38 protein-coding genes and 1 tRNA gene (1 of these 39 running past the window's edge) are annotated in these 42721 nt (G+C 64.3%); 17 read left to right on the forward strand and 22 right to left on the reverse strand.

What is annotated here, in order from left to right:
- The 4 genes from araD1 to chvE all read right to left on the reverse strand — a co-directional run.
- Positions 1-438 carry the beginning of an AraD1 family protein gene (araD1, locus tag FJ956_RS08135; RefSeq protein WP_140673341.1) on the reverse strand. Its footprint begins 555 nt before the window's first position, so 438 of the gene's 993 nt are visible here — the first part of the coding sequence; it begins with the start codon at positions 436-438; its stop codon lies off the left edge, out of view.
- 200 nt (positions 439-638) lie between these two features.
- Positions 639-1931, reverse strand: coding sequence for a multiple monosaccharide ABC transporter permease (gene mmsB, locus FJ956_RS08140; RefSeq protein WP_140673343.1), 1293 nt, complete (start codon positions 1929-1931; stop codon positions 639-641).
- The gene (mmsA, locus tag FJ956_RS08145) at positions 1928-3460 is read right to left on the reverse strand and encodes a multiple monosaccharide ABC transporter ATP-binding protein (RefSeq protein WP_140673345.1); all 1533 of its coding nucleotides are present in this window, start codon (positions 3458-3460) and stop codon (positions 1928-1930) included. Before mmsA ends, mmsB begins: the two co-directional genes overlap by 4 nt.
- A 178-nt stretch (positions 3461-3638) precedes the next feature.
- Positions 3639-4709, reverse strand: coding sequence for a multiple monosaccharide ABC transporter substrate-binding protein (chvE, locus tag FJ956_RS08150; protein WP_140673347.1), 1071 nt, complete (start codon positions 4707-4709; stop codon positions 3639-3641).
- Positions 4710-5002: 293 nt separating this feature from the next.
- Here chvE and FJ956_RS08155 point away from each other — a divergent pair, with 293 nt between their 5' ends.
- Both FJ956_RS08155 and FJ956_RS08160 read left to right on the forward strand, forming a co-directional pair.
- Positions 5003-5992 (forward strand): LysR substrate-binding domain-containing protein, encoded by a 990-nt coding sequence (locus tag FJ956_RS08155; RefSeq protein WP_140673349.1) that lies wholly within the window; start codon positions 5003-5005, stop codon positions 5990-5992.
- Positions 5993-6096: 104 nt separating this feature from the next.
- Positions 6097-6447, forward strand: a complete 351-nt coding sequence (locus tag FJ956_RS08160) for a protamine-2 (modular protein) (protein WP_140673351.1) — start codon at positions 6097-6099, stop codon at positions 6445-6447.
- 164 nt (positions 6448-6611) lie between these two features.
- Here FJ956_RS08160 and FJ956_RS08165 read toward each other — a convergent pair whose 3' ends face one another.
- Entirely contained in the window at positions 6612-7442 is an 831-nt protein-coding gene (locus FJ956_RS08165) for a hypothetical protein (RefSeq protein ID WP_140673353.1), read from the reverse strand.
- A 180-nt stretch (positions 7443-7622) separates the two neighbouring features.
- On the opposite strand from FJ956_RS08165, the gene FJ956_RS08170 reads away from it, so the two are divergent.
- The 3 genes from FJ956_RS08170 to FJ956_RS08180 are packed head-to-tail and all read left to right on the forward strand — an operon-like array spanning position 7623 to position 10022.
- Positions 7623-8603, forward strand: coding sequence for a quinoprotein relay system zinc metallohydrolase 2 (locus FJ956_RS08170; RefSeq protein ID WP_140673355.1), 981 nt, complete (start codon positions 7623-7625; stop codon positions 8601-8603).
- Between the two features lie 18 nt (positions 8604-8621).
- On the forward strand, positions 8622-9437 hold the full coding sequence (locus FJ956_RS08175; RefSeq protein WP_140673357.1) for a quinoprotein dehydrogenase-associated SoxYZ-like carrier: 816 nt from the start codon (positions 8622-8624) through the stop codon (positions 9435-9437).
- Between the two features lie 12 nt (positions 9438-9449).
- Complete coding sequence (locus tag FJ956_RS08180) at positions 9450-10022, forward strand: rhodanese-like domain-containing protein (protein WP_140673359.1); 573 nt, start codon at positions 9450-9452, stop codon at positions 10020-10022.
- A 25-nt stretch (positions 10023-10047) separates the two neighbouring features.
- Here FJ956_RS08180 and FJ956_RS08185 read toward each other — a convergent pair.
- A tRNA-Gly gene (locus FJ956_RS08185) sits at positions 10048-10121 on the reverse strand.
- Positions 10122-10260: 139 nt separating this feature from the next.
- Between FJ956_RS08185 and FJ956_RS08190 the strand changes: the two genes are divergently transcribed.
- On the forward strand, positions 10261-10524 hold the full coding sequence (locus tag FJ956_RS08190) for a DUF6460 domain-containing protein (protein WP_140673361.1): 264 nt from the start codon (positions 10261-10263) through the stop codon (positions 10522-10524).
- Between the two features lie 12 nt (positions 10525-10536).
- Here the strand turns inward: FJ956_RS08190 and FJ956_RS08195 are convergent, their stop codons facing one another.
- Positions 10537-11439 carry a histone deacetylase gene (locus FJ956_RS08195; RefSeq protein WP_140673363.1) on the reverse strand — a complete coding sequence of 301 codons (903 nt, stop codon included), beginning with the start codon at positions 11437-11439 and terminating at the stop codon, positions 10537-10539.
- A gap of 179 nt (positions 11440-11618) precedes the next feature.
- Between FJ956_RS08195 and FJ956_RS08200 the strand changes: the two genes are divergently transcribed.
- Positions 11619-12950 carry an MATE family efflux transporter gene (locus tag FJ956_RS08200; protein ID WP_140673365.1) on the forward strand — a complete coding sequence of 444 codons (1332 nt, stop codon included), beginning with the start codon at positions 11619-11621 and terminating at the stop codon, positions 12948-12950.
- A gap of 26 nt (positions 12951-12976) precedes the next feature.
- Here the strand turns inward: FJ956_RS08200 and FJ956_RS08205 are convergent, their stop codons facing one another.
- From FJ956_RS08205 to FJ956_RS08215, 3 genes are read right to left on the reverse strand one after another with little or no spacing between them, the layout of a single operon-like run.
- On the reverse strand, positions 12977-13996 hold the full coding sequence (locus FJ956_RS08205; RefSeq protein WP_246671975.1) for a cysteine synthase family protein: 1020 nt from the start codon (positions 13994-13996) through the stop codon (positions 12977-12979).
- The gene (locus FJ956_RS08210) at positions 13969-15042 is read right to left on the reverse strand and encodes a quinone-dependent dihydroorotate dehydrogenase (RefSeq protein WP_140673367.1); all 1074 of its coding nucleotides are present in this window, start codon (positions 15040-15042) and stop codon (positions 13969-13971) included. The genes FJ956_RS08205 and FJ956_RS08210 overlap by 28 nt, the downstream gene beginning before the upstream one ends.
- Positions 15039-15386 (reverse strand): DUF952 domain-containing protein, encoded by a 348-nt coding sequence (locus FJ956_RS08215; RefSeq protein ID WP_181170089.1) that lies wholly within the window; start codon positions 15384-15386, stop codon positions 15039-15041. The genes FJ956_RS08210 and FJ956_RS08215 overlap by 4 nt, the downstream gene beginning before the upstream one ends.
- A 111-nt stretch (positions 15387-15497) precedes the next feature.
- Here FJ956_RS08215 and FJ956_RS08220 point away from each other — a divergent pair, with 111 nt between their 5' ends.
- Both FJ956_RS08220 and FJ956_RS08225 read left to right on the forward strand, forming a co-directional pair.
- Entirely contained in the window at positions 15498-15932 is a 435-nt protein-coding gene (locus tag FJ956_RS08220) for a hypothetical protein (RefSeq protein ID WP_140673371.1), read from the forward strand.
- A 137-nt stretch (positions 15933-16069) separates the two neighbouring features.
- Entirely contained in the window at positions 16070-16729 is a 660-nt protein-coding gene (locus tag FJ956_RS08225; protein ID WP_140673433.1) for a response regulator transcription factor, read from the forward strand.
- A 12-nt stretch (positions 16730-16741) separates the two neighbouring features.
- On the opposite strand, the gene FJ956_RS08230 is transcribed toward FJ956_RS08225, so the two are convergent.
- The gene (locus FJ956_RS08230; RefSeq protein WP_140673373.1) at positions 16742-18253 is read right to left on the reverse strand and encodes an MFS transporter; all 1512 of its coding nucleotides are present in this window, start codon (positions 18251-18253) and stop codon (positions 16742-16744) included.
- Positions 18254-18410: 157 nt separating this feature from the next.
- Here FJ956_RS08230 and FJ956_RS08235 point away from each other — a divergent pair, with 157 nt between their 5' ends.
- Complete coding sequence (locus tag FJ956_RS08235) at positions 18411-19313, forward strand: LysR family transcriptional regulator (protein WP_140673375.1); 903 nt, start codon at positions 18411-18413, stop codon at positions 19311-19313.
- 39 nt (positions 19314-19352) lie between these two features.
- On the opposite strand, the gene FJ956_RS08240 is transcribed toward FJ956_RS08235, so the two are convergent.
- The gene (locus FJ956_RS08240; RefSeq protein WP_140673377.1) at positions 19353-20606 is read right to left on the reverse strand and encodes an MFS transporter; all 1254 of its coding nucleotides are present in this window, start codon (positions 20604-20606) and stop codon (positions 19353-19355) included.
- A 119-nt stretch (positions 20607-20725) separates the two neighbouring features.
- The gene (locus tag FJ956_RS08245; RefSeq protein WP_140673379.1) at positions 20726-21382 is read right to left on the reverse strand and encodes an O-methyltransferase; all 657 of its coding nucleotides are present in this window, start codon (positions 21380-21382) and stop codon (positions 20726-20728) included.
- An 83-nt stretch (positions 21383-21465) separates the two neighbouring features.
- On the opposite strand from FJ956_RS08245, the gene FJ956_RS08250 reads away from it, so the two are divergent.
- Positions 21466-22101, forward strand: coding sequence for a TetR family transcriptional regulator (locus tag FJ956_RS08250; protein WP_140673380.1), 636 nt, complete (start codon positions 21466-21468; stop codon positions 22099-22101).
- Positions 22102-22110: 9 nt separating this feature from the next.
- Here FJ956_RS08250 and FJ956_RS08255 read toward each other — a convergent pair whose 3' ends face one another.
- Positions 22111-25596 carry a PAS-domain containing protein gene (locus tag FJ956_RS08255; protein ID WP_140673381.1) on the reverse strand — a complete coding sequence of 1162 codons (3486 nt, stop codon included), beginning with the start codon at positions 25594-25596 and terminating at the stop codon, positions 22111-22113.
- Between the two features lie 306 nt (positions 25597-25902).
- Here FJ956_RS08255 and mscL point away from each other — a divergent pair, with 306 nt between their 5' ends.
- Together mscL and FJ956_RS08265 are read left to right on the forward strand one after the other, a co-directional pair.
- The gene (gene mscL, locus FJ956_RS08260; protein WP_140673383.1) at positions 25903-26322 is read left to right on the forward strand and encodes a large conductance mechanosensitive channel protein MscL; all 420 of its coding nucleotides are present in this window, start codon (positions 25903-25905) and stop codon (positions 26320-26322) included.
- A gap of 111 nt (positions 26323-26433) precedes the next feature.
- Positions 26434-27600, forward strand: a complete 1167-nt coding sequence (locus FJ956_RS08265; protein ID WP_140673385.1) for a pyridoxal phosphate-dependent aminotransferase — start codon at positions 26434-26436, stop codon at positions 27598-27600.
- Positions 27601-27611: 11 nt separating this feature from the next.
- Here the strand turns inward: FJ956_RS08265 and hemA are convergent, their stop codons facing one another.
- A complete protein-coding gene (gene hemA, locus FJ956_RS08270; protein WP_140673387.1) occupies positions 27612-28889 on the reverse strand; it encodes a 5-aminolevulinate synthase in 1278 nt (425 codons plus the stop codon).
- Positions 28890-29220: 331 nt separating this feature from the next.
- Between hemA and galE the strand changes: the two genes are divergently transcribed.
- The gene (gene galE / locus FJ956_RS08275) at positions 29221-30216 is read left to right on the forward strand and encodes a UDP-glucose 4-epimerase GalE (protein WP_140673435.1); all 996 of its coding nucleotides are present in this window, start codon (positions 29221-29223) and stop codon (positions 30214-30216) included.
- A 184-nt stretch (positions 30217-30400) separates the two neighbouring features.
- The gene (locus tag FJ956_RS08280) at positions 30401-31657 is read left to right on the forward strand and encodes a D-amino acid dehydrogenase (RefSeq protein ID WP_140673389.1); all 1257 of its coding nucleotides are present in this window, start codon (positions 30401-30403) and stop codon (positions 31655-31657) included.
- 6 nt (positions 31658-31663) lie between these two features.
- Here the strand turns inward: FJ956_RS08280 and FJ956_RS08285 are convergent, their stop codons facing one another.
- From FJ956_RS08285 to FJ956_RS08315, 7 genes are all read right to left on the reverse strand, one after another.
- Positions 31664-33022: an FGGY-family carbohydrate kinase gene (locus FJ956_RS08285; RefSeq protein ID WP_140673391.1), complete on the reverse strand. Its 1359-nt coding sequence runs from the start codon at positions 33020-33022 to the stop codon at positions 31664-31666.
- Positions 33019-33333 (reverse strand): L-rhamnose mutarotase, encoded by a 315-nt coding sequence (gene rhaM, locus FJ956_RS08290; RefSeq protein WP_181170090.1) that lies wholly within the window; start codon positions 33331-33333, stop codon positions 33019-33021. The genes FJ956_RS08285 and rhaM overlap by 4 nt, the downstream gene beginning before the upstream one ends.
- Positions 33333-34334 (reverse strand): ABC transporter permease, encoded by a 1002-nt coding sequence (locus FJ956_RS08295; RefSeq protein WP_140673393.1) that lies wholly within the window; start codon positions 34332-34334, stop codon positions 33333-33335. Before FJ956_RS08295 ends, rhaM begins: the two co-directional genes overlap by 1 nt.
- Positions 34331-35308 carry an ABC transporter permease gene (locus tag FJ956_RS08300; protein WP_140673395.1) on the reverse strand — a complete coding sequence of 326 codons (978 nt, stop codon included), beginning with the start codon at positions 35306-35308 and terminating at the stop codon, positions 34331-34333. Before FJ956_RS08300 ends, FJ956_RS08295 begins: the two co-directional genes overlap by 4 nt.
- Complete coding sequence (locus FJ956_RS08305) at positions 35305-36846, reverse strand: sugar ABC transporter ATP-binding protein (RefSeq protein ID WP_140673397.1); 1542 nt, start codon at positions 36844-36846, stop codon at positions 35305-35307. Before FJ956_RS08305 ends, FJ956_RS08300 begins: the two co-directional genes overlap by 4 nt.
- Positions 36847-37028: 182 nt before the next feature.
- Positions 37029-38024 carry a rhamnose ABC transporter substrate-binding protein gene (gene rhaS, locus FJ956_RS08310; protein WP_140647400.1) on the reverse strand — a complete coding sequence of 332 codons (996 nt, stop codon included), beginning with the start codon at positions 38022-38024 and terminating at the stop codon, positions 37029-37031.
- 55 nt (positions 38025-38079) lie between these two features.
- Positions 38080-38889, reverse strand: coding sequence for a DeoR/GlpR family DNA-binding transcription regulator (locus FJ956_RS08315; RefSeq protein WP_140673399.1), 810 nt, complete (start codon positions 38887-38889; stop codon positions 38080-38082).
- 188 nt (positions 38890-39077) lie between these two features.
- Between FJ956_RS08315 and FJ956_RS08320 the strand changes: the two genes are divergently transcribed.
- Positions 39078-41180 carry a bifunctional rhamnulose-1-phosphate aldolase/short-chain dehydrogenase gene (locus FJ956_RS08320; protein ID WP_140673401.1) on the forward strand — a complete coding sequence of 701 codons (2103 nt, stop codon included), beginning with the start codon at positions 39078-39080 and terminating at the stop codon, positions 41178-41180.
- A 148-nt stretch (positions 41181-41328) separates the two neighbouring features.
- Complete coding sequence (rhaI, locus tag FJ956_RS08325) at positions 41329-42621, forward strand: L-rhamnose catabolism isomerase (RefSeq protein ID WP_140673403.1); 1293 nt, start codon at positions 41329-41331, stop codon at positions 42619-42621.
- Positions 42622-42721 lie beyond the last annotated feature (100 nt).

Below are 42721 nucleotides of genomic sequence, written 5' to 3' on the forward strand. Positions count from 1 at the left end.
GCCGTTGCCCTTGTAGAACCATTCCGGTTGCACGCCGACCTGGCCCTTGGCGGGCTTGCCGCCTTCCAGCCCCATGCGGAACATCTTCATGGAATCGGTGAGCTGTTCCTCGCCGTCATTGAGCTTCTTGTGCATGGAATCGCGCGTCGCCGCCGAGCCGAGATGCGTGAGGCCGGTGCCGGTGAGATGCAGATGCGCCGGATCCGGATGGTTGATCGGCGAGACCAGCCTGCCCCTCTTGTAGGCGGCATCGAGATCGACCGTCTCGCCATAGCCCTTGCGCTCGATCAGCGCTTCGAGCCCGGTGCCGGTGCGCGCGGCCTCCATCGCCAGCGAATAGACGCTGCGCGCGCCGTTGATGACCCTGGTCTTGCCGCCGCCGTTGCGGGCGACAACGCGGATCGTCTCGGCGTCGTCGAGGATCTGGGAGATCAGCATGTTTTGAATCCTCTCTCATTTTATCGGCTGCCTGCGGGCAAGCCTTACCCGGCGCGGCGTGGAGCAATCCCCGCCACGGTTGAAACGCTTCGTCCGGATTGCGTTCGCGAGCCTGGTCCTTGCTGGACTCTTGGCGCCGACGGGTGCCGGCAGCTTCGCGATCTGAAACCCGTATGCCTCCTTAAATCCGCTTCCGGCCCTTAAGCCTTGTTCTTGTTGTAGACGTCGAAGATCACGGCGCCGAGCAGCACCAGGCCCTTGACCACCTGCTGCCAGTCGACATTGACGCCCATGATCGACATGCCGTTGTTCATCACGCCCATGATGAAGCCGCCGACCACGGCGCCGATCACCTGTCCGACGCCGCCCATTGCCGATGCGCCGCCGATGAAGACGGCCGCAATGACGTCGAGCTCGCTGCCGAGACCCGCCGCCGGCACCGCCTGGCCGAGGCGCGCCGCGATGATCAGGCCGCCCAGCGCCGACAGGACGCCCATGTTGATGAACACCATCAGCGTCAGCCTCTCGGTGTTGATGCCCGACAGCTGCGCTGCCTTGGCGTTGCCGCCCATCGCGTAGATGCGGCGGCCGATGGTCATGCGCTTGGTGACGAAGACGAACAGCGATATCAGCACGCCCATGACCAGGAGCACGACCGGCAGGCCACGGTAGCTGGCGAACTGGAAGACCAGGAACAGCGCCAGCGCGCTGCCGACCAGCGTCTTGATGACGAACAGCGGGAAGGGCTCCGCCTCATAGCCATGCCGCTCGCGCTTGCGCCGCGTCCGGAAGCCGAAATAGGCGTAGGCGAGCACCGCGATAAGGCCGAGCACGACCGTCGTCATGTGCAGCGTCAAGCCGCTGCCGAGAATCGTCTTGCCGGCGGCATTGACGGTTGGCGGGATCAGCGTCAGCGGGCCGATCACGTCCGGGATGAAGCCCGAGCTCAGAGCCTTGAAGCTGGGCGGCAGCGGGCCGACCGAGGAGCCGCCGCCGAGCAGCGCCTGGCAGATGCCGCGGAAGATCAGCATACCGGCCAGCGTCACGATGAAGCTCGGTATCTTGTGATAGGCGATCCAGTAGCCTTGCGCCGCGCCGATCAGGGCCCCGACGAACAGGCAGACGATCGAGACCACCAGCGGATTCGAGAATATCCCGAGCGGCCAGATCACCATCATCATCGCTGCTAGCGCGCCGATGAAGCCGGCGACCGACCCCACGCTGAGATCGATATAGCCGGAGACGATGACCAGCAGCATGCCGAGCGCCATCACGATGATGAACGAGTTCTGCTGCACCAAATTGCTGAGGTTGACCGGTTTGAACAGCGTTCCCGACGTCGTGTACTGGAAGAACAGCATGATGACGATCAGAGCGATGATCAGGCCGTATTCGCGCAGGTTCGTCGTCAGCGCCGAGACGGCGATGCGCTGTCCCTGCTTGACATCCTCGGCGACGCCGCTTTGCGGTGCGGGAGCGCTGTCTGTGCTCATGATGCTTTTCCTTCTCCGCGAACGATGGCGCGCATGATCTTCTCCTGGCTGGCGTCGCTCGCCGCCATCTCGCCGACGATACGCCCCTCGTTCATCACATAGATGCGGTCGGAGATACCGAGCAATTCAGGCATTTCCGACGAGATGACGATGATCGCTTTGCCCTCGGCGGCAAGGCGCGCGATGATCGTATAGATTTCGTACTTCGCGCCGACGTCAATGCCGCGGGTCGGCTCGTCCAGGATCAAAACCTCCGGATCGGCGAACAGCCATTTGGACAGCACGACCTTCTGCTGGTTGCCGCCCGAGAGGTTGCCGGTGAGCTGGTAGACGCTGGAGGCGCGGATGTTGGTCTTCTTGCGATAGTCGTTGGCGACGCTCATCTCGCGCATGTCGTCGATGACGCCGCGGCTGGAGACGCCGCCCAGGTTGGCCAAAGTCACATTGTGCTTGATGTGGTCGATGAGGTTGAGGCCGTAGGTCTTGCGGTCCTCGGTGACATAGGCGATGCGGTTTTCCACCGCCTTGCTCACCGTCGAAAGATCGAGCGGCTTGCCCCTGAGCAGCACCTCGCCGGTGATGTGCCGGCCGTAGGTGCGGCCGAACAGGCTCATAGCGAATTCGGTGCGGCCGGCGCCCATCAGCCCGGCGATGCCGACAACCTCGCCCTTGCGCACATTGATGTTGATGTTCTTGATCACCTGCCGCTCGGCATGGATCGGGTGGTAGACCGACCAGTCCTTGACCTCGAAGATGACCTCGCCGATCTTCGGCTCGCGCGGCGGGTAGCGGTCGTCGAGCGAACGGCCGACCATCGAGGTGATGATGCGGTCTTCCGAGATGTCCTTCCTCGGCAGGGTCTCGATGGTGCGCCCGTCGCGGATCACCGTCACCTTGTCGGCGACGCGGTTCACCTCGTTGAGCTTGTGCGAGATCAGGATCGAGGTCATGCCCTGGCGCTTGAACTCGAGCAGGAGGTCGAGCAGCGCCTGGCTGTCCTTTTCGCTGAGCGACGCCGTCGGCTCGTCCAGGATCAGGAGCTTCACTTCCTTGCTCAGCGCCTTGGCGATCTCGACCAGCTGCTGCTTGCCGACGCCGATATTGGTGATCAGCGTCTTCGGGTCTTCCTTGAGCCCGACCTTCTTGAGCAGGGCGCCGGTGCGCGTCTCGTTGGCGTCCCAGTCGATGACGCCGTAGCTGGCGTGCTCGTTGCCGAGGAAGATGTTTTCCGCGATCGACAGCATCGGCACCAGGGCAAGCTCCTGGTGGATGATGACGATGCCGATATGCTCGCTGTCGTGAATGCCTCTGAAATTGCACTCCTGGCCGCGGAAGATGATCTGGCCGTCATAGGTGCCGGTCGGATAGACGCCCGACAGCACCTTCATCAGCGTCGACTTGCCGGCGCCGTTCTCGCCGACGATGGCGTGGATCTCACCGTCCTCGACGCTGAGATTGACGTTCGACAACGCCTTCACGCCGGGAAACGTCTTGGTGATGTCGCGCATCTCCAAAATCGTCGAGGCCATCAGGATCTGCTCCCTGGGCGCATGGCTCCAGAACCGGCTCCGATCCCGGAAGGGCTCATGCGCGAAATCAACATACTGCGGCGCGTGACGCCACAGAAGCCGGCAAAAACAATACCGGGGTCGGCTCTGAACGAAAAGGGGCCCTGCGTCGCGCAGGACCCCTCCTTTCGAGGCTGGACTACTTCAGCTCGTCGGCCTTGATGTAGCCGGAGTCGACGACCTGCGCCTGGTAGTTCGACTTGTCGACCTCATGCGGCGTCAACAGGATCGAGGGAACGACCTTGACGTCGTTGTTGTAGGTCTTTTCGTCGAGGCCGTCCGGCTTGCCGCCGGAGAGCACCTTGTCGACCAGCTGCACGGTGGCCTTGGCAAGTTCGCGGGTGTCCTTGAACACGGTTGAATACTGCTCGCCCGAGATGATCAGCTTGACCGAGGCGGTCTCGGCGTCCTGGCCGGTCACGATCGGCCATGGCTGCGCATCCGTGCCGTAGCCGACGGCGCGCAGCGAGGCAGTGATGCCGCGCGACAGGCCGTCATAGGGCGACAGAACGCCGTCGACGCGGCTGCCGTCCGAATAGTTGGCCGAAAGCAGGTTGTCCATGCGCGCCTGGGCGGTGGCGGCGAGCCAGCGCAGCGTGCCGACCTTGTCCATGCCCGTCTGGCCGGACTTGATCTTGATCGAGCCGTCATCGATCAGCGGCTGCAGGACCGACATGGCGCCGTTGTAGAAGAAGAAGGCGTTGTTGTCGTCCGGCGAGCCGCCGAACAGCTCGACGTTCCACGGCTTGGTGTTCGGGAAACGCTCCTTGAGGCCCTTGACCAGCGAGTTCGCCTGGATGACGCCGACGCCGAAATTGTCGAACGTGGTGTAGTAGTCGACATTGCCCGTCTTCTTGATCAGGCGGTCGTAGGCGACGACGACGACGCCCGCGTCATTGGCCTTCTGCAGCGCGTCGGCCATGGTGGTGCCGTCGATCGAAGCGATGATCAGCGCCTTCGGGCCCTTGGTGATTTCGTTTTCCAGCTGGCTGAGCTGGTTCGGGATGTCGTCCTGCGCATACTGCAGGTCGACGGTGTAGCCGAGCGCTTCGAGCTGGGACTTGACGGCGTCGCCGTCGTTGATCCAGCGCTGCGAGGTCTTGGTCGGCATCAGCACGCCGACGAGACCCTTGTCGGCGGCATGCGCCGAATAGGTCATGGCGGCGATGCCAAGGGCCGCGACGGCGGCCAGCGTCTTGATGATCTTCACGATTACTCTCCCTGGTTGATGGACGCGACACCTCGGGGCTTCGCGGGCCGCGCAACCGAACAGCTGCGCTGGCGCGCCACTGTCGGCTTTATCGATCTCCGGTATCCTCCCAATCGGCCCCGCGGCGCAGTTTAAATCGATACGAATTTGCTCGTTGCCGACCGTTGCGCCTCGGAACGCGCGAAGGGTGGGTCCCTTTGACATAACTGTCAAATGCGATCTTTGCTTGTTGCTATATCGAAACCGGTATGGCTTAAGGAGCTGATAGAAACCCGGATAAGAGCCCGAAAATCATGGCGGCGTTGCGAGATCCCGATGCGATTTCAGGGAGTTACGAGAGGTTGCCGGGAGATGGCGAGACGCTGCTGCGCAGCGGCCTCAGTCTTCGCCATATGCGCATGATCGCCGCCCTGGACGATCACGGACGGGTGAGCGCTGCCGCCCAGGTCATGAATATCTCCCAGCCGGCCGCCTCGCGCATGATCGCCGAGATGGAGGCGGTGCTCGACGTGAAGTTGTGCGAACGGCTGCCGCGCGGCGTGACGCTGACCCCTTACGGCCAGGCGCTCGCCCGCCGTGCCCGCTCCATTTTGCTCGAGATGCGGGAGGCCGACCGAGAGATTTCCGAGCTCAAGGCCGGCAAGGGCGGCTCGGTCTTCCTCGGCGCGGTGACGGCGCCGGCGATCGAATTGGCCGTGCCGGCGATCCGTGAGATCCGCCGTATCTATCCGCGCATCGAGATCACTATGCAGGTCGAGACCTCGAACGTGCTTGCCCGCGAGCTGATCGCGTCGCGTCACGACTTCATCATCGCCCGCATCCCCGACGACCTCAATCCGCGGCTCTTCGAATCGCGCGTCATCGGCGTCGAGAAGGCCTGCCTCATCGTGCGCCGCGGCCATCCCTTGGCGAGCGGCCGGATGGTGCGGCTGGAGGAGACGGCGGGCTATGACTGGGTGTTCCAGTCCGGCGGCTCGCCGCTGCGCCAGGCGATGGAAAGCAACTTTTTGAATCGCGACATTCCGCTGCCCGACCGCATCCTCAACACCTCTTCGCTGCTGCTCACCTTGGTGATGGTGGCGCAGTCCGACGCCATCGCGCCGGTCTCGATCCAGGTCGCCAAGTTTATTCAAGGCGGCGATGGGCTGGCCGGTGCCATCGACGTCGTGCAGACCGAATTCGATATCGAGGTCCGGCCCTACAGCCTGATCACGGTCAAGAACCGCGTGCTCTCGCCCGCCGCGAAAATGTTGCACGACTTCATCTTACGCGAAGTGGGGTAATGGAACGAGAATGCTACTTGCACGTTCAAACCGATCGGTCGCTCGCTGGAGCCCGTTGCGGGTGAGGGAAGAGCTGCCGATGCTCAACAGCTCGGGAGGTTTTTATGGAACGTCGATTGTTTCTGACTGGAATGCTTGGCGTTGCTGGGGCGGCGGCACTGGCAAGCTTGGCCGGACCCAGCAAGGCCGTTGCCGGTATTCCTGCCGGCAACGGAATTCTGGACGAGCTTGACAAGCCGGATATGGCTGTGTTCGAGGGGGATGACGACCAGGCCGAGGTGGAGCTGGTTTCCCATCGCCGCCACCATCATGGAGGTTACGGAGATTGGCGCTGGCGCCACCGCCGGCGTCGCCGTCGGCGCGGCTGGAGGCACATCTGCCGCCGCTACTGGCGTCATGGCCGTTGGCGTCGCCGCTGCCGGCGCGAGCGCTTCTGGATCAATATCTGGCTGTAAGGCTTGCAGTCGCAATGTCCTTCACAGGATAGGCTTTCGGTTGGGTCTTGCGCGTTGCGCAAGACCCAACCTCTGCGGTCAAGGTCGGTCTTCCGACAATGTCAGCAGGCGCTGCGGCGTGACCGCCCGATGGCGGAACCCCGACTATGCCTTGAGCAGGTAGGTTATACCGTCAAATTTCTTAGCGTTTCGAGCGTGCCGCTTCGCTTCAGCCCAAGCAGATATTGCCGGCGGGCCGATTCCATGTGGATGGTGGTCGAATAGCGGCTTTCGTGAAGCCAATTGTCGATGCGTTCGAAAAGGGCATCGTCGATGGTCACATCGTTCGCAATGGGCAATTGCTCGTGACTGGCTGCGCACACGTCAACGTCATTGAGATATTGATAGAGCCGTCCCCAATTCAAGCCGCCCGTGTCGAAACCATCGAGCCAGTCCTTGCCAAAATTGAGCCGGTCAGTCGGCAGCTTGCCGAGATGGAAAAAGGCGAAGCCAGGCCATAGATACCAGCGTCCGCCCGGAGCCGTTCTAACTGCTCCAGCCACGGTGGCTAGTTCCAGCAGGCGGAAAGGGTCAGCCTTTTCGGTTGGAAATATATCATGATCGAGGAACCCGACCATCGAAGGGCTGTTTGCCAGAACGACGTTTGCCCAGACCCAATTGAGGGCGAAGCCATGCGATTTGCTTCCGTCGGCCCTGCGGCCGACCCACGGATTGGCCGGAAGCGGGATGTAGGCGAGGCCGGCTGACGCGCAGATATCGCGGATGGCCGTTCTCGCGGACAGATTGCTTGAATTGTCGGCGATAACGTGGATAGCGCCGGGAACATTTTTAGCGACAAGCTTAGTCTGCCAGTCGATAACCTCGGCGTCGTTAAAACTGATCGTGATGAGAACGTTCCGGCCGCGCATGGCGGGGAGAGATATCGGATTGGCATTGCTGGCCAGCGCGATACACTCTCGAGCTTGGTAGCGGGCATGGTTCTTGCGGTCGACCAAGGGTCGTAGTCTGAACCATTCGCGGACAGTATATTTCGACAGGGCGCGCGGCATGCTTCGCTTTTTATACTTCCGCGCAACAATCGCAAGCTGCTCCAAATCGGCTCAGAATTTCGCTGCAAACGGCACTTGGCATTTTGGCCAATATGTCGGCTGCACGCCGGCATGGTATACGTCCATATGCATATTTCGTCCTTGTCGAACGATGTGCCAGACCGGCCCAGCCTCGGGGCTGGGTCAGCTCTTCCAATCTCACGACGGGCTGCGCTGATCGGCGGATTCTGCCTGTGCTGCCTGCCGAGCAGCATTGCTGCCGCGACCATGACGGAGGTGGGGCCGGGCATTTTCATTCGCGCGGCTCCGCACGAGGAAGCTGCAGTCGCCAACCACGGAGGCATCGCCAATATCGGCTTCATCGTCGGGCGCGATAGCGTGCTGGTCACCGATTCCGGCGGCAGCCTCACGGATGGCGAGTGGCTGAGGGCCGAGATCAGGAAGCGGACGGACAAGCCCATCCGCCATGTTCTGATCACCCATGTTCACCCGGATCATTCTTTCGGCGCGGCGGCCTTCGCCGAGGATCGGCCGGCCTTTGTCGGACACCACGCACTGCGGTCGGCGTTGGAGGCGCGCGGCGAATTCTACCAGGAGCGGCTCGCGGAGATCCTCGGCGCCGAGGGCGCTGGCAGTGTCGTCTATCCCACCCAAGAGGTGAAGGACGGCGCGGAAATCGACTTGGGAGGCCGCATTGTCCGGCTGAGCGCGCACGCGACGGCCCATACGGATTGCGATCTGTCGATGCTGGATGTCGAGACCGGGTTGCTCTTCCCGGCCGACCTGCTTTTCGTAAACCGGGTTCCTTCGCTTGACGGCAGCTTGCCGGGCTGGCTCGCCGAACTCGACAAGCTCAAAGCGCTCGGCGCGTCTCGGGCCGTGCCTGGCCACGGCCCGCCGATCGTGGATGTGGCTCCCGCCATGGCTGACCTGACGCGTTACTTGTCGACCTTGCGCGACGGCACGCGCAGGGCGATAGCCTCGGGCGTTTCGATCGAGGATGCCGCCCGCTCTGTTGCTCAATCGGAGCGGAATCGCTGGGTGTTGTTCGACGACTATAACGAACGCAATGTCATCCAGGCTTACAAGGAGCTTGAGTGGGAGTAGTCCGACGAGGAGGAGACCATGAAGATTCTGCCGCTTGCCCTATGCCTCGCCGTCCTTGCCGCGGCGCCGGTCGCCGGAGCTTTGGCCTCGGAGCCGGCCAACACGGAGCCTGAGCGGCAGGAACGCTGGAACCAGATCGCCCAGTATCTGTTCGGCGACCGCAAGGTCGAGCCCACCGAAACGCTGATCAAGCTCGACGCGCCCAAGCGCGCGCAGGATGCCGCGCTCGTACCGATCACGCTGACGATGCCCGAAAAGGACGAGATCAAGTCGGTCTATCTGGTCATCGACGACAACCCGGCGCCTTTCGCAGCCAAATTCACCTTCGGTCCTGCGGCCGATGCCGGATCGGTGCAGCTGCGCGTGAGGGTCGACACCTACACGAATGTTCATGCTGTGGCGGAGACCAAGGACGGCAAGCTCTTCGAGACGGCCGCCTTCGTCAAGGCCTCCGGCGGCTGCTCGGCGCCGGTTGCGGCGAGCGACGCCAAGGCCATGGAGGGCATGGGCCAGATGCGGATGAAATTCGTCGAGGGGGCTGCGGCCGGCAAGCCGGTGGAGGCGACGCTGATGATCCGTCATCCCAATTTCAACGGCATGCAGAAGAACCCGATAACGCAATACTTCACGCCGCCGCGCTACATCAACAAGATGTCCGTGTCCTCCGGGGATGCCAAGGTGTTCGACCTCGAAGCCGATATCTCGCTCTCCACCAATCCAGTCATCACTTTCTCCTTCGTCCCGAACGGGAGAGAGCCGCTGAAGGTCGTTGCTTCCGACACCAAGGATGGCCATTGGGAGCAGGGCTTCGACATTCCGGCTGCGATGAACTGATCGGGCCCGGCGATGCGTTCCATTGTTGAAATTGCCAGGATTGCGGCCATCGTTGCCGCGGTGGCGCTCCTCCCGAACATGGCCTTTGCCGACCCTGTCCCCGAGCCCAGCGGCTTGTGGAGCGGGCCGATGCATGGCGAGACGCCGGCGGCGCTCTCAGGCGCAAGGGTGCTCGACCTCGCCGCCCTCGAGGCGCTGATGGCCGAGAAGCCGCTCCTGCTCGACGTCGGTCCGGCCGACAAGAAGCCGGACGATTTCCCCAAGGACGGGCTCTGGCTTCCAACCCATCGTTCAATGCCTGGGGCGGTGTGGATGCCGGGCGCCGGAGCAGCCTCTCTCGAGGATGCGCAGGAGGAGGTGTTCTATCGCCGCATCGAGGCTCTGACGCAGAAGGACAAGGCGAGGCCGATCGTGACCTTCTGCCGCCCGCAATGCTGGGGCAGTTGGAACGCAGGCAAGCGGCTGGTGATGAAAGGCTACACCAATGTCGGCTGGTTCCCCGCCGGCATAGACGGCTGGCAGGAGAAGCACGAGACCGCCGTGGTCAAGCCGGAGGCAGGCTGGAGCGCAGCCGGGCCCAAATAAGAGGCGCAAATCCTGTCCTGCAAGCTGGAGCGGGTAGCGGGAATCGAACCCGCGCGTTCAGCTTGGGAAGCTGACAGGCTACCATTACATCATACCCGCGCGAGCCCTCGTTACCATGACGGCGGGGCCTCAAGCAATTGGCAAAGCGGAGCCGCGGCGGTACTGCTTGATGGTGGCCTGTCGAGTGCGTATTTCTGGTATCGCTGCCGAATCGGGCGGCTCGAACCGGAGAATGGCCTTGTCCGCACTGACGCGCTTTCTTGGCGACACGCCGCTCAGGGTGTTCCTGAAGCTGCTCGTGGTCTCCTTCCTCGTCGGCCTTGTCATGCATGCCTTCGGCTGGTCGCCGATGGATGTCTTCTATGGCATCCGTCAGTTCTTCGTCGATTTGTGGAATCTCGGCTTCCACGCCATCGACCGCTTCCTGGGCTATATCCTGCTCGGCGCCGCGATCGTGGTGCCGGTGTTCATCCTGCTCAGGATCGCCAACTACCGGAAATAGCTCGGCGTGGCATCACGCATATCGGGAGGCGACCTCGAACAGGATGGCGTGCCGCGCGGCCAGCGCCGGCACGTCGGTCGAATAACCGCCGCCGATGACGCCGCACAGCGGCACGCCCTGCTCACGGAAATGGCCGATGACCGTGTCTTCGCGGGCGCTGAGGCCGTCGTCGCTCAGTGCCAGTCGGCCCAGCCTGTCCTCGGCATGGACATCCACGCCGGCATTGTAGAAGACGAGGTCCCAGCGCCTTTGCCTGGATAGGTCCGGCAGGATGGCGGCGAGCCGCTCGAGATAGGCATCGTCGCCGGTGCCGTCCGGCAAGGCGACGTCGAGGTCTGAGGCGATCTTGAGCACCGGGTAGTTGCGCTCGCCATGCATGGAAAAGGTGAAGGCGCGAGGCTCATCCTTCAGGATGTCGGCGGTGCCATCGCCTTGATGCACGTCGAGATCGACGATCAGGACGTTCTCGACGGCGCCTTCGGCCAGCAGCGCCAGCGAGGCGACGGCGACATCGTTGAAGGTGCAAAAGCCGGCGCCTTGCGCGCGCCTGGCATGATGGCTGCCGCCCGCCGCGTTGCAGGCAATGCCGTGTTTTAGCGCCAGCCTGGCAGCCAGCACCGTGCCCGCGGTGGCGAGCTGCGCTCTCAGCGAAACGCGCGGACCGATCGGAAAGCCGATCTCGCGCTCTATCGTCTCCGGCACCTGGCAGGCGATCACCTGGTCGACATAGTCGGCCGCGTGCGCGAGCTTCAGCCGTGCGGCCGGCGCCGGTTCCGGCATCGATAGCGCGCCCGGTACGGCCAGCCCGCGCATATGCAAGGCCTCCATCAAAAGCGGATATTTGCTCATCGGAAAGCGGTGATTGACGGCGAAGCCGGCGTCATAGTCGGGGTGATGGACGATCTGCAGCGGCATGGGTCGGGAGGCCTGCGCCAGCTCTCAGCATTCCAGGAAAAGCGTGAGACGGTTTTCCGTCTGGAATTGCGCAAGGCCAGCAGAAAATTCGGTTGGCAGTTCGGCGGATGGTGGTTGCGTGACGCCGGCAAACTGGGGCACATCGGGTTCTCGATCAAGCCGCAATCAGCCAGGCAGCAATGGACGCGACCCAAGCCAGCGCCAGATCCTTCGCCGTCACCAACCGCTCGGTGCTGGCGATCGCCGTGCCGATGACGCTTGCCTATCTGACGACGCCGCTGCTCGGCATCGTCGACACGGCGGTGGTCGGCCAGTTCGGCGACGCGGCCTTGCTCGGCGGCCTGGCGGCGGGATCGCTGGTCTTCGACGTCGTCTTCACCACCTTCAACTTCCTGCGCTCCGGCACCACCGGCCTCGTCGCCCAGGCATTCGGGCGCGGCGATCCGCTGGAGGAACAGGCGGTGCTGTGGCGCGCCGTGCTGATCGCGGTCGTCGCGGGCGTCATACTCGCAGCCCTTTCGCCGCTCTTTGCAGTCGCTGGCCAATGGTTCATGGGCGCCGAGCCGCGCGTCAGCGCGGCGATGTCGGTCTATATCCGCATCAGGCTGCTGGCAGCGCCCTTCTCGCTCATCAACTACGCCATACTGGGCTACGTGCTGGGACGCGGCGAGGGCGGGCTCGGGCTGATGCTGCAGGCGGTGCTCAACGGCATCAACATCGCGCTCTGCTTCCTGCTCGGCCTCGAGCTTGGCTGGGGCGTTGCCGGCGTCGCCTGGGCGACCGTGACCGGCGAGTTCCTGGCCATGCTGCTCGGCCTTGCCATCGTGCTCGCCCGTTTCCGCAAGCTGGAGCGGCCGTCACGCCGCCGCATCCTCGACCTCCCGGCCTACCGGCGCATGCTGTCGCTCAACCGCGACATCATGATCCGCTCCTTCTCGCTGCTTGCCGCCTTCGCGCTGTTCACCAGGCAGGGCGCGCAGTTCGGCACGGTGACGCTCGCCGCCAATGCGGTCTTGATGAATTTCTTCCTCATCGCCGGCTATTTCCTCGACGGTTTCGCCACCGCCGCCGAGCAGCTGGCGGGTCGCGCCATCGGCGCGCATGCGCCGGCCCCGTTCCGGCAGGCCGTCCGGCTGACGCTGATCTGGGGTTTTTGTCTCGCCGGCATCGCCACGCTCATCCTGTTGACCGCCGGTACCAGTCTGGTGGCACTGGTGACGACGTCTCCAGAAGTCCGCGCGGTCGCCGACGCCTATCTTCCGTGGGCGGCCTTCACGGCGCTGAGCGGCGTGCTTGCCTTCCAGATGGACGGCGTCTTCATCGGCGCCACTTGGTCGCGCGACATGCGCAACATGATGCTCTTGTCGTTCCTCGTCTTCAGCGCCGCGCTCATCACCCTGGCGCCGGCCTTCGGCAACAACGGGCTCTGGGCGTCGCTGCACGTCTTCCTGCTGGTGCGGGGAGTGAGTTTGCTTGGGGTGCTCAGGCTCCGGATACGCACGGCATTTTAGCGCTGGATGCGGGCGTCGGAGCGTTCTCAGCTCCAGAGATCGGTCGAAAGGTACTTCAGGCCGGAGTCGCAAATCACGACAGCGATCGTCTTGCCGGATTGGTCGCCGCGCAGGAGGCGCAGCGCGGCGGCCACATTCGCTCCCGAGGAGAAGCCGCCGAAGATACCTTCGCTGCGCGCGAGCAGGCGCGTAGCCTCGCGTGCTTCATCGCCGGAAACCTGAAGATAACCATCGACGGGCGCGTTGTTCAGGAATGCCAGGTCCGGCATGGCGTAACCGCCGCCTTGAATGGGATGCTCGGGCTGGGTGACCGTCTCTCCCGCGGCTGCCGCGGCGCCCTCGGGCTCGACGATGAAGCACTTGATCAGAGGGTTGCGTTCCTTCAGCGCCCTTGCCACCCCGGCATATGTGCCGCCCGAGCCGATGAAGTCGACGAAAGCATCGACGGCGCCATGGCTGGCGTCCCAGATTTCCGGCCCGGTTCCGTGATAATGCGCAAGCCAGTTCCCGTCGCGATGGAACTGGTCGGCGCGGTACGCGCCACGTTCCGCCGCAACCGCTTTGGCGGCCTGCTCGACGAGCGCCAGATCGCCACCCGAGACCTGCCCCGGCACCGACCCCGGCAGCTGGTCCACGAGGATGACTTCCGCGCCGAGCGCCGTCATCATGCGTGCACGCTCTTCGGAGTTGCCCTTCGACATCACCGCGACGAAGGGGTAACCCCTGACGGCGCAGATGATGGCGAGCCCCGTGCCCATGTTTCCGGAGGTAAGCTCGACCACAGTTTGGCCCGGCTTGATGGCGCTGGATCTCTCGGCCTCCTCGATTATTCCAAGCGCCGCACGGTCTTTCTTCGAAAAGCCCGGATTGAGATATTCCAGCTTGGCGAGGATTGCGCCGTCGACGCCCGCCTGCGCCGTCAGCCTGTCGAGCCGGACCAATGGCGTTCCACCGATCGAGTCCACGACGGAGTCCAGAATTTCGGCCATCGTTTGTCCTCCTGATTTGGTGGGAACTCTCAGAGTCGTTCGGACCAGCTTGCGCAACCGGTGTCGCGCAGCTCTCCGATGGATTTGAGGTTTTCCCTCTCCGCAAAGCGCGCCATGCCGGCAACGATGCGCCCCGGCAGCGCCGGGCCGGCATAGACCATGCCGGTGTAGAGCTGGACGAGGTCGGCGCCGGCGCGGATCTTTTCCAATGCGGCCTCGGTGGAATCGACGCCGCCGACACCGATAATGGCCATGTCGGGTCCGAGCAGCTTGCGCATGCGGGCCAACACAGCGGTGGAACGCCCGAACAGCGGCTTGCCCGAAAGGCCGCCGGCTTCGCCGGCCGCGGTCGCGCTCCGCAACCCGGTTCGCGCCAGCGTCGTGTTGGAGACGATGACGCCGTCGATTTTCTTCTCGGCGACCTCGGCGGCGATGTCTTCGAGTTCCGCCTCGACGAGATCCGGCGCGATCTTGAGGAAAACCGGCGGCTGCGCCGACGCGTCCGCACGCGCGGCCATCACCCGCGACAGCAATTCGCCGAGCTGCTCGCGCGCCTGCATGTTGCGAAGGCCTGGCGTGTTGGGCGAGGAGATGTTGACCGTCAGATAGGAGGCATGTTGCGCGAAGCGGGCGACGCCGCGCTCATAGTCGGCGATGCGGTCGGCGCTGTCCTTGTTGGCGCCGATGTTGACGCCGACGATACCTGGACGGCCCTTGCGCGCGGCAAGCCGTTTTTCGGCGGCCGCGTGGCCTTCATTGTTGAAGCCCAGCCGGTTGATCACCGCTTCGTCCGCCGTCAGCCGGAAAATACGCGGCTTCGGGTTGCCGGGTTGCGGCAGCGGCGTGATGGTGCCGACCTCGGCGAAGCCGAAGCCAAGCCCAAGCAGCGCGTCCGGCACTTCGGCGTTCTTGTCGTAGCCGGCCGCCATGCCGAGCGGGTTCGGGAAGTCGAGCCCGCAGAGGCTCAGCTTGAGCCGCGCGTCGCGCGGCGCGGTCCCGCCAACCGGAAGCCCGCAGCGCAGCGCCGAGATCGACAGGCCGTGCGCGGTTTCCGGATCGAACGAGAAAAGCAGTTTCTGGCCGATCCGGTCGAGCACGCTCATTCGCCCTCCAGCGCCGGGAATTCGTGGCCGCCGGCGCCGTGCGGCAGCGGTTTCACCCAGAGAACGGCATCGAGAGCGAGCGCGGCGTAGAGATGCGGGAACAAGGCACCGCCGCGCGACACCTCGTATTTCAGCGCCTCGCCCAGCTTTGCCCCGTCGATGGCGATCAGCAGCAGGTCCGCCTGGCCAGCGAAATGCTTGGCCGCCGTCTCGCGCACCTGACCGGCGGTGGAGAAATGGATGAAGCCGTCGGCGATGTCGATCGGCGCGCCGGTGAAGCGTCCGTTCCTCTCGGCTTCGCGCCAAAGCGCCTTGGGCGCGATCTTGTAGATAATCTGAGACATTGTCGCGCTATAGTCCGAACCGAAGGTAGGGGGAAGGCTCGAAGCTCGACTCTTCCCCATTTCCGGCGCAAACCTGTGATAGCCCGCCTTCACTGGCTCATGGAGGACAATATGCGTCTGCAGCACATCCTGATCCCCGCGGCGCTTTGCTCGCTGGTTGCCGCTTCCGCCTATTCCGAGGAGACCGACCACTACCGCTTGGAGAAGTCCGCCGACGGTTATGTCCGCATGGACACCCGAACCGGCGCCATGTCGATCTGCGAGGAGCGCTCCGGCCAGCTCGTCTGCAAGATGGCCGCCGACGAGCGCGCTGCCTACCAGGACGAGATCGACCGGCTGGACAATTCGGTCAAGGCGCTCGACACGCGCGTCGCCAAGCTCGAGAACTCGCTCTCGGCCCGGCTGGAATCCAACCTGCCCAGTCAGGAGGATTTCAACAAGTCGCTCGGCTACATGCAGCAGTTCTTCCGTACCTTCAAGGACATCGTCAAGGACATGGACAAGGACGATGGCGACGGCGGCACCAAGCTGAATCAGAAGACCTGAACCGGGGGCGCGGCCGAGCCATCCTGGGGAAAATCCCGCGCGCGCCCTTTGCCGCTTGAAAACGCGCGGCGTCCCCGCATAATCGTTCCGGTCCCCGCAAGAAGCACACAATGATGATGGGATCGGGGGAGGAATATTTGCCGTCGGGCCACACTTTCGTCATTGCCGACGACCATCCGCTTTTTCGCGGCGCGCTGAAGGAGGCGCTGGCCGGCATCGGTGACGTCGCCGCCATCCATGAGGCCGGGGATTTCGAAAGCGCCAAGGCGCTGGTGCTCGCCAACGAGGATGTCGACATGGTGCTGCTCGACCTGTCGATGCCGGGCGCCAGCGGCCTGTCCGGCCTGATCTCGCTGCGCGGCATCCATCCGGCGGTGCCGCTGGTGGTGGTATCGGCGCATGACGATCCCGTCACCATCCGCCGCGCGCTCGATCTCGGCGCTTCCGGCTTCATCTCCAAATCGGCGAGCATGGAAGAGATACGCGGCGCCGTGCAGGCGGTGCTTGCCGGCGATATCGCCGCGCCCACCGGCGTCGAGCTGGGCGTCGAGCGCGATCCGGAAATCTCCGACCTGATCAAGCGGCTGCAGGCGCTGACGCCGCAGCAGACGCGGGTGCTCGGCATGCTGGCGGAGGGCCTGCTCAACAAGCAGATCGCCTATGAGCTCGGCGTTTCCGAAGCCACCATCAAGGCGCATGTCTCGGCCATCCTGCAGAAGCTCGGCGTCGACAGTCGCACCCAGGCCGTCATCCAGCTTTCGAAGATCGGCGGCGACCCGCTGCAGCCGGTCGGCTGACCGGCATCCGGTTCAGTCCGGGCGCTGAACCGCCTCCTGCCGCGCCGGTCGTGCCCTGAAGACGGCAAAGCCGACCGCCGCCATGATCCAGACGCCGATGCCGCCATAGAGCATCACCCAGCCAAAGCCGTTCGCGAGCGCATCATGCACGACCTTGTCCTGCAACCCCGGCACAGGATTGCCGGCCGCGATCGCCTCGGCGAATTGATAGAGCCTTGCGCTGTCGAGATCGGGCAGCGCCGCCATGAGATGCGAGAGCACACCGCTCGCCAGGATGAAGCCCATCACCGCGATGTTCACGGCGAGCGAGATCATGCGCGCGCTCATGTCGATGCCCGATGCCATGCCGGCGCGGTTCCGCGAAACCGAGCCGGTGGTGGTGTTGGTGACCGGCGTGTTGGTGATGCCAAGGCCGGCGCCCGCGATCAGGCAACCCGGCAGCATGGTCAGCCAGCTGGCATGGGCAGCAGTGCTGCCCCACTTCATCAGGAAGAAGCCGATGCCGATGATCGCGAGCCCTGCCGGGATGATGACGCCGGGCCGGTAGCGCAGCGACAGCCGCTCGGCCAAAGGCGGCATGACCAGCGTCGGCAGCGTATAGGCGAGCAGGGCAAGGCCGGTGGCGAAGCTGTCCAGGCCCAATCCGGCATGGAACCAGATCGGCAGATAGATCATGAACGGCCAATAGCTGAGGTTCATTGCCGCCGAGCCGACGATCGCGCCGGAAAACGGGCGGATGCGGAACACCGAAAAGTCGAACATCGGCCGCTTGCTGACCCTTTCGGCGATCAGGAACGCGACGAAGCTCGCGATCGACAGGCCAAGGATCGCCAGGGCGGCTGGGCTGGCGAAGCCAAGCTCCGGTCCCTGCGTGATGTAGAAGACGAGGCAGAAAACGGCAGGCGACAGTGTCAGGATGCCGGCGAGGTCCAGCCTGCCCGCCTGCGGATCCTTCGATTCATGGACGCCGCCCAAGGCAAGCGCGAAGGCGACGATCGCAAGCGCCACGTGGATGAGGAACACCCACTGCCAGCTCGAGACGGCGACGATGCCGCCGCCGATGATCGGGCCGAAGCCGAGGCCGATGCCGAAGACGACGCCCCACCAGCCCCAGGCCACGGCGCGCTCTCGGCCTTCCTGGAATTCATGCGACAGCACGGCGAGCTGGCAGATCAGCATCGCGCCGCCGCTCAACCCTTGCAGAAACCGCGCGACGATCAACGTCGAGATGTTGCCCGCCAGGCCGCAGATCAGCGAGGTGAGCCCGAAGGCGGCGATCGAGGCCAGGAAGACGCGCTTGCGCCCATAACGATCCGCAATGGTGCCGACCGCCATCAGCACGGTGGTGACGGCGATCGTGTAGGCGTTCATCACCCATTGCAGTTGCCTGAAGTCCGCGTTGAGCACCTGTTCCAGCGTCGGCAGGATAGTCGGGACGCTCGATATCTCCAGCCCGAACATCAGGCAGGCGAGACATGCGGCAAACAGAACGACGATGCCCCGGCGGGTGAGGACAGGTGTCATGGTCAAGCCTCTCGAAGTTCGGTCTCGAGTTTCTTGGGGCAGGGCGAAACCGGATGGTCGTTCGCCGCTACCGCGCTCAACCCAAGTTAGGGCAGGCTTGATCATTTTAAAATTGCATGGTTGGCTATTTCAATGACAACAAAACAGGATAGCTGACATGACGCTGGACGTAGATGCGATAAGAACCTTCGTCGCCGTCGCCGACCTGCGCAGCTTCACGCGTGCCGCCGAAACCCTCGGCAGCACTCAGGGCGCGATCAGCGTCAAGCTGAAGCGGCTGGAGGATCGGATCGGCGAGAGACTGATCGAGCGGACGCCGCGGCTGGTGCGCCTGTCGGCGCGCGGCGCGGTGTTCCTGGAGCCGGCGCGCGAGTTGCTTGCCGCCCATGACCGCGCCGTCGCCAGCCTGACCGCCGTCCGCCGCCATTTCCGGCTCGGCATCGCCACCCATGTCGGCGGCGCCGAGGTGCCGACCTTGCTGGCGCGGCTCAGCGCGCATGATCCGGCCTTGACCATCGAGGTGCGGCTAGACGATTCGCGCGACCTGCTCGCCGCCTTCGATCGTGGCGAGCTCGACGCCGCGATCGTGCGGCGTGAAGACGACCGCCGCGACGGCGAGGTGCTGGCGCCCGAGCATTTCGGCTGGTACGCCACGCCCGATTTCGTCTACCGCGCCGGCGAGCCGCTGCGGCTGGCGGCCTCCGCGCCCTCCTGTAGCATCCGCGACATCGTCACCGGCGCGCTCGACGCGGTCGGCATACCCTGGACGCAGGTCTTCCTGGGCTGCGGTTCCTTCGCCGTTGCGGAAGCCGTTTCGGCAGGCCTTGCCGCGGCGGTCTTCTCCTGCCGGCTCGCCCCGCCTGGCACCATCGAGGTCAGCCGCAAATTCGGCCTGCCGCCGCTGCCGGCGTCGGAGATCCTGCTGCTGTCCACGCTCTCCGATCCGCAATCGCGCGAGGCGCTGCGCACCCTTGCCATGGCGTTTCGCGAGCATCGTCCGGCGGCCAGTGGCGCGCGGCCCCGCTTCCGCAATTCGCAAATGGCCGACAGCTCCATCTGAGGCCGCCGTCCGCAAGGTCCTGGCCGCGATGCTGCAGGCTCAGCGATAGTTCTCGACGGCCGAGCCCGGCATCGCATCGTCGTCGGCGGTATCCGCCGAGCTTCGCGCCCGCCCGATCGCGGCGCCAAGGCCGAGCGAGGCGATCGCCACCAGCGGAATGCCGGCGATCCAGGGCAGCCTTGGCGCAAGCGCATAGAGCGCCGTGCCGATCGACGGCCCGAGCGAGTCCTTGAGGTCGACCGCCACGGACGAGGCGGCCATGTAGGAGGCACGCCGCGCCGGTGGCGCGAGCGCGTTGACGGCGGTCGGCACCAGCGGCCCGACCAGCATCTGCGCCACCGCGCACAGGCTGACGGCGGCAATGAGCGAGATCATCGCCGGCGAGGTCGCCAGCAGCGCAAAGGCGGCGATGGTCGAGGTGCCGGCGCCGGCTGCCAGCCAAAGCGCCGATCGCGCCTCGGCAAGCCGGCTCACCAGCATCTGCAAACCGACCGTCAGCGCGGCCGCATAGGCAAACAGCGCGCCGACACCGGACGGGCTGAGCGTGCCGGCGTCCTGCGCATAGAGCGGGATCACCGCCTCGATCCAGTTGCCGGAAATCTCGAACAGCACGACCCAGGCGAGCAGCTTCGCCAGGCGGCCGTCGCGGAAGGCCGGCAGCAGTGCCGACAGGCCTTCCTCTTCCTCCGCGCCATCAGTGTCGACTGCGGCATGTCCGTCCGTATCGGCAAATGCGATGAGCATGACGATCCCGCCAAGGATGAGCATAGCGCCGCCGGCCAGGAACACGCTGCCGAGCGAAACAAGCGCCAGCAGCGCGCCGCAGGCCGGTCCGAGGATCTGTCCGGCGCTCGAGCTCACCCTTGCCATGCCGAACCAGCGCGGATGCGCGGAAGGCTCCGTCACATCGGCGATGGCGGTGAGGATGGTCGGGTGGAGCACCGACTCGCACATGCCGGTCAAAAGCAGCACGGCCGCGCTGGCGGCGACGCCGTGCACGAAGAACAGCGCGATGAAGCCGCAACCGACGCCGAGCGAGGACAGGATCAGCACCGGCCGCCGGCCGATCCGGTCGGCGATGCCGCCGATCAGCGGCGCGGCAATCAATTCGCCGCCGGCATAGCAGGCAAACAAAAGGCCGATCGCGCCGACCGGGATGTTCGCCTCGCCGCTCGCCCAGAGCGGAAAGAAAGGCACCAGCGCGCCATCGGCGAAACCGGCGCAGAAGAACAGGAAGAGGCCGAGCAGGGCCGGGCGCGGCAGCCCGCGCCAGGACGATGGGAGGATGGTCATGATGTCACCTACGCGTCAAAGGCTCGAAGGCCAGGGGCCCGAAGGCCGGGATTGCGCGTTGGTTGACGTAAACGCCTACGGCTGCCCGACGGACAGCATGGGGTAATTTCGAACAGGCCTCAGTTGAGCCGCATCGACAGCTCCACGTCGTCGCCGAACGGCGTCGACATATAGCCGCCGGCCGGCGCGCGCACTCGCTCCAGATATTCGGGCGAGAAGTCGGCATTGTCGGCGATGACCAGCGCGCCGGGCCTGAGCCGGCTCTCGACCAGGCCCAATATCTCCGGATAGAGCGCCTTGGCGCCGTCGAGCAGCAGAAGGTCTATCCGGTCGGGCAGGTCCGTGCTGAGCGTTTCCAGCGCGTCGCCCTCGCGGATCTCCACCAGGTCGATGAGGCCGCCTTCGGTCAGATTGGCCTTGGCCCGCGTTACCTTCGACGGCTCGAATTCCGTCGTGATCAGCCGGCCGCCGCCATTGTCGCGCAGCGCCGCGGCAAGATAGAGCGTCGAGATGCCGAACGAAGTGCCGAACTCGACGATGATGCGCGCGCCGGTGCTGCGCGCCAGCATGTAGAGCAGCGTGCCGGTCTCCGGCGAGACCGCAAGCCAAAGATCCTTCAGGCTGCCGTAGAACTGGCGATATTCGGTCTTGCTGTGCAGCAGGCGCGTCCGTTCCTCGCGCGAGTACCGGGCGATCGCCGGGCTGGTCGCCGAATTGGCCTCCTCGAACAGGCGGCTGAGCAAGGGCGCGAGCGTGGTTCCGGTCAAGGTTGTCATGGCTGTCTCCGGCGGGTTCTTGTGTTGCTTCGAAAAATACGAATAATCCTTCAGGTTTCCAATTCGCATTTCGGCGAGCGACCATGATCCAACGCTCAAGCCCTTCAATTTCCACCCGAAAACAGCCAAAACAGGCGCGCGCCACCGAGCTTGTCGCGGCGATTCTGCAGGCGGCTGCTCAGGTTTTGGCGAGCGAGGGGGCGCAGCGTTTCACCACCACGCGCGTCGCCGAAAAAGCCGGCGTCAGCGTCGGCTCGCTCTACCAATATTTCCCGAACAAGGCCGCGCTTCTGTTCCGCCTGCAAAGCGACGAATGGCACCAGACGACCGAGCTCTTGTGCGGCATTCTCGAAAACGCCGAGCTATCGCCTCTCGAACGGATAAGAACGCTGGTTCACGCCTTCATCCGCTCCGAATGCGCGGAGGCGGCGGTGCGCGGCGCGCTGAACGACGCGGCGCCGCTCTATCGGGATGCGCCTGAGGCGCAGGAGGCAAAGGCCATGGCCGACCGCACGGTCGAGGCCTTCCTGCGGGAAGTGCTGCCCGATGCTTCTGCTGCTGTCCGCGCCATGACTGGCACGTTGATCATGAAGACGCTGAGCGCCGTGGGGGCGGATTTTTCGGAAAAGGAGCGAATGGCCGATGAGATCGAAGCCTATTCCGATGCGCTCGCCGGCATGTTCTGCGCCTATCTCCTAAGTCTCGGCCATCGCGGCTGAGTTTTGAGGTCATTCCGCCGCCGGCGCCAGCGGCCTGACGCGCGCCATCATCGAGCGCAGCACCGCCGGCTTCAGCGGCTTGTTGACGACCGGAATGTCGAGCCGGCCGGCAGCCGCGCGCACCTCGCTCGAGCGGTCGGCGGTGACCAGCACGCAGGCAAGGTCCTGTCCGTAGGCGGCGCGCAGCGTGGCGATCGCATCGAGCCCGGTGCCGCCGTCGAGATGATAGTCGGCAAGCACCAGGTCCGGTTTCGGCGCGCCGAGCTTCAAGAGATCGCCTGATCCCGAAGCCGTCTCGACATGGCATCCCCAGCCTTCGAGCAGCAGCCGCATGCCGTCGAGGATGCGCGCGTCATTGTCGATGCACAGCACATTGAGCCCGGCAAGCGTCGAGGCGGAGCGGGCCGGCGCCTTGCCGGTTTCGCGCGGCGGCGCGGCGACCGCCGCGACCGGCAGGATGACGGAAAAACGCGTGCCCCTGCCGGGGTTGGAGTAGATGCGGATCTCGAGCCTCAGTACCCTGGCGATACGGTCGACGATGGAGAGCCCGAGGCCAAGGCCTTCGGCCTCGCGCACGCCCTCGTCGAGGCGCGTGAACTCGTGGAAGACCGTGTTGAGCTTGTCGCCGGCAATGCCGATGCCGGTGTCGATCACCTGGATCTCGGCCAGTTCGCCGCGTCGCCGCACTCCAACCAGGATGCGGCCCTGGCGCGTGTATTTGATGGCGTTGGAAACGAGGTTCTGGATCAGCCGGCGCAAAAGGTTCCGGTCGGTCATGACGCCTAGCGAGGATGGGATGATCGTGAGCTCGAGCTTCTTTTCAGCGGCAAGCGGGCGGAAATCGTTGCCGATCTGGCCGAGCAGCCCGCCGAGGTTGAAGGCGGCGTTCTCGGGCTTCATGGCGCCGGCGTCGAGCCGCGAGATGTCGAGCACGGCGCCGAGGATGGTCTCGACCGATTCCAGCGAGGATTCGATATTGATCGCGGCCTTGCCGGCCGGTCCCTTGCCCGCCTTCTCGATCAGCGACGAGCAATAGAGCCGGGCGGCGTTGAGCGGCTGCAGGATGTCGTGACCGGCGGCGGCCAGGAAGCGCGTCTTGCCGAGATTGGCTTCCTCGGCCAGCATCTGCGCCTGCGCCAGTTCCTCGTTGACGCGCGTGAGCTCGATCGTGCGGGTCTTGACCCGTTGCTCCAGCGATTCATTGGCCCGCTTCAGCGCCAGGTCCTGCTCGACGCGGCCGGAAATGTCGGCATAGGTGGCGACGATGCCGCCGTCGGGCATCGGGTTGGAGCGCAGCTCCAGGATGCGGCCGCTGGTCTTCAGCTCCATTTGCCACGGGCCGGCGAAACTGGTCAGCCGGTTGAGCGTCGTCACGCGCTGGTCGGCGGGGATGTCGCCACGCTCGGCGAGATGGCGCAGGATCCGGTCGAGCGAGACGCCGACTTGGCCCATCTCGTCCGGCAGGTCGAACAGCAGCCGGTATTGCCGGTTCCAGCAGATCAGTCGGAAATCGCGATCGAAGACGGTGATGCCTTGCTCCATCTGGTCGAGCGCGATCTGAAGCAGGTCGCGATTGTGCTGCAGCGCCTCGGTGGCGTCGTCGAGCAGCTTGAAGGCATCCTTGGAGTCGCGGTCGTTGCGGCGGAACAGCAGCGACAGGATCAGCCGCGCCGAGGACGAGCCGACGGCGCTCGCCAGCAACTGCTCCGAGAAGCGGATGACATCCATGCTGGCCTGTTCGGTACCGTGCAGGGAGACCTTCGCGTCCCTCTCGAAGGATTGGAACGAGCGCTCCGTGCGCTCGACGCCGAGATAGCGCGAGATCGTGTCCTTCAGGTCGTTGACGGTGACGGCGGTGCGGAAGCGTCTGAGGCTGGGCATCGGGCCTGCCTCGCGCGGCACGAAGATCGCCGCCTGGATGCGCTCCAGCGGCACGGATGCGCGGGAGAGGGAGCCGAGGACAAAAAACAGCGCGTTGACCGAGAGGCTCCACAGCACGCCATGGTTCAGCGGCTCGCCGACGGTGCCGAACAGCGCCTGCGGCCTCAACGCCTCGAAGCCGAACAGGCCGTGGGCGACGATGTCGGAAGCGGGACCGACGAGCGAGGGGAGCAGCAGCGTGTAGCCCCAGACGGCGATGCCGGCGACCATGCCGAGCGCGGCGCCCCGGCCATTGGCGCGGCGCCAGATCAGGCCGCCGATCAGCGCGGGCGAGAATTGCGCAATCGCGGCAAACGACATCAGGCCGATCGACGACAGCCGCGCGCTATTAGTGCTCTCGCGATAATAGAGGAAGGCGATGAACAGCATGATGAAGATCGAGGCGCGGCGCACATTGAGGATGAGCGTCGACCAGTCCTCGTTCTCCGAGGAACTGGTCTTGAGCACGCGCCGCACGAACAGCGGGATGACGAGATCGTTCGAGATCATGATCGACAGCGCGACGCTCTCGACGATCACCATAGCGGTCGCCGCCGACAGGCCGCCGACAAAGGCGGCCATCGCCAGCAGGTCATGCCCGCTGAGCAGCGGCAGCGACAGCACGTAGAGGTCGCTGCTGGTCCTGGCGCCGACCAGCGACAGGCCGGCAAAGGCGATCGGCAGCACGAAGAGGTTGATCGCCACGAGGTAGAGCGGGAACACCCAGGTCGCGGTGCGCAACTCCGCCTCGCTGCGGTTCTCGACGATGGTCACGTAGAACTGCCGCGGCAGCATCAGCACGGCAAAGCCGCTCAGGCCGGTCAGCACCAGCCAGGTGGCCAGAGAGGTGCTGTAGCTCATGGCCTGGCGCACCTGGCCGTTTCCGGCGAGCTTGGCGAACATGTCGCCGGGCCCGCCGAAGATCAGGAACGTCACCATCAGGCCGATCGCGAGAAAGGCGGCGAGCTTGACCACGGTCTCGACCGCCACCGCGAGCACCAGGCCGTCCTGATGTTCCGTGGCGTCGGCATGGCGGGTGCCGAACAGCACCGCGAACAGCGCCAAAAGCATCGCCACCACGAGCGAGATATCGCTGACGAACGGATCGAAGGAGGGCGGCGAGCCGGTATAGTGCTCGACCATCAGGCTGACGGAGCCCGAGATCGCCTTCAGCTGCAGCGCGATATAGGGCACCGCGCCGATGGTCGCGATCAGCGTCGCGATCGCCGAGACGGTGAAGCTCTTGCCGTAGCGCGCGCCGAGGAAGTCGGCGATCGAGGTGATCTTCTCGCTTTTTGCCAGCCGGATCATGCGGCTGAGCAGCGGGAAGCCGAACACGAAGACCAGCACCGGGCCGGTGTAGATGCCGAGGAATTCGAGGCCGCGCTCGGAGGACAGGCCGACCGAGCCGAAGAAGGTCCAGGACGTGCAATAGATGGCAAGGCTGAGCGCGTAGATGAAGGGACGCGCGCGACCGAAGCCGGCGGTTGCCGCACGCCGGTCGCCGACGCTGGCGATGGCAAAAAGCAGCGTCACATAGGCGATCGCGATGATGACGACGAACCAGCCTAACACGGTCCGCACTTCCTCCCTGGAGCATGATGCCGAAAAGTGGGGAGCGGTTTTCGGGCGACATCATGCTCTGTTTCTTGACTTGAAGCCGGTTCCTTATCCGGTTCTTACAACGCAATCACAGCTCCAAGCGTGAGTCCATCGCGGCTTTCGGCGCATATGTGCTTGATGACGCCGCGTAAACACAAACCGGTGCCTTAGCCCTTTTTCCGGTTTTGCAACCGGGGGTTTTTGTTATTGTGAGCCTGGGCTGGTGCCGAAGGACATGGGTGAGGCGGCAGCGCGGCCCGTCATGGCAAGGAGGGTCGAATGCTCAAAGAATTCCAGGAATTCATTTCCAAGGGCAATGTGATGGACTTGGCCGTCGGCGTCATCATCGGCGCCGCCTTCTCCAAGATCGTCGATTCGCTCGTCAACGACATCATCATGCCGATCGTTGGCGCGATCTTCGGCGGACTGGACTTCAACAATTACTTCTTCGGGCTGTCCTCGAACGTCCATTCGACCGCGTTGGCCGATGCCAAGAAAGAAGGCGCGGTCTTTGCCTATGGCAGCTTCATCACGGTCGTGCTGAACTTCCTGATCCTTGCCTTCATCATCTTCCTGATGGTCAAGGCGGTGAACAATCTGCGCAAGCGGCTGGAGCGCGAGAAGCCGGCCGCCGCCGCGGCCCCGCCCGCCGATGTCGCGCTGCTGACCGAAATCCGCGACCTGCTCGCGAAACGGTAACTCCGCAACGAGCGCCCTGGACCAAAACCCCGGCCGCTTGCGGCCGGGGTTTTCTGTTTGCGGCTGTCGTAAAAGAGGCTAGCAGTCACGAAAAACCGGACGGATTCTTGCATGACCCTGATCCAGACCTTGCGCACCGAAGCCCGTGCGGCGCCCGAAAGCGGCATCGTCGCCGTCGTCAATCACGGCCGCCTGCGCGAAGGCCTGATCCCGCTCTGGGCCGGTGAGGGCGATTTACCGACGCCTTCCTTCATCAGCGATGCCGCTGCCAAGGGGCTGGCCGACGGCGAGACGTTCTATACCTGGCAGAAGGGCATTCCCGCGCTCAGGCAGGCGCTCGCCCGCTACTACGCCAGGCACTTCGGCAGGACCTTCGCCGAAGAAGAGTTCATCGTCACCGGATCCGGCATGCACGCCATCCAGCTGGCCATCGACGCGATCGCCGGCAGCGGCGACGAGGTGATCTATCTCTCGCCGGCCTGGCCGAATTTCGCCGCGGCCGCCGGCGTGGCGGGCGCCGTGCCGGTGCCGGTCACCCTCGACCAGTCCGGCAATGGCTGGTCCTGCGACGTCGACAAGATCGCCTCCGCGATCACGCCGCGCACGAAGCTGTTGTTCATCAACACGCCGTCCAACCCGACCGGCTGGACGGCCGACAAGGAGACGCTCCAGGCGATCCTCGATCTCGCCCGCCAAAAGGGCCTGTGGATCATTGCCGACGAGATCTATTCGTTGTTCCACTACGGCCATGGCCGCGCGCCGTCCTTCCTCGACATCGCCACGGCCGACGACCGTATCCTGTTCGTCAACAGTTTCTCCAAGAACTGGGCGATGACCGGCTGGCGCGTCGGTTGGATCAAGACCCATCCCGCTCTGCAGCAGGTGTTCGAGAACCTGATCCAGTACTCGACCTCGGGCGTCGCCCAGTTCATGCAGCGCGGCGCGGTCGCCGCCCTTGACGAGGGCGACGGCTTCATCGCCGAACAGGTGGAGCGCGCGCGTGCCGCCCGCGATCTCGTCTGCGGCATTCTGGGCGAAACCGGCAAGGCGCGTTTCACTGTACCGCAGGGCGCCTTCTACCTGTTCTTCAGGGTCGACGGCATCACCGATTCCCGAACCGCCGCCTTCGACATCGTCGACAACGCCAATGTCGGCTTGGCGCCTGGCACCGCCTTCGGCCCCGGCGGCGAAGCTTTCCTCAGACTATGCTTCCATCGCCGCCTCGATCAGCTCGAGGAAGCGGCGCATCGCCTGGCGAAATGGATGAAGACGGTGTAAGCGAGGCGGCTTCAGCCGCCTGACTTCGGCACCAGCAGCGGAATGATCCGATCGGTCTTGGCGACAGCGGGACGGCCGGAGCTGGCATAGGGAATGCCCAGCGCATCCCAGGTCTCGACCAGCGCATCCTGCAATTCGGCGATCAGCGCGTCCGAATGGAACGGCGTCGGCGTTATGCGCAGCCGCTCGGTGCCGCGCGGCACGGTCGGATAGTTGATCGGCTGGATGTAGATGCCGTGCACGCCGAGCAGGCGGTCGCTGGCCATCTTGCAAAGCTCGGGGTCGCCGACCAGCACCGGCACGATATGGGTGGCCGATTCCATCACCGGCAAGCCGGCGGCGGCAAGCACCTGCTTGGTGCGCGTCGCCTGGCGCTGCTGCGCGTCGCGCTCGGCCTGCGAGCGTTTGAGGTGGCGGATAGAGGCGGTGGTCGCGGCGGCGATGGCCGGCGGCAGCGCGGTGGTGAAGATGAAGCCCGGCGCATAGGAACGCACGGCGTCGATGACAGCACTGGTGCCGGTGATGTAGCCGCCCAGCGTGCCGAACGCCTTGGCCAGCGTGCCCTGGATGACGTCGAGGCGGTCGGCCAGGCCTTCGCGCTCGGTGATGCCGCCGCCACGCGGTCCGTACATGCCCACGGCATGGACCTCGTCGATATAGGTCATGGCATTGTAGCGCTCGGCGAGCTCGACGATCTCTCTGATCGGCGCGATGTCGCCGTCCATCGAATAGACGCTTTCGAAGACGATCAGCTTGGCGCGTTCGCGGCCCGCCGCCTGCAGCAGGCTTTCCAGATGCGCGACGTCGTTGTGGCGGAAGATCTTCTTTTCCGCGCCCGAACGGCGCACGCCTTCGATCATCGAGGCATGGTTGAGCTCGTCCGAGATGATCAGGCAGTTGGGGAGCAGCCGCGCGATCGTCGAGATCGAGGCCTCGTTGGAGACGAAGCCAGAGGTGAAGACAAGGGCTGCTTCCTTGTCGTGCAGGTCGGCGAGCTCATGCTCGAGCTCGACCAGCGGGTTGGAGGTGCCGGAGATGTTGCGGGTGCCGCCGGCGCCCGAACCCATCTTGCCGGCCGCGTTCTGGAAGGCGGCGATCACATCCGCGTTCTGGCCCATGCCGAGATAGTCGTTGGAGCACCATACAGTGATTTCCTGGGCGCGGCCGTTGGAACGCCAGATGGCACGCGGGAACTTGCCCACCATGCGCTCCAGGTCGGCGAAAACGCGGTAGCGACGCTCGGCGTGGAGCTGGTCGATCGCATCTTCGAAGAACCGCTGGTAATTCATGTCCACTTCCCAATTTTGCGGCGAATAATAGTCACTGCCCCATGCCGCGTCCACCGCACCCAACCGGTCAAAATGCCACGCCTTTACCCTGTTCCTAACGATGCCGGATCGTGGCCTATTCCCGGCTGTTTGAAGCAGCTTTGTTTCAGTACGATGCCTCGGACGGGAGGAACTGTTACGGAGTTAACATTATAAGGAGGCCAATGCATATCGCCCAAAAGTGCACAGCGGTTTGGGCGAACGACATCGGCTTTAACGGGCTTGCGGCGGGGTTTCCAGCACGGTGGCTGTTGAGACAGTTTCCGATAAATCTTGATCAGCGAGGTAGATGATGACGGTTTTGGTGACGGGCGGTGCCGGCTATATCGGCAGCCACATGGTCTGGGAGCTGCTGGACGCCGGCGAGAGCGTCGTGGTGCTCGACCGGCTTTCCACCGGCTTCGAATGGGCGGTGGCGCCCGAGGCGAAGCTCGTCGTCGGCGATGTCGCCGATCGCGACCTGGTCGGCCGGATCATCCGCGACAACAAGGTCGACGCCATCATCCACTTCGCCGGCTCGATCGTGGTGCCGGAATCGGTCGCCGACCCTCTCGGCTACTACGAAAACAACACCTGCAAGACCCGCACGCTGATCGAAACCGCGGTGCGCGAAGGCGTGCCGCATTTCATCTTCTCCTCCACCGCCGCCGTCTATGGCGGCGCCGGGCTGGAGCCAGTGCGTGAGGATGCCCGCCTTGCGCCGGAATCGCCCTATGGCCTCTCCAAGCTGATGAGCGAGTGGATGCTGCGCGATGCCGCCCTAGCGCACGACATCCGCTACACGGCGCTGCGCTATTTCAACGTCGCCGGCGCCGATCCAAAGGGCCGCACCGGTCAGTCGACGCCCGGCGCCACGCATCTGATCAAGGTCGCCTGCGAGACCGCGCTCGGCAAGCGCCCCTTCATGCAGGTCTTCGGCAAGGACTATCCAACGCCGGACGGCACCTGCATGCGCGACTACATCCATGTCAGCGATCTCGCCGCCGCGCACCGGCTGGCGCTGCAGCGGCTGCGCGCCGGTGGTGAGAGCCTCGTCGCCAATTGCGGCTACAGCCACGGCTATTCGGTGCTGGAGGTGATCGACAGCGTGCGCCGCGCCTTCGGCCATGACTTCGATGTGCGCATGGGGGACCGCCGGCCGGGCGACGCCGCCGCCGTGGTCGCCAATTCCGAGCTTGCCCGCAAGGAACTCGGCTGGACGCCGCAGCGTGACGATCTCGACTTGATCGTCAACGATGCGCTGGCCTGGGAACGCATCCTGACGACCAAGAACTCCGTTCGAACCTGAGTAATTCCCGGGAAAAGTGTGTAGCGGTTGGGTTCGGCGACTTCGCCGTAGCCTTCCCTCCGGAATTGCGTGATGAAACTGAGCTGTTGGGCCAAGGGCTCGTCCGTCGTCTTTAGACGCGGTATTGAGCCTCATGCAGCGGTGCGCGGAGGCGCGCTGCCCTGTTCGATCCTGAGGGGACGGCATGAAGGTCTTGGTTCTCGGCGCCGGCGTGGTTGGCACGGCGGCCGCCTATTATCTGGCAAAGGACGGTCATGAGGTGACGGTGATCGAGCGCCACGAGGCGGCGGCGCGCGGCACCAGCCAGTCGAATGCCGGCCTGGTCTCGCCGGGCGACGCCACCGCCTGGGCCTCGCCTGCCGCGCTGAAGACCTTCTTGCGCGCGCTCTGGAACCACGACCTCGGCATCAAGGTCAGGCTGCGCCTCGATCCCTATTTCTACGCCTGGAGCCTGCGCTTCCTGCGCGAATGCACGGTGACCCGGCTGCGCGCCAACACCAACGTCAAGTTGAGGCTCGCGCTCCACTCCCGCGAGTGCATCAATCAACTGTCGGAGGCGACCGGCATCCATTACGACGAGCGCAAGAAGGGCATCCTCTACTTCTTCCGATCGCAAAAGAGCCTCGACACCGGCACCGACAATTACCGCTATCTCGGCGAGCACGGCCTGCCGATCGAGATCGTCGGCCGCGAGCGTCTGGTCGAGCTGGAGCCAGGGCTTGCCGGCGTGAAGGAAAAGATCGCCGGCGGCATCTATTCCCCGATCGACCAGACCGGCGATTCCAAGCAGTTCACCGACAATCTCGCCGCCTATGCCGCCGAAAAGCTCGGCGTCAAATTCCTGTTCGGCACGACCATCCAGGGCCTCGACATCGAGGGCGATCGGGTGCGCGCCGTCATGACCTCGGCCGGGCCGGTTACCGGCGACGCGGTCGTCATCTCCATGGGGCCGGAAAGCGGCCTGCTCGGCCGCCGCTACGGCATCGACCTGCCGGTCTATCCGGTGAAGGGCTATACAGCGACGATTCCCCTGGAAGACGAAAGCAAGGGGCCGACCATGGGCGGCGCCGACGAGGACCGGCTGATCGGCTATTCGAGGCTCGGCAATCGCCTGCGCATGTCCTCGACGGCCGAATTCACCGGCTTCGACCGCAGCTTCAAGCCCGGTGATTTCAGGACCATCCTGGAAACCGGCAAGGATCTTTTCCCGGGCGCATTCGACGAGAAGAAGGCCGTGCTGTGGGCTGGCCTGAGGCCGATGATGCCGAACTCGGTGCCGGTGATCGGCCAGGCGAAATACCGCAACCTCTACCTCGACACCGGCCACGGCCATGTCGGCTGGACTATGGCCTGCGGCTCGGGACAGTTCCTCGCCGACGTCGTTGCCGGCCGCAAGCCGCAGATCGATCCGCAGGGATTGCTCTACGGGACGACGCGCTGAGCCGGCTTAGAGCTTCACGGCCTGCTGCCAGGCCAACGCGTATTCGCGCCAGGCGCGCTCGATTGGCGGTGCGGTGCGTTCGCCTTTGCTCGTGACCGTAGCGTCATCCGACGCCAGCAGCGCGGCGCCGATGCTCGTTCCGGTCGAGGTCCCCGATGCAATGACGCGCCTTCCCGTCGCTGCCGCCAGCATGCGGATGAAAAGCGGGTTTTGCGCGAACGGTCCCTCGACGGTTGTCGGCCCCTCGCCGCCAATCAGTTCCAGGCAGGTCACGGTCATCAGCGCCAGGTAGAATGAGATGGCTGCGAAGCGCTGGCCGGAGCTCAGGTCGTCGGCGCTACGCCATTGCGCGGCGCGATGCGGAAACGGTCCGGAGCCCTGTTGAGTGGAAGGCAGCAGCAAGACTTGGCGCGCCAGAACGGCGGCAACGTCGGCTTCGCTCCATTCCTGCGGCTGCCCCTCGGTCAGCAGCGAAAACTCGCGTCCGCCCATGAAGCGCGCCGACGGCACAGGATCACCGAGCGCGTTGACGTTGACCAGCGTGTCGCGCGCCGGGTCGAGCTCGACCTTCCGACCGCCGACCGCCATCGATATCACCCACGTGCCGGTCGAGACGACCGAGAAGGGCGGTGCGTCGGACAGCAGATGCGGCAGCAGCGAGGCGTTGGAATCGTGCAGTCCGCAGAATACGGGCGTCCGCGGGTCCAGCCCTGTGCGTTGCGCCAGCTCCGGCAGGATCGGGCCAAGCCGGTCCTTTGCCCGCCGCACCGGCGCCATCAGCCGGCGCCAGCCCATCCTGTCGACCAGCGAGGAGTAATCGGACGTCCAGGGGTTCCACAGATCGGTGTGGCAGCCGAGCGACGTGCCTTCATTGACGGCGACGCCGGTCAGCCGCAGCGCCCAATATTGCGGATACATCAGCATCGCGGCGGTTCTGGCGAAGTCCGCCGGGAAACGCTTCTGCTGCCAGAAGAACTGCGCGCCGAGATTGAGGCCGATCGGCAGCCGCGGCGTGCCGGTCTCGGCAAAGGGCGGACGGACGGCGTCGTAGTCGGCCGCTAGCTGGTCGGGGCCGTCGAATTCATAGTCGAGCACCGGCAGCACCAGTTCGCCCGAGCGGTCGACCAGCGCACCGGTCGCGCCATGCGTGGTGATCGATATCGCATCGATCCGCCGTTCGCGGTTGAGATCGGCCAGGCTGTCGAGGATGAACGTCCACAGCGCCTCGACATCGTGATGCGGGTAGGGCGCCTGCCGCACAGGAGCATTGGCGATACGGCGCAGCGTGATCTCGCTCAGTGTCGTGAGATCGACCAGCGCCACCTTGGCGTTGGTCTTGCCGATATCGATGACGGCGACGATCATGCCATATGGAACACGGTTTCCAGCGGCACCGCCACCGGCTCGTTGTCGGGTTTGGTTTCCATGAGGTCGGCCATATGCGCCCACCAGCGCTGCATCACCGGATGTCTAGGCAGATCGGCCATGCCGTGGTCGTCACGACGCCACAGCACTCCGAACAGGATGTTGGTCTCCTCGTCGAGATGGATCGAATAGTCGGAGACGCCGGCCTGCTTCAAAAGCCTGACCAACTCAGGCCAGATCTTGTCATGCCGACGTTTGTACTCGGCGTTCATGCCGGGATTGAGCTTCGTCTTGAAGGCGTATTTCTCCATCAGGCGAAGCGTCCCACGCTCAGGCGGCGCCAGATAATGGGCAGTGCGATGACGATGATCAGCAACAGGCCGATGAAGATCGACATGACGATGCCGGGGACATTGAGCAGTCCGAGGCCGAACGTCACCAGCCCCATGATGAAGGCGGCAAGCACGACGCCCAGAATGCTGCCGGCGCCGCCGAGGATCGAGACGCCGCCCAGCACCACCATGGTGATCGCCTCGAGCTCGTAGCCTTGCGCGATAGACGGCCGCGTCGAACCGAGCCGCGAGGTGATCAGCACGGAGGCGATGCCCGACATCAGCCCGGTCAAGCAGAACAGGATGAACTTGATGCGGTCGACGCGCACGCCGGAGAATTGGCAGGCCACCGGGTTGTTGCCGATGGCGAAGACCCGGCGGCCGAAGCTCGTGCGGTGCAGCACGAACCAGTAGATGACGGCAGCGACGAGGAACAGCGCCAGCTCGAACGAGAAGACCCACCAGACATAGCCCTGGCCGAAGAAGGCGAAGCTTTCCGGATAGCCTTTGTAGGCCTGGTCGCCGAGGATGATGAAGGCTATGCCGCGAAACAGGCTCATCGTGCCGATGGTGACGACGATGGAAGGCAGGCCGAGCCGCGTGACCAGCAGCCCATTGAAGGCGCCGCAGCCAAGGCCGACGACGATGCCGATCGCCACCAGCACCGGGGTGCCGGCGCCGGCCTGCACGGCCATGCCCATCATGGTCGAGGCTAAAGCCACGATCGCGGCAACTGAGAGATCGATCTCGCCGGAGATGATCAGCAGCGCCATGGCTAGAGCGATCAGCCCCTTTTCGGTGAAGTTGAAGGTCAGGTCCGACAGCGACCACGGGTCGAGGAAATAGGGCGAGGCAAAGCTGTTCACCGCGAAGATAAGGATCGCGATGACGACGAGCAGCGCCTCCCAGGAAAAGATCGCTGTAGCCAGCGGCTTGTCGAGCCGGTCGGGGATATGGCGCGGGGCAGGGGTGTCGGTCATGCCGCTTCCGCCTTTCTCAGGATGATGCGGCCCTGCCGGCGCTCGCCGCGCGCGTTGAGCACCACGGCCAGGATGATGGCGCTGCCCGAGATCGCCATCTGCCAGAAGGGCGAGATGTTGATGACCGGCAGCGCGTTGGAGATGATGCCGAGGAACAGCGCGCCGAGCACCGCGCCGCCGACCGAGCCGATGCCGCCGGCGATCGAGATGCCGCCGATCACGCAGGCAGCGATGATGTTGAGCTCATAGCCGTTGGCGACCTCGACCGAGGCGATCACATAGCGCGAGATCCACAGGTATCCGGCGAGCCCGCCGATCATGCCGGAAATGCAGAAGACGATGAATTTGGTGCGGCCGACATCGATGCCGGCATAGACCGAGGCGGTCGGGTTGACGCCGATGGCGTGGATCGAGCGGCCGATCTGCGTGCGCGTCATCACCAGGAAGAACAGCGCGATCACGATGATCGCGATCCAGGACAGCACCGGCAGGCCGAGGAAGGCGGCGCGCTGGAAGTTGATGAAGTCCGGGCTCATCTGGTCGGCATTGACCCAGGCGCCACCGGAGACGACGAAGGTGGCGCCGCGATAGATGGTGAGCGTGCCCAGCGTCACCACGATCGACGGGATGTTCAGCCGCCACACCAGGAAACCGTTGATCGCGCCGAGCACCAGGCCGACCAGCAGCGCGATGACGATCAGCACCGGGATCGGGATCGCCGGATGCGCGGCGTTGAGCATCGCCACCACCATGCCGGTGAAGCACAGGTTCGAGGCCATCGACAGGTCGATCGAGCGCGTCAGGATCACCACCATCTGTCCCAGCGCCAGGATCATCAGTATCGAGGTGTCGTTGAACACCTGGCGCAGATTGGCGGGGTCGGCGAAGCCGGGGAAGCGCGTCGAGATCAGGCCGATCAGGACGACGATGCCGGCAAGCAGCCAGATCTCGCGATATTTGAGGAAGCTTTTCATGCCACGATCCCCGCTGCCGTCCGAACCAGCGTCTCTGCGTCGAGACCCTTGTTGTCGTAGGTCGCCGCGATGCGGCCTTCGCGCATGACCACGACGCGGTCGGACATGCCGAGGATTTCGGGCAATTCCGACGAGACCATGATCACCGAAAGCCCTTGCGCGACCAGCTCGGCCATGAAGCGGTGCACGGCGGCCTTGGAGCCGATGTCGATGCCCTTGGTCGGCTCGTCGAGGATGATCACCTTGGGCGCGGTCGCCAGCCATTTGGCGATCACCACCTTCTGCTGGTTGCCGCCGGAAAGCGTGCCGACATCCTGGCTGAGCGAAGAGGCGCGCAGGTCGAGCCGCTCGGTGTAGGAGCGGGCGAGCGAGAACTCTTCGGCGAGCCTGAGCACGCCGGATTTCGAGGTGCGCGCCAGCGACGGCAGCGACACATTCTGGAAGATCGGCAGGCCGATCACCACGCCTTGCTTGCCCCGCTCTTCCGGTACATAGACGATGCCGGCCTCGATCGAATCCGCGGCCGATTTCGGTGCGATCATCCGCCCGTCGAGTGAGATGGCGCCCCGGCTCGTGCGGGTGATGCCAGCGATCGCCTGCATCACCTCGCTGCGCCCGGCGCCGACAAGGCCGTAGAAGCCGAGGATCTCGCCCTTGCACAATTCGAAGCCGATGTCGTCGAACTCGGTCGGATGCGACAGGCCGGAAACCGACAGCACCGGCGCGCCGATCTTCGGCTCGCGCTGCGGAAAGATGTGGTCGACGTTGCGGCCGACCATCATGCGTACGATCTCGTTTTGGCCGGTGTCTTTCAGCAGGCCTTCGCCCACCATCTCGCCATCGCGGAAGACGGTGTAGCGGTCGGCGATGCGATAGATCTCGTCGAACTTGTGGCTGATGAACAGCACGGCCTTGCCTTCGCTCTTCAGGAATTCGATCAGCAGGAAAAGCTCCTCGATCTCCTTCATCGAAAGTGCCGCGGTCGGCTCGTCCATGATGACGATGCGCGCATCGATCGACATGGCGCGGGCGACGGCGACAAGATGCTTGTTGGCGATGCCGAGGTCCTTGAGACGCGCGTCGGCATCGATATGGCCGGCGCGCATCGTCTCCAGCACCTCGCGCGCTTGTCTGCGCATGGTGCGCCAGTCGATGGTGCCGAAACGGGTGCGCGGCGCATGGCCGAGGAAGATGTTTTCGGCGACCGAGAGATCGTCGAACAGTACCGTTTCCTGGTGGATGGCTGTGATGCCGTGGCCGAAGGCGGCATGCGCGCTGGGCAGCGTCGTGGCCTGGCCGTCGATGCCGATCTCGCCCGAGTCTGGCTGGTAGATGCCGGTCATGATCTTGACCAGCGTCGACTTGCCGGCGCCGTTCTCGCCGATCAGCGCCGTCACCTGTCCCGGATAGAGCGACAGGCTGACATTGTGCAGGGCACGCACGCCCGGGAAACTCTTGGAGATCCCGGAGAGCGTCAGGCGCGGAGCCGATGTCGGCGGCCGCTCTTTTATCGTGCCGTCATGGGCCGTCGTGTCCATAGTCGTATCAAGCCCAGTCTATTTCCGTTTGGACTTCCCCTCACCCGACCTCCGCTTCGCTCGGTCGACCTCTCCCCGAGGGGAGAGGAGACTTCCGAGCTTGGCTCCAGGCTCTTCTCCCCACCGGGCAGAAGGTGGCCGCGAAGCGGCCGGATGAGGGGGCAGCGCCGTTGGTTCCAGGATCAATAGATCTTGGAGAACTTCTCGATGTTGGTCTTGTCGAACTGGAAGGGCGGAGCCATCGCGGCCGAGTTGGTGTCGTCGAGCGTCACCTTGCCGACGCGGCCTATCGACAGCGTAGCGCCGGGCTTGGCTTCTTCCTTCTTCACCGCCAGGTCATGGGCGAGGTAGATCGCCGAATAGCCGAGATCGATCGGGTTCCAGAGAGCGACAGCCTGCGAAGCGCCGTTGTCGATGAACTTCTTGAACTCCGACGGCAGCGCCAGGCCGGTGACGTTGACCTTGCCGATCAGGTTCTCGTCGGTGACGACCTGCGCGGCGGCGACGACGCCGACCGTGGTCGGCGCGATGATCGCCTTGAGGTTCGGATAAGACTTCAAGAGGCCCTTGGCTTCATCGGTGCTCTTGGCCGAGTCGTCATCGCCATAGACGGTGGCGACCAGCTTGATCTTCGGGAACTTCTCCGGCAGCACCTTCTTGGCCGCCTCGATCCAGGCATTCTGGTTGGTCGCGGTCGAGGATGCGGAGAGGATGGCGACGTCGCCGCCTTCCGGCAGATAGTCGGCGGCGAGCTTGATGATCGTCTCGCCGATCAGGCCGGTGTCGGACGGGTTGAGGTGGAGCTGGCGGCCTTCCTTGGCGACGCCGGAATCCCACGAGATGACGGTGATGCCGCGTTCCATTGCCTTCTTCAGCACAGGCACCAGCGCGTCGGCGTCATTGGCCGAAACGGCGATCGCGTTGACCTTCTGCGCGATCAGCGAATTGATCACTTCGATCTGCGCTTCGGCCGTCGCCTTGGTCGGGCCGGTGTAGATGACGTCGACATCGCCCAGTTCCTTGGCCGCTTCCTCGGCGCCCTTGTTGGCGGCGTCGAAGAAGCCGTTGCCGAGCGACTTCACCACCAGCGCGATCTTGACGTTCTCGGCATAGGCGGCATTCACGAACATGGCGGCGGAAAAGGCCGCCGTAACCAGTAGTTTCTTCAAAAAGCTCATCGAATATCCTCCCTTGAGCGTTGCATTCCATCGCCGCTGCGGGCGTGAGTTTCCCTCAGGCCTGCAGTGAAGATTCTTCCTTGTCGCTTGACTGTCTGCGGGCGACGATCAGCGCCACACCCGCCGTTTCCAGCATCTTGGCCTCGCGGTCCTCGATGCCGTCGTCGGTGATCACGGTCGCGATGCGCGACAGCCCGCACAGGATCAGGCTGGAGCGCATGCGGAATTTCGAGGAATCGACCAGCACCACCAGCTCGTCGGCCTGGTCGATCAATTTCTGCTCGGCCTGGATCAGCAGCGGATCGCCTTCCATCAGCCCGAGCGGCCCCAGGCCTTGGGCGCCCATGAACATGCGGCGCGCATAGAAGTTGCGCGTCACGTCATTGTCGAAAGGCGACAGGATGATGTTCTGCTCGCGGTAGATCGTGCCGCCCGACAGCATCACCGTGTTCTTCGAATGCTTGAGCAGATGCTCGGCGATCGGAAAGGAATTGGTGAAGATCGGCATGCGGCGTCCGGTCAGGAAATGCACCATCTGGAAAGTGGTGGTGCCGCCATTGACGATGATCGGCTCGCCGTCCGTGCACAGGTTCACCGCTTCCCGCGCGATCGCCCGCTTTTGCGCGGCGTTCAGCGTTTCGTTGACCGAGAAGGGCCGGCCGGCAAGGCCGATGAATTGCGGCGGCGAGATCGCCTCGGCGCCGCCGCGCACCCGGCGCAAGCGTTTCTGGACATGGAGGGCCGCGATGTCGCGCCGGATCGTCGCCTCGGAGGAATCCGTCAGCTCGACCATTTCCTGCACCGTCACCACAGGCTTTTCCTGGACGGCGGACAGAATGATCCTGTGGCGCTCTTTCTCGTGCATGGTTCCTCCCTGCCCGAGCATCAGGCCTTAGAAAACGCGCAGTGTCAATCATTTCCGATCAAATATTTTCATTGTGCAGTGCAATATGATCGATATTGATCGTTTGTGATTGACAAGCGCGGCGCTTGCGTAGACATTCCCGGGCGAGAAATGAGGGGCGCGGCGTCGCGCTCCAAGGGAGGATACCTATGCTCGACAAGCGCTCCGGCTCGCGCCTCGCCAATCTTTGGGACGATGCAAAAGCCGAAGGGATGAGCGGTCCCGAACTCCTGGTCTATCGCTCGAATACGCTGGGGTCCGACAAGCGCGTCACCAATTACGGCGGCGGCAACACCTCGTCCAAGGTCCGGCAGAAGGATCCGCTCACCGGCGAGGAGGTGGAAGTCCTCTGGGTCAAGGGCTCCGGTGGCGACAGCGCCTCGATCAAGCTTGACGGTTTCGCCACGCTTTACATGGACAAGCTGCGTGCCATCAAAGGTCTTTATCGCGGCGTCGAGCACGAGGATGAGATGGTGGGCTATCTGCCCCACTGCACCTTCAACCTCAATCCGCGCGCGGCCTCGATCGATACGCCGCTGCACGCTTACGTGCCGAAGGCTTGCGTCGACCACATGCATCCCGACGCCATCATCGCGGTCGCCGCCGCCAAGGATTCCAGGGCGATCACCAAGGAGATTTTCGGCGACGCCATTGGCTGGCTGCCCTGGAAGCGGCCGGGCTTCGAGCTTGGCCTGTGGCTGGAGAAATTCTGCCTGGAAAATCCGGATGCCAAGGGCGTCGTGCTCGAAAGCCACGGCCTGTTCACCTGGGGCGACACGCCCAAGGAGTGCTACGAGACGACGATCTCGGTGATCAACCAGGCGATCGACTGGTTCGAGCGCAAATCGCAGGGCAAGGCGATCTTCGGCGGCGAGGCGGTCCAGTCGCTCGACGCACTGGCGCGCCGCGCCATCGCGGCCAAGCTGATGCCGAGAATCCGCGGCCTGATCTCCGAAAAGAGCCACAAGCTCGGCCATTTCGACGATCAGCCGGCCGTGCTCGAATTCGTCAATTCGAAGGACTTGCGGCCGCTGGCAGCGCTAGGCACCTCATGCCCCGATCACTTCCTGCGCACCAAGATCCGACCGTTGGTGATCGAGTTCGATCCGGCAAAGCCCGATGTCGACGCCGTCATCGCGCGGCTCGCGGGCGACATTGCCGAATACCGCGTCGGCTACCAAGCATACTATGACAGCTGCAAGCATCCGGACTCGCCGGCCATCCGCGATCCCAATGCCGTGGTCTATCTGATGCCCGGCGTCGGCATGTTCACCTTCGCCGGCGACAAGGCGACCGCGCGCATATCCGGCGAGTTCTATGTCAATGCCATCAATGTCATGCGCGGCGCCTCGACGGTCTCGTCCTATGTCGGCCTGCCGGCGCAGGAAGCCTTCGACATCGAATACTGGCAGCTCGAGGAAGCCAAGCTGCAGCGCCTGCCGAAGCCAAAGGCGCTGGCCGGCCAGATAGCGCTGGTCACCGGCGGCGCCGGCGGCATCGGCCGCGCCACCGCCAACCGGCTGCTGCGCGAAGGCGCATGCGTGGTGCTGGCCGACATCGACGAAGCGGCTTTAGCCAGCGCCAATGAGGAACTGTCGAAAGCGTTCGGAAAAGACTTCGTCCGTCCGGTGCGCATCGATGTCACCTCCGAGGATCAAGTGCTTTCCGGCTTCGCCGAAACGTCGGTCGAATTCGGCGGCGTCGACATCCTGGTCTCGAATGCCGGCCTGGCTTCCTCGGCGCCGATCGAGGAAACGACGCTGGCGCTGTGGAACAAGAATATGGACATCCTGTCCACCGGCTATTTCCTGGTTTCGCGCGAGGCCTTCCGGTTGTTCCGCGCCCAGAACATCGGCGGCAATGTCGTCTTCGTCGCCTCCAAGAACGGGCTCGCCGCGTCGCCGAACGCGTCTGCCTATTGCACGGCCAAGGCGGCTGAGATCCATCTTGCCCGCTGCCTGGCGCTCGAGGGTGCGGAGGCGCAGATCAGGGTCAATGTCGTCAATCCGGACGCCGTGCTGCGCGGCTCCAAGATATGGACCGGCGAGTGGAAGGAACAGCGCGCCGCCGCCTACAAGATGTCGACCGACGATCTCGAGGAGCATTACCGCTCGCGCTCGATGCTGAAGCGCTCGGTCTTCCCGGAAGACATTGCCGAGGCGATCTACTTCTTCGCCTCCGACATGTCGGCCAAATCGACCGGCAATATCGTCAACGTCGACGCCGGCAACGCGCAGAGTTTTACGCGCTAGCACGCGCTTTCCCTTCTCCCCGTTTACGGGGAGTTGAGGAACGGTCCGCGTAGCGGACGAAAAGCCAATTGCTTGGCTTTTCGAACAACGAAAGCCCGAAGGGCGGATGAGGGGCGGCGCCAGCCGAACGAGTTCTGGGAGGAATTGCATGTCCGAAACAATTATCCGTGCCGATCTGGTCGCCAGCCACAACGCCGCGCGCAAACCAGACCTCGAACGCGACTACGCTTCGCTCGGCGAACGCCTCGACCGCCGCGGCATCGCCATCGACGCGATCCGCGACAAGGTCGAGAAATTCGGCGTGGCTATCCCGTCCTGGGGCGTCGGCACCGGCGGCACGCGCTTTGCCCGTTTCCCCGGTGCCGGCGAGCCGCGCGACATCTTCGACAAGATCGAGGACTGCGCCGTCATCAGCCAGCTGACGCAGGCGACGCCTACCGTCTCGCTGCACATCCCGTGGGACAAGGCCGATGCGAACCGGCTGAAGCAGGCGGCGTCGCGCTTCGGCCTCGGCTTCGACGCCATGAATTCCAACACCTTCTCCGACACGAAGGACCAGAAGCTCTCCTACAAGTTCGGCTCGCTCTCGCATGCCGATGCCGGCACGCGCCGCCAGGCGGTCGAGCACAATCTCGAATGCATCGAGATCGGCAGGACGCTCGGCTCGAAGGCGCTGACGGTGTGGATCGGCGACGGCTCGAATTTTCCTGGCCAAGTGAATTTTGCAAAAGCCTTCGAGCGCTATCTCGACGCCATGCGCGACATCTATGCCGGCCTGCCGGACGACTGGCGCCTGTTCACCGAGCACAAGATGTATGAGCCGGCCTTCTATTCGACCGTCGTGCAGGACTGGGGCACGAATTACATCATTGCCAAGGAGCTCGGCGACAAGGCCTTCTGCCTGGTCGACCTCGGCCATCACGCGCCCAACGTCAACATCGAGATGATCGTGTCGCGGCTGATCCAGTTCGGCAAGCTGGGCGGCTTCCACTTCAACGATTCCAAATATGGCGACGACGATCTCGACGCCGGCTCGATCGACCCCTACCGGCTGTTCCTTGTCTTCAACGAGCTGGTCGATGCCGAGCTTTCGGGCGCCAAAGGCTTCAACCCCGCACATATGCTCGACCAGAGCCACAACGTCACCGATCCCATCGAAAGCCTGATGCTGTCGGCGGTCGAGGTGCAGCGCGCCTATGCGCAGGCGCTGCTGGTCGACCGCAAGGCGCTGGATGGTTTCCAGGAGGAGAACGACGCGCTGATGGCGACGCAGACGCTGAAGGCGGCTTACCGCACTGACGTCGAGCCCATCCTTGCCATGGCGCGGCTGCGCACCGGCGGTGCCATCGATCCGGTCGCCGCCTATCGCGAAGCGGGTTACCGCGCGAGGGTCGCTGCTGAGCGGCCGGCTGTAGCGAGTGGCAGCGGCGGTATCGTCTGAGATTAGCTGATCTCCCCCACAAGGAGGGTTTTGCACGGGAGCCGATATTTAGCGCATGAGGCAGATGGGCGTTTTTTGAAAGGCGCTCGGGCCACTTTGG

The organism is Mesorhizobium sp. B2-4-3 (genome assembly GCF_006442815.1).
Taxonomy (GTDB): domain Bacteria; phylum Pseudomonadota; class Alphaproteobacteria; order Rhizobiales; family Rhizobiaceae; genus Mesorhizobium.

Bases quoted from the DNA above. Each gene is read 5' to 3' on its own strand.
- mmsB (WP_140673343.1), bottom strand. From the start codon at position 1,931: ATGAGCACAGACAGCGCTCCCGCACCGCAAAGCGGCGTCGCCGAGGAT.
- mmsA (WP_140673345.1), bottom strand. From the start codon at position 3,460: ATGGCCTCGACGATTTTGGAGATGCGCGACATCACCAAGACGTTTCCC.
- FJ956_RS08155 (WP_140673349.1), top strand. From the start codon at position 5,003: ATGGCGGCGTTGCGAGATCCCGATGCGATTTCAGGGAGTTACGAGAGG.
- FJ956_RS08160 (WP_140673351.1), top strand. From the start codon at position 6,097: ATGGAACGTCGATTGTTTCTGACTGGAATGCTTGGCGTTGCTGGGGCG.
- FJ956_RS08170 (WP_140673355.1), top strand. From the start codon at position 7,623: ATGCATATTTCGTCCTTGTCGAACGATGTGCCAGACCGGCCCAGCCTC.
- FJ956_RS08175 (WP_140673357.1), top strand. From the start codon at position 8,622: ATGAAGATTCTGCCGCTTGCCCTATGCCTCGCCGTCCTTGCCGCGGCG.
- FJ956_RS08180 (WP_140673359.1), top strand. From the start codon at position 9,450: ATGCGTTCCATTGTTGAAATTGCCAGGATTGCGGCCATCGTTGCCGCG.
- FJ956_RS08195 (WP_140673363.1), bottom strand. From the start codon at position 11,439: ATGCCGCTGCAGATCGTCCATCACCCCGACTATGACGCCGGCTTCGCC.
- FJ956_RS08200 (WP_140673365.1), top strand. From the start codon at position 11,619: ATGGACGCGACCCAAGCCAGCGCCAGATCCTTCGCCGTCACCAACCGC.
- FJ956_RS08210 (WP_140673367.1), bottom strand. From the start codon at position 15,042: ATGAGCGTGCTCGACCGGATCGGCCAGAAACTGCTTTTCTCGTTCGAT.
- FJ956_RS08215 (WP_181170089.1), bottom strand. From the start codon at position 15,386: ATGTCTCAGATTATCTACAAGATCGCGCCCAAGGCGCTTTGGCGCGAA.
- FJ956_RS08220 (WP_140673371.1), top strand. From the start codon at position 15,498: ATGCGTCTGCAGCACATCCTGATCCCCGCGGCGCTTTGCTCGCTGGTT.
- FJ956_RS08230 (WP_140673373.1), bottom strand. From the start codon at position 18,253: ATGACACCTGTCCTCACCCGCCGGGGCATCGTCGTTCTGTTTGCCGCA.
- FJ956_RS08235 (WP_140673375.1), top strand. From the start codon at position 18,411: ATGACGCTGGACGTAGATGCGATAAGAACCTTCGTCGCCGTCGCCGAC.
- FJ956_RS08240 (WP_140673377.1), bottom strand. From the start codon at position 20,606: ATGACCATCCTCCCATCGTCCTGGCGCGGGCTGCCGCGCCCGGCCCTG.
- FJ956_RS08245 (WP_140673379.1), bottom strand. From the start codon at position 21,382: ATGACAACCTTGACCGGAACCACGCTCGCGCCCTTGCTCAGCCGCCTG.
- FJ956_RS08250 (WP_140673380.1), top strand. From the start codon at position 21,466: ATGATCCAACGCTCAAGCCCTTCAATTTCCACCCGAAAACAGCCAAAA.
- mscL (WP_140673383.1), top strand. From the start codon at position 25,903: ATGCTCAAAGAATTCCAGGAATTCATTTCCAAGGGCAATGTGATGGAC.
- FJ956_RS08265 (WP_140673385.1), top strand. From the start codon at position 26,434: ATGACCCTGATCCAGACCTTGCGCACCGAAGCCCGTGCGGCGCCCGAA.
- hemA (WP_140673387.1), bottom strand. From the start codon at position 28,889: ATGAATTACCAGCGGTTCTTCGAAGATGCGATCGACCAGCTCCACGCC.
- galE (WP_140673435.1), top strand. From the start codon at position 29,221: ATGACGGTTTTGGTGACGGGCGGTGCCGGCTATATCGGCAGCCACATG.
- FJ956_RS08280 (WP_140673389.1), top strand. From the start codon at position 30,401: ATGAAGGTCTTGGTTCTCGGCGCCGGCGTGGTTGGCACGGCGGCCGCC.
- FJ956_RS08285 (WP_140673391.1), bottom strand. From the start codon at position 33,022: ATGATCGTCGCCGTCATCGATATCGGCAAGACCAACGCCAAGGTGGCG.
- rhaM (WP_181170090.1), bottom strand. From the start codon at position 33,333: ATGGAGAAATACGCCTTCAAGACGAAGCTCAATCCCGGCATGAACGCC.
- FJ956_RS08295 (WP_140673393.1), bottom strand. From the start codon at position 34,334: ATGACCGACACCCCTGCCCCGCGCCATATCCCCGACCGGCTCGACAAG.
- FJ956_RS08300 (WP_140673395.1), bottom strand. From the start codon at position 35,308: ATGAAAAGCTTCCTCAAATATCGCGAGATCTGGCTGCTTGCCGGCATC.
- FJ956_RS08305 (WP_140673397.1), bottom strand. From the start codon at position 36,846: ATGGACACGACGGCCCATGACGGCACGATAAAAGAGCGGCCGCCGACA.
- rhaS (WP_140647400.1), bottom strand. From the start codon at position 38,024: ATGAGCTTTTTGAAGAAACTACTGGTTACGGCGGCCTTTTCCGCCGCC.
- FJ956_RS08315 (WP_140673399.1), bottom strand. From the start codon at position 38,889: ATGCACGAGAAAGAGCGCCACAGGATCATTCTGTCCGCCGTCCAGGAA.
- FJ956_RS08320 (WP_140673401.1), top strand. From the start codon at position 39,078: ATGCTCGACAAGCGCTCCGGCTCGCGCCTCGCCAATCTTTGGGACGAT.
- rhaI (WP_140673403.1), top strand. From the start codon at position 41,329: ATGTCCGAAACAATTATCCGTGCCGATCTGGTCGCCAGCCACAACGCC.